Below are 55911 nucleotides of genomic sequence, written 5' to 3'. Positions count from 1 at the left end.
CGAAGGACTGGCCGATTTGCTGTCCGCCGAGACCGAATTGCAGCGCCGCGGTGCGCAGGCGATGGCGGGCGGTGCGTTGTCACGTGCCGCGGAGGATTGGCGCACGCGCCTGCTGGGGCTTTCAGCGCGACTGGAAGCATCGCTCGATTTTGCTGATGAAGGCGATGTCGAGGGCGAGGGGCAGGGACTGCCGTCCGGATTGGTTGCGGCGTGTCATGCCCTGGCGGATGATCTGGGCCAATGGCTCGATCGGCCACGCGCAGAGCCCTTGCGCGAAGGGTTTCGCGTGGTGCTGGCCGGGCCGCCGAACGCGGGAAAATCAACCCTGTTCAACGCGCTGGTGGAAAGCGAGGCGGCAATCATTTCGGCTGAGCCGGGAACCACCCGCGATGTGCTGGTGGCGGGTGTGGCACTGGGCGGGGTGCCGTTCAGCTTTGTCGACACCGCTGGCTTGCGCGATGAAGGGGCAGGCGAGATCGAGGCGATCGGCATCGCCCGAGCGCATGCCGAGGCGGAACGCGCCGATCTGGTGCTATGGCTCGGGCCTGAAGGGGCAGGGCCGACCGACCGGCCGCTATGGGAAGTTGCGGCGCAATGCGATCGTGCCGATGGCGAGGCGAAGAGTTCGCTCGCATGGCGGGTATCGGCGCGCAGTGGTGAGGGATTGGCTGCCCTGCGCGAGGGTTTGATGGCGACGGCGCGTGCGGCGATGCCCTTGCCGGGGATGGCGGCGCTCAACCGGCGCCAGGCAGATTGCCTGGACATGGTTCGCCGTGCGCTGGGTGATGCAGCGCTTGAGCGCGATCCCTTGCTGGTTGCGGAGTGCTTGCGACTGGCGCGGCGCGGGCTCGACGCGCTGATCGGGCGCGCGGATACCGAGGCGATGCTTGACGCGCTGTTCGGTCGGTTCTGCATCGGCAAGTGATGTTCCACGTGGAACACGGCGGGTTTTGACCTGGGCGTGCGAATCCGTTAACGCGGGGGTCATGCACCAGTTCGATGTCATCGTGGTTGGCGGCGGTCATGCCGGCGTCGAGGCCGCCGCAGTTGCGGCACGCATGGGCGCGCGCACAGCACTGGTCTCGTTCGATGTGGACACGATCGGCGCGATGAGCTGCAACCCGGCGATCGGCGGATTGGGCAAAGGCCACCTGGTGCGCGAAGTCGATGCCTTTGATGGGATCATCGCACGCGCCGCCGACGCGGGCGCGATCCATTATCGCATGCTCAACCGGTCAAAAGGCAGCGCGGTGCAGGGCCCGCGGGTGCAGGCCGATCGACGGCGCTTTCGCGCTGCGGTGGCCAAGGCGATTGGCGAACAACCAAATCTGACCGTCATTGGCGGTGAGGCGGCAGGACTGCGGATCGCGGGCGAACGCGTCGCGGGCGTCGACCTTGCGGACGGAACCGCACTTGAGGCCCCGGCTGTGGTGTTGTGCACGGGCACGTTTCTGGGTGGACGGCTCTATCGTGGTGAAGAACGCATGGTGGGTGGCCGCATTGGTGAGCGCGCTGCGCATCGCCTGGCCGAGCAGTTGCGCGCGGCGGCCTTGCCGATGGCGCGGCTCAAGACGGGCACGCCGCCACGGCTCGACGGGCGGACGATCGATTGGGCGCGTCTGCCCGAACAGCCGAGCGATGCCGAACCCTGGACGATGTCACCGCTGACCACCGGGCGACCGTTGCCCCAGGTGTTTTGCGCGATTGCGCGAACCAATGCGCGCACGCACGATATCATCCGCAGCGGGCTCGATCGCTCGCCAATGTTTACCGGTGCGATCGAGGCGCAGGGCCCGCGCTATTGCCCGTCGATCGAGGACAAGATCCACCGGTTCGGCGATCGCGACGGGCACCAGATCTTTCTCGAACCCGAAGGTCTGGACGACGCCACGGTCTATCCCAACGGGGTGTCGACGTCGCTGCCGACCGATATTCAGATTGCCATGATGCGCAGCATCGAAGGGCTGGAAGCCGTTGAAGTGACCGTGCCCGGCTATGCGGTGGAATACGATCACATCGATCCACGGGCCTTGCGCAGGAGTCTGGAGGTCAAGGCTATTCCGGGGCTCTATTTCGCCGGGCAGATCAACGGCACAACAGGGTATGAAGAGGCGGCGGCGCAAGGTCTGGTTGCGGGGTTGCATGCGGCTTGCGCAGTGCTAGGTCGCGCGGCACCCGCGCTCGATCGGGCCAACAGTTATATGGCGGTGATGATCGACGATCTGACGCTGCACGGTGTCAGCGAGCCCTATCGCATGCTCACCGCCCGCGCCGAATACCGTTTGCGTCTGCGTGCAAACAACGCCAGCAGCCGGTTGACGCCACTGGCACTCGGCGTCGGATGCGTCGGACCAGAGCGCAGCGAATGGTTCGCGCTGCGCGAGGCCGAACGCGCGCGGATCGATGCGTCGCTCGCGAGCGAAGTCTCCGCTAACGCCCTGGCGGGGGCAGGTCTGGCGATCCGTGCGGATGGTGTTCGCCGCACGCTGGAGGAATGGCTGCGCTTTCCCGAAGTGACCTTGGCCGATCTTGCGCCATGGTTGGGGGATCAGCCGATCGAGCCGTTGCTGGCCGAAGAGATCGAGGAAGACGCCGGTTATGCCCCCTATCTCGCCCGCCAGGACGCCGAACTGCGCGACTTGCGCGCGAGCGATGGCGTCAAGCTGGGCGACGCGTTTCCGTTTGCCGAGGTGCCGGGGTTGTCACGTGAAATGGTTGAACGGTTGAGTTCGGCGCGGCCCGAGACACTGGCGGCGGCAGGACGTGTTACCGGGATCACCCCGGCGGCGTTGGCCAGCCTGCTCGTCCATGCGCGGCGTCATGCGGCGTGAGTAGGGTGATCGACAGCGAGCAGGGCGCACAGGATTGGTTGCGCGATATCCTGGGTGTCGATGCGGCGGCGATGGACCGGCTTGAGAGGCTGGCGGCGTTGTTGGTCGTGGAAAACAGGCAGCAAAATCTGGTGTCGCGCGCCAGCCTGGAGCATGTCTGGCAACGCCATATCGTCGACAGCGCGCAGCTCCTGCATGTTTCACGTGAAACATCGGGAGTGGGGACCTGGCTCGATCTGGGCACGGGAGCGGGCTTTCCGGGTCTGGTCGTCGCCGCGTTGCAACCTGAAAGACCGGTCACGCTGGTCGATTCGCGGCGTTTGCGCACCGAATGGCTGGCGCGCGCGGCTGCCACGCTGGGCTTGCCGCGCGTGGACGTAGTCCTCGCGCGGGTAGAGGATCTGCCATCGCGTGCCCATGCGGTGATATCCGCGCGCGCCTTTGCACCACTCGCGCGCTTGCTGGAACTATCCGCACGTTTTTCCACACCGCAGACACTTTGGTTGTTGCCGAAAGGGGCCAAGGCCCGGCATGAACTGCAAGAGCTTGGCGAAGGGTGGCGACACACGTTCCACGTGGAACAATCGCTGACCGATTCGGCAGCCGGCGTACTGGTCGGGCATTTGCTCGGCGCACCACACCAAAGAGGCGCGCGACCATGATCACGATTGCGATTGCCAATCAGAAGGGCGGTGTGGGCAAGACCACCACCGCCATCAATGTCGCCACGGCCCTGGCCGCGACGGGTTCGAAAGTGCTGTTGATCGATCTTGATCCGCAGGGCAATGCCTCGACCGGGCTGGGCATCGGCACGGCCGAGCGTGAACGCTCGTCCTATGACCTGGTCATCGACCAGACGCCGGTGGGCGAATGCGCGATGCCGACCCGCATCCCCGGTTTGCACCTGGTGCCCGCTACGGTCGATCTGTCGGGTGCCGAAGTCGAACTGGTCAGTGTCGATAACCGCACTGATCGGTTGCGCCGCGCGCTGGCGCATGAGGCAGGGTATGATATTTGTCTGATCGATTGTCCGCCCTCGCTTGGCCTGCTGACGCTCAACGCCTTGACGGCGGCCGATACTTTGCTGGTGCCGTTGCAATGCGAATTCTTCGCGCTCGAAGGGTTGAGCCAGTTGTTGCAGACGGTCGAACGGGTGCAGGAACGCTTCAATGCCGATCTCGGGATTCTGGGGGTCGTGCTGACGATGTATGACCGGCGCAACCGCCTGACCGACCAGGTGTCCGATGATGTGCGCTCATGCCTGAATGAACTGGTGTTCGAAGCGGTGATCCCGCGCAACGTTCGCCTGTCAGAAGCGCCCAGCCATGGCTTGCCGGCATTGATCTATGATCATGCCTGTGCCGGGTCGCAGGCCTATATGAAACTCGCGCGCGAAATCATTGCGCGCCTGCCCCAACAGAGGAAAGCTGCATGAGCGGTGATGCGCCCACCACGACCGAAACCGCCGCAAAGGTGCCGACGCCGCGCCGTGCTGCGCTCGGTCGCGGGCTTGGCGCCTTACTGGGCGAAACCCGCCGCGAAGAAGCCGTGGTGCGTCAGCCCGGCGAAGCGGCCGCCGCGCAAGGCGAAGCCACCGTTGTTGTCGGGCGCGCCGATGGCGGGCTGATGCTGTTGCCGGTGTCGCAGATCGAGCCCCACCCCGATCAGCCGCGCCGCCATTTCGACGAAACGGCGCTGAACGAACTCGCCGCCTCGATCGCGGCGCGTGGGGTGATTCAGCCGGTGGTGGTGCGCCCGCTGGGCGGCAACCGCTATCAACTGGTCGCGGGCGAACGCCGCTGGCGCGCGTCGCAGCGTGCGCGGGTGCACGAGATTCCCGCCATCGTGCGTCAACTCGATGATCGCGAAGTGACCGCACTGGCACTGATCGAAAACCTTCAGCGCGAAGATCTGAACCCGGTCGAAGAAGCGCGTGCCTATCAAAAACTGGCCGAGCGCGATGGACTGACCCAGCAGGACATTGCCACTTTCGTCGACAAGTCGCGCAGCCATGTCGCCAATATCATGCGGCTGCTCGGATTGCCTGAAGACGTGCTGGGCATGATCGAACGCGACGAACTGTCGATGGGCCACGCGCGCGCGCTGGCCACGCTGCCCGACCCGGCCGCCGCTGCGCGCGAAGTGATCGCCAAGGGCCTGTCGGTGCGCGAGGCGGAAAAGCTGGCCAAGCGAATTGGCCGCCCCGACAGCCCCGGTCCGCGCCGCGCGCGTGCCGAACGCGGGCCGGGCGAATCCGCCGACATTGCTGCGGTTCAGGCGCATCTTGAGGAATTCCTCGGGCTGAAAGTGACGATCAACGCCGATGCCGATCCGCGCACCGGGGCGGTGACGATCCGCTACAAGACGCTCGACCAGCTCGATCTGATCTGCCAGCGGCTGACCGGGGGCGAGATCTGACCTGTCTTTGCGGGCAGTACCTTAATCGATCGATTAATTTTGATTGACCGCACTCTCCGGGCTGGTTTACCCAAGGGCAAACATGTCAAGAACCGGAGAGCCTGCCCATGTCGCTCGATCTCATTCCCCGTTCCGCCTACAACGAAGACCACGAGGCGTTTCGCCACACGGTCCGCCGCTTCCTGCAAGACGAAATCGAGCCCAACGGCGCAAAATGGGCCGAAGAGGGGATCGTGCCCAAGGCGATCTGGCCCAAAGCCGGGGAACTGGGCATGCTGTGCCCGACGGTGCCCGAGGAATACGGCGGGCTTGGCCTTGATTTCGGCTATAACGCGATCGTCGATGAGGAAAGTGCCTATTACGGGCGTGTCGCCACCGGCTTTTCGCTGCAATCGGATATCGTCGTCAACTATCTGGTGACGTATGGTTCCGAAGAGCAAAAGCGCCACTGGCTGCCCAAGATGGTGTCTGGCGAAGTGGTCACCGCGATTGCCATGACTGAGCCGGGCACCGGCTCCGACCTTCAGGGCATGCGCACGACGGCCAAGAAGGACGGGAACCATTATGTGATCAACGGGTCAAAGACCTATATCACCAATGGCCAGAATGCCGATCTGATCCTGGTCTGCTGCAAGACCGACACCGAAGTGCAACCCGCGTGGAAGGGCGTGTCGATCGTGCTGGTCGAAGCCAATCGCGAGGGGTTCCAGCGCGGGCGAAATCTCGACAAGATTGGCCAGGACGAAGCCGACACGTCGGAACTGTTCTTCAACGACGTGCGTGTGCCGATCACCAATTGCCTGGGCGAAGAGGGCAAGGGCTTCATCTATCTGATGAGCGAATTGCCGCAGGAACGCCTGTCGATCGCGGTCAGCGCGCAGGCCTCGGCACAGCGGGCGTTCGACGATACCGTCACCTTTACCCGCGACCGCAAGGCGTTCGGCAAGCCGGTGCTTGATTTTCAGAACACCCGTTTCACGCTCGCCGATCTCAAGGCCAAGCTGCAAGTGGGCTGGGCCCATCTGGACTGGGCGCTGGCGCGGCATCTGAAGCGCGAACTGACCCCGGAGGAAGGCGCGGCGGCCAAGCTGTGGCACACCGAACTGCAATGGGAAGTGATGGACAAGTGCCTGCAACTGCACGGCGGCGCGGGCTATATGAACGAATATGCGATTGCCCGTGCCTGGCGCGGCGCGCGCGTCACGCGCATTTTTGGCGGCACCAATGAAATCATGAAAGAACTGATTGGCCGCAAGCTTTGATCGATGTGCTTTGATCGATGTCTGGGGCGGGGGTGACAGGCCCCCGCCTCAATCCAGCAGCAAGGGTCGGCGCCAGCCATCATCCTCGACGATCGTGCGGATGGTGATCAGCGTCTTGAAGGCATAGACGCCCTGGTCTTCGCCCAGCGCGCGCCGGGTAAAGCGGTCATATTCCTGCATCGACCCGACTTGCACTTTCAGCACAAAATCATCGTCGCCGGTCACGTCCCACGCCGCCGTCACTTCGCGATGCTGGGCGATGGCCCGCGCAAAGGTATCCATCGACCGCGCCCCGGCCTGCTTCATCTTGACCAGCACGTGCATCGTCAGTGCCGATCCCGTCAGCGCGGGATCGATCACCGCACGGTCGGCCACGATCACCCCTTCTTCGCGCAAGCGGCGCAGCCGGCGCAGCACCGCCGACACCGACAGTCCGACTTTGTCGGCCAGGATGCGGGCGGGTTGCTGGTTGTCGCGACGCGCTTCTTCGATCAGGCGGCGGTCAAATTCGTCAAGATCGATCCTTTTTCGCATATTGCGGAATATAACGCGAAAAATGGTCGCAGATATACCCAAATTCGGCGCCATTGGTCCGGCAACACGGGTTAATTACCGCTGCATACATATCGCGAGGGCGCTACCCAGCGCCCCGACAGGAGAATCATGATGACCCGCATCCCGCGCTCGGCCGGATTTCCGGCCCGCCTGCTTGTGCTTGCCCGCGAAGCGTTTGAGGCAAGCGTCGCAATCCATTACGATGCCCCGTGGAAGCATTCCGCACCCACGCGCAACCTGCCCGCCGATCGCGCAGCCTGAGACCAGACCTGGTGACACCTTCGCAAAGCCACTCCCGCACGGCGAGGATCATTCCCTATGCCGCGCTGCTGGCTGCGATGATGCTGTTCATTGGCGGCACGTCATTTGCCAAACGCCTGTTCGGCGATGTTGGCGCCGAGGGCACGGCATTCTACCGCGCCGGATTTTCCGCCATCGTGCTCGTGGCGATGTGGCGGCCGTGGCGCCGGGCGTGGGCGCGTCGTGAATTGATGGACATGGCGCTCTACGGGGTGTCGCTCGGGGCGATGAACCTGTCATTCTACAAGGCGCTGGCGACTTTGCCGTTGGGGCCGGCGATGGCGATCGAATTCCTCGGTCCCTTGTCGGTGGCCACACTTCATTCGCGGCGCATGGTGCATTTCGTGTGGATTGCCCTGGCAGTCGTCGGGCTGGGCCTGTTGCTGCCGATCACCGGGTCGGCGCATGCGCTCGATGCCAAGGGGGTTGCCTTCGCCTTGCTCGCGGCGCTGTTCTGGGCGCTGTACATCGTGTTTGGTCAGCGTGGCAGTCATGTCCACGCGGGGCAGGCGGTGGCCGTGGGAATGGCCACGGCGGCGCTGGTGATTGCCCCGTTTGGTATCGCGCGCGCGGGGCTGCGGCTGCTCGATCCCCGGCTGATGGGGCTTGGGCTGATCGCGGCGATGGTGTCGGGGGCCTTGCCCTATTCGCTCGAACGCATTGCGTTGCGCGGGATTGCGCGCCGCACCTTTGGCGTGCTGGTCGCGGTGGAACCGGCGGTGGGGGCCCTTGGCGGCATGGTGCTGCTGAATGAAGTGCTCAGCGCCCGGCAATGGCTGGCGATCGCCTGCGTGATTGGCGCCGGGGCCGGTTCCGTGCTGTGGAGCGGTGGGGAGGATACTGCGCGCGCCGTCCCCGACGATTCTCTCTAACTGCCAGTATAGACCCGCTTTTCCTTGCGGCGCGGCCTGGTCCAGACCACGTGGCGGTGCTTTTCGATGATATAAGTGGTGGTCACCGTTTTCGTTTCCACACAAGGCTGCTGCTGCGGCGCGGTGGTGATCACCGGCACCATCACATAGCCGACCGGGGCATAGGCCATGGCGGGGTAGGGCATCGGCCCGACCGGCGCCGGGGGATAAGGCTGTGCCCCGGCGGGATAGCCCTGTGCAAATTCGGGGTGATCGTGGAAGAACACCGCGCAATCATGCTCGCGCCGGTGACGGTCTTCGCGATCATCATGGCACCGTTCGGCCAGGCGCATCAGCGCGGGATCGCCACCGGGCATCGGCGCGCCCGGCGTGATGCCGGGGCCGGGAATCCATTGCCCGTTCCATTGGCCATTCTGCCACACGCCCTGCCACACCCACCCCGGTGGCACCGCGCTGCCGGCCGGTGCATCGGCCTGCGCCACGCCGCCCAGCGCGCACGATGATAGCGCAATCAGCGCCAGACGAGTCCACATTGCAAACGATGGCATCGACAAATCCCCGGCCAAAGGCGCGCCTGCGCAAGCCGCAGGGCACCCGTTAACCCGGAATTTACCATTCAAACCGGCCAGTCCCAAGCGACCAACCGCCGCTGTCCCGTTTCGGCGCAGATTTTCAGATATGCGCGGCGATCGCCTGCGCCAGCGCCTCGATCCCCCGGGCGTCTGCTGCATCGAAGCGCGCGGGCAGAGGGCTGTCGAGATCGATCACCGCGATCACCACGCCTTCGCGCATCACCGGCACGACCAGTTCCGAACGGCTGTCGGCGTCGCAAGCGATATGGCCCGGAAACGCGTGGACATCGGCAACCACTTGCGTGGTGCGGGTGGCGGCGGCGGTACCGCAGACCCCGCTGCCCAGCGCGATGCGGATGCAGGCCGGTTTGCCGATGAATGGCCCCAGCACCAGTTCGTCGGGGGTGCCGGGGACCAGGCGGTAAAACCCGGCCCAGTTCAGATCGGGCATAAAAGTCCAGATCAGCGCGGCCAGGTTGGCCATATTGGCGATGCCATCGGGCTCGCCATCGATCAGCGCGCGGGCACTGCCGACCAGTTCGCGATAGAGTTCGGGTTTGTCGAGCGGCGCTGTGGGGGAAAAGTCAAACATGACAGCGACCCATAAGCCAATCATGCGGCGATGACCATTGCGGGATCGCGTGGCGCGGCCTAGATTTGCCGCCATGAACACCTTCAAAAAGACACTCGTTGGCCTCGGTGCCGTGGTGCTGGTGGCGGGCGGCGGGATCGTCTGGCTGATGCAGGGCGATCAGGCGCAAGTGCCTTTGGCCGAAACCACCGGTCCGCATCCAAAGATAACCGATCCCCGGCCGCAGACGTTTCCGACCATCGGCATTGCCAAACCGGTGGGCTGGCAGGCGGGCGAATCACCCGTGGCCGCGCCGGGGCTGGCGGTGTCGCGCTTTGCCGATGGCTTGCAGCATCCGCGCACGCTCTATCTGCTGCCCAATGGCGATGTGCTGGCCGCGCAGACCAATGCCCCGGCCGATCGCGGGCAACACGGGATAAGCGGATTTGTCGCCAAATGGTTGTTCAGCGCCGCCGGCGCGGGCGAAGCCTCGCCCAATTCGATTGTGGTGCTGCGCGACAGCAAGGGCACCGGGCACGCCGATCAACGGTTCGTGATGACCAATCCGGGGCTCAATTCGCCGTTCGGCATGGTCTGGCGCGCCGGGCGGCTCTATGTCGCCAACACCGATGCGGTGGTGTCGTGGCCGTTTCAGCCCGGCCAGACCAGTCTGGTGGGCAAGCCGGAAAAGCTGATGGACTTGCCGGGCGGGGGCAACCACTGGGCGCGCAACCTGCTGCTCAGCGCCGATGGCAACCGGCTCTATGTCTCGATCGGGTCGGCCACCAACATTGCCGACGATGGCATGGCACGCGAAGCCGGTCGTGCGGCGATTGACGAATATGATTTCACCAAGCATTCGTCGCGCGAATTTGCCGGTGGCATGCGCAATCCCAATGGCATGGACTGGAACCCGCGCACCGGCGAATTGTGGACCGTGGTCAACGAACGCGACATGCTGGGATCGGACCTCGTGCCCGATTACCTGACCTCGGTGCCGCTGGGCGCGCAATATGGCTGGCCGTGGCTCTACTGGAAGAAATTTGGCGACTGGCGCGTGCAGTCGCAGATGCCGCAGGACATGGTAGATTATGTCAAAAAGCCCGAATATGGCCTGGGTGTCCATGTCGCGCCGCTGGGGCTGACGTTTGCGCGCGGTGGCAACTTGCTGGGGCCGCGTTTTTCGAGCGGGGCGCTGGTCGCCCGCCATGGGTCGTGGAACCGCAAACCGCTGGCCGGATATGACGTGGTGTTCGTGCCGTTCGACGATTTCGGCAATGTGTCGCCCACCACACCGGTGCCGGTGCTGACCGGGTTTCTCGACAAGCAGGATCGCGCGCATGGCCGGCCGGTGTGGGTCACCTTTGCCCGTGATGGCGCGCTGCTGGTCAGCGACGACGTTGGCGGGGTGATCTGGCGCGTGGTTGCGCCGGGCGCAAAGCCGGCGCCCGCAATCGTGGCCATGCCCACGCACGAGGCGCCGCCCGAACCCAAGATGCCCGACCATTTCACCGTCAAGCGCGATGACACTTCGGACCTGACCAAACAGCAATAACGCGCACCACGCCGCAAAGGACCGGGGCTTGAAATTTGCAGCGCTGACCGATCGCATCCGCAGCACGGGATCGCGCGCATGGGATCTGCATTACGAGGCGGTGCGGCGGATGGCGGCGGGCGAAGCCGCGCCCGATGCCTATCTGCTGCTGTCGGTCGGTGATTCCGACTTCGACACGCCGCGCGTGATCACCGATGCGGCGATTGCCAGCCTGAATGCCGGGCATACGCATTATACCGAGATGTCGGGCACCACCGCGCTGCGCCGTCTGCTGGCCGACGAGTATGCGGCCAGGATCGGGGCGCCGGTGCTGCCCGATCAGGTGACGGTGCTGGCCGGGGCGCAAAACGCGCTGTTTGCCACGTGTCTGACGCTGCTGGATCCGGGTGATGAAGTGGTGATCTTCGACCCGGTCTATGTCACCTATCGTGACACGCTGGGGGTCTGCGGGGCACAGCCGGTGGTCGTGCCGACACGGTCGGAAGATGACTTTCTGCCGTGTCCCGATGCGATTGCCGCCGCGATCACGCCTCGCACGCGTGCAATTCTGGTCAACGATCCCAACAATCCGACCGGCGCGGTGATCCCCGAGGCGATCTGGCGCGCCATTGCCGAAATCGCCATCGCGCACGATCTGTGGGTGATCGTGGATGAAGTCTATCGCGCGCTGCATTACCCTGGCCATCCCGTGCCGTTTACGCTGGCATCGCTGCCCGGCATGGCCGAACGTACCGTGGTGGTCAGCAGCCTGTCGAAATCGCACGCGATGAGCGGGTGGCGGCTGGGCTGGTCGATCGGTCCGGCGGCATTCGGCGCGCATGCGGCCAGGCTCAATATTGTCATGCTCTATGGTGGGCCCGAATTCATCCAGGATGCCGCGTGCACCGCGCTGCGCGAAGGGACCCGGTTTGCGGCGGACATGGCGCGCGCCTATGCCGATCGCGCCGATGTGGTGATCGCCACCTTGCACCGGACCGCGGCCTTGCGCGCGATCATCCCCCGCGCCGGAATGTTCGTGATGGTCGATATCCGCCCGTGCGGGATCACCGCCGGGGACTTTGCCGCGCGGCTGTTCGAACAGACCGGCATTGTCGTGCTGGCGGGCGAGGCGTTTGGCGATCAGGCGGCTGGGCACATCCGCATCGGGTTGGTCCACGATAAGGATGTGCTGCAGGCCGCGTGTGAGCGGATCGGCGGGTTTGCACTATCCTTGCAGTGCACGCCCGGCGCGCCCGGCCAGTTCGGTGACATAGTGCCAGGCAACGCGGCCTGATCGCGCGCCACGCCGTTTGGACCATTCGAGTGCATCGGCGGGATCGAAATCCAGCGCGTAATGCGCGGCATAGCCGGTGATGATCGCCAGATAATCGTCCTGCGAACAGGCGTGAAAGCCAAGGCTCAGCCCGAACCGGTCAGCCAATGCCAACTGGTCATCGACCGCATCGCGTGGATTGATCGGATCGTCCTGTTCGCGCATGTGGCGTTCGACAATCGCGCGGCGGTTCGACGTGACGGCCAGCCGCACATTGGCGGGCCGCGCCTCAACCCCGCCTTCGAGCCAGGAGCGCAGCTTGCGCGGGCCTTCGCTGTCGCCGTCGTCAAACCCAAGGTCGTCGATGAACACCAGATAGTTGCGATCGATCCCGCGCAGCGTAGCGAACAGCGTGGCCAGCCCGGCATCGGCAACTGCCTGTACCAACGCGATCCGGCCCGGATGCGCGGTGGCGGCCGCGGCCACGGCGGCGCGCGTCAGTGCCGATTTGCCCATGCCGCGCGATCCCCACAGCAGCATGTCATGCGCCGAGGCCCCGGCGGCCAGACGTTCGACATTGCCCACCACGGCGGCCTTTTGCGCATCGACACCCTTGATCAGGTCAAGCGCCGGGGCCTGCAAGACCGGCACGGCATGGGCCTGTGTGCCCTGCCAGACATAGGCGGGGTGCAACAGCCAGTCGGTCGGCACCGGGACAGGCGGGGCAATGCGGTCGAGTGCGTCGGCGATCCGGCGCAAGACATCGTTGGAATCGGTCATGATCGTGCGTCAGCCCACCAGCGCCGCGGTGTCGAGTTCATAGATCAGACCCGCCCCGGCCATCGCGGCGGCGCCCAGCCCGCGTGCCTCGGGCGCGATCGTGCGGTTGAAAAAGCGCGTGATGGCGGCCTTTTCCTCCGACCCGGTGGCGTGGACCTGACGCACCAGTTGCCACCCGGCCACCGCCACCGCGCACATCGTGGTGAACGGCACCGATCCGGCCAGCTTGTCGTCCAGACTGGCATCGCCGCTGGCCATCCAGCTTGCCACCGCCTGCGCATCGCGGACCAGCGCGGCAAGTTCGGGGCTTTCCGCGCAATCGGCCAGAATATCGCTCAACAGCGCCTGGACCACCGCGCCGTTTTCGAGGCCGAGCTTGCGGGTGACGAAATCGGCGGCCTGGATGCCGTTGGTGCCTTCATAGATCGGGGCGATCCGCGCATCGCGATAGAACTGCGCCGCGCCGGTTTCCTCGATGAAGCCCATGCCGCCGTGGATCTGGATGCCAAGGCTGGCCACTTCGCACCCGACATCGGTGCCCCACGCCTTGAGCAGCGGCACCAGCGCTTCGGCACGGGCCTGTGCCGCACCATCGCCCAGCGTGCCGCGATCCACTTGCCCGGCGGTGTAATAGAGCAGGGCGCGTGCCGCTTCGGTCATGGCGCGCATGCGCAGCAGCATGCGGCGCACGTCGGGATGTTCGACAATTGCCACCGGGGTCTTGTCGGTGCTGCTGGCGCGGGCGGACTGTATGCGGTCGCGCGCATAGGCGCGCGCCTGTTGCAGCGCAGCTTCGGCAATCTGCACGCCCTGGCTGCCGACATTGATGCGCGCCGAATTCATCATCGTGAACATCGCGCGCAGGCCCCCGCCAACCGGCCCGATCAGCTCGCCCACGCAGGCATCGTTGTCGCCAAACACCATGACGCACGTCGGCGAGGCATTGATCCCCAGCTTGTGTTCGATCGAGGCGCAGCGCACGTCGTTGCGCGCGCCGGGGGTGCCATCGGCGCCGACATGGAATTTGGGTACGATGAACAGCGAGATGCCGCGCGAACCCGCAGGCGCGCCGGGGGTGCGCGCCAGCACGAGGTGGATGATATTGTCGGCCAGATCGTGTTCGCCCCAGGTGATGAAGATCTTGGTGCCCTTGATCAGGTATTTGCCGGCGTGCTCGCCCGCCTCGATCGGGGTGGCGGCGGTACGCAGCGCGCCGACGTCAGACCCGGCCTGCGGCTCGGTCAGGTTCATCGTGCCCGACCATTCGCCCGACACCAGCTTGGCCAGATACGTCGCCTTCTGCGCTTCGCTGCCGTGGTGATCGATTGCCTCGATCGCGCCCACGGTCAGCATCGGCAACAGGGTAAAGCCCATGTTGGCGGCGCCCAGCGTTTCGAGCACACTCGTCGCCAGCGTGAACGGCAGTCCCTGCCCGCCATGCGCAACCGGACCGGCCACGCTGTTCCAGCCCTGTTCGACAAAGCTGCGATAGGCCTGGGCAAAGCCGTCGGGCAAATGCACCTGGCCCTTGTCCCAATGCGCACCCTGCGTATCGCCGGTGCGGTTGAGCGGCGCCCAGTCGCCTGCGGCAAACTGGCCGATGCCCTCGACAATCGCCTCGACCAGATCGGGTGTGGCGGCGGCAAATCGTTCGCTCTGTGCCAGCACATCGATCCCGGCATTGACCCGGATGGCAAGAACCTGATCGGCGGTGGGAGCGGCAAAAGTCATCGTGCAGTTTTCCTTGGCAAGCCTCTGGCGCCGCGTATAGCGAAACGCGATGTCCGGGACAAAGACCAAGTGCCTGTCGGCCGAAGGGGAAACGCTGGGCCCTGCGGTGGCGCAGGCGGCGGCGGTGATCCGCGCCGGGGGCACCGTCGCGGTGCCAACCGAGACGGTCTATGGCCTGGCCGCGCGCGCCGATGATGATCTGGCGGTGGCGGCGATCTACCGCGCCAAAGGGCGCCCCGATTTCAACCCATTGATCGTCCATGTCGCCGATCTGGCGCAGGCCGAGACGATTGCCGATTTTGATGCGCCGGCACGGGCGCTGGCCGCCGCGTTCTGGCCGGGCCCGCTCACGCTGGTGTTGCCACGCCGCGCCGAGGCCAGGTTGTGCGCAGCGGTGTCGGCGGGGTTGCCGACCGTGGCGCTGCGCTGCCCCGCGCATCCGGTGATGCGCGCGCTGATCGCTGCCGCCGGTCTGCCGCTGGCGGCGCCCTCGGCCAACCGCAGCGGCGCGGTCAGCCCGACCGACGCGGCGCATGTTGCCGCCTCGCTGCGGGGGCGGATCGATCTGATCCTCGATGGCGGCACATGCGCGCGCGGGATCGAGTCAACCATCGTCGCCCCGCGTGGGGCCGGCCGGTGGGCGGTGTTGCGCCCGGGGCCGATCGCGCGGGATCAGATCGCCGCATTGCTCGGTGCGGAAAACGAAGTTCCGACAGGCACGGGGATCGAGGCGCCGGGGCAACTGGCCAGCCACTATGCGCCGGGCAAACCGGTCAGGCTGAACGCGGCGGCGCCTGCGGCCGACGAATTCATGATCGGATTTGGGGCAGTGCCCGGCGATGTCACGCTGTCGGCCGCGGGTGATCTGGCCGAGGCGGCGGCGCGGCTCTATGCCTGCCTTCATGCCGCCGCGGCCTCGGCGCAGCCGCGCGCGGCGATTGCGCCGGTGCCCGATCACGCCATCGGCGAAGCCATCAACGACCGGCTGCGCCGCGCTGCGGCTTGAAAATCATGGCTGGCAGGCCACGCTGCCGGTGCCGGTCACGCTGACTTTGCATTGCGCCTTGCCATGCACGGTGACCGTGCCGGTGCCGACGACCGATCCGGTGACTTTGCCATCGCTGGACAGGCTGCCGGTGCCGGTGCCGGCCACGTCGATCTGCGCCCGCCCTGCGGTCAATCGGGAAAGATCGGCATCGCCGGTGCCCGCCAGCGTCAACGCCAGTTTGTCGGCATGGCCGCCGCCGGTAAACGCGCCCGATCCCAGCACTTCGACATCGAGCTGACCTGCGGTGATTGCACCCACCTCGACCTTGCCCGCGCCGCCGATCGTTACGCCGACCGTCGGACCGTCCAGGCGTTCGCTCGAAATCGTGCCCGATCCGGCCATGATCAGATGATCGACCGAAGGCGTGGTGATCGTCACGGTTGCGGTGCCACCGCCGACATCGGCATCCGGCTTGCGCCCGACGCCCAGTTTGCCATCGGTCAGCACGAACCGCAGCGCGTCGACCGCGCGCGGATCGCCCGAAACCTGGATGCCGGGCGTGCCACCGCGCACGATCCGGACGGTATCGGACCCCAGCAGCGTCACCTGGCTGATCGGGTTTCCCGAAACCGCGAGTTTGGCGAGCGGTACGCCGGTGTGCCCTTCGATCGACACCACCGGGTCGTCGCAAGCGGCGAGTCCCAGCGTGGCGGAGGCGGCAAGGAGCAGGCGAGAGGCAGAAAGCAAACGGATCATGAGCCGCCCTGTTGCCAAGTTGGGAAGGGCGACAGGTTAGGGCAGCCGCCCCCCCAACGCAAGCGGGCCGCCGGAAAACCGGCGGCCCGCCTGGAGCATCACGCTCCGCTGCCAGATCGGGTCAGACCCGGATTCAGGCGGTTTCGTAGTACTTTGGCGCATGCTCGTTGAGGATCGCGAGGATCTTCTTGAGCGCGGCGGGCTCGTCGGTCTTTTCCATCGCGGCCAGTTCGCGCGCCAGGCGCGAAGAGGCTGCTTCAAAGATCTGCCGTTCGGAATAGGACTGTTCCGGCTGATCATCGGCGCGGAACAAGTCGCGCGTCACTTCGGCAATCGACACCAGATCGCCCGAATTGATCTTCGCTTCGTATTCCTGCGCGCGACGCGACCACATCGTGCGCTTGACCTTGGGCTTGCCCTTCAGCGTGTCGAGCGCCTCGCGCAGGGTCTTGTCCGACGACAGCTTGCGCATGCCGATCGCTTCGACCTTGTTGACCGGTACGCGCAAGGTCATGCGCTCTTTTTCGAAACGCAGCACATAAAGCTGCAGCTTCATCCCCGCGATTTCTTCGTTCTGCAGTTCGACCACGCGGCCGACACCATGCTTTGGATAAACGACATAATCCCCAACATCGAAGGCAAGAGCCTTGGCTGCCATTGCATATCCTTTCGACGCGGCGGGACAATGACGGGTGCGGAGACTGGAGCCGTCGTCAGTGCCTGTGCCAGGATAGGAACCTGGCAGCGCGCATTGGCGTTGGCGAGTGTGATATCCCGGGCCCTTTGGGGAAGAGGTCCGGCAAACGACCGACTTACGCGCGGTCCAGCGAAACCCAGCGATCCGTTTGCCGTCTGTCCTGCCTGATTTGTGTTGCAACACGCCGGACGAAACTTGAAGAATCCGGCGCTCGGACACCCATATAGCAAGTCTGTAACAAAATTTCCAGTGCTGTGATCACTTGGACGCGCCCAAAACCGCGCATTTCCCGGCGCCAGAGGGCGCGGGAGGCAAAATCCGGTTCGTTTTCAGGCCACGGCCCCGCTTGGCGAGAGGCCGTGCGACGGGCTCAGTCGCCTTCGCCGGGCTCTGCCGAGAAGTACTTGTCGAACTTGCCCGTTTCGCCTTTGTGTTCGTCGGCGTCGGCCGGTGGATCACGGCGCACGGTGATGTTGGGCCAGTCGGCGGAAAACTTGGCATTCAGTTCAAGCCATTGTTCCAGACCACTTTCCGTGTCGGGCAGGATCGCTTCGGCCGGGCATTCGGGTTCGCACACGCCGCAATCGATGCATTCGCTGGGATTGATCACCAGCATGTTTTCGCCCTCGTAGAAGCAATCGACGGGGCAGACCTCAACGCAGTCCATGAACTTGCACTTGATGCAGGCTTCGGTGACGACATAGGTCATGGTGGCGCTTGTTCCTCGGATCTTTGGTCTGGTCGGTTTTGTGCGTGCTAGAGGGGTCGGGGGGGGCCCGTCAAGCCCGACCCATCATCGCACCGTGCACGGGCGGGCTTTCCGCCGTGTTCTGCCCCGACGATTCGATCAGGCGATAGCACGCCTGTGCCTCGGGCGCCGGGCCCCGCCGCTGCGGGATCGCCAGCACCTCGATCACGCGCACTCCGCCATAGAGCGGCAGCACCAGCAGATCGCCCGTGCGCACGGTGGCGCTGGCGCGCTCGATGCGGCGTCCGTTCAGCCGGATATGCCCCGTGCCCGCCCATTCCTGGGCCAGCGCGCGGGTTCCTGCCAGGCGCAGGAACCACAACAGCTTGTCGATGCGGATCCCGCTGGCAGGGGCGGCCGCCACCATCAGCGCAACAATCCGGCCAGCGCGGCAAATGCGCCCGAAGCGGCCCGTGCGGTCTGTTCGGGCGGCGCGGGCGCGGCCGGGCGAGGCGGGCGCCAGTCCCACAGCGGCGGGGCAAGCGGGCCCATCGCCCCTTCGGGCAAGGCGCGCGGCATCGCCACGCGAAAGCCTCCGGCGCGCAACAGCGCCGCATAGCCGGCGGTCGACAGCCCCATCGAGCGCGCGCGCGAAGGATCGAGAAACACCCGCCGCCCGCCAATCCCGAGCCGCCGCCGATGCGCCTCCTGCAACAGCTTGTCGGCCAGATCGACCCGCAGCGCTTCGCGGCCAACCCGGCGATAGCCGACCGGCGGATCGCGCCCGGCAACCGTCGGTGGCATTGTGGCGGGCGGCGCACCCGCCGCGATGCCGCGCAGCACCGCCAGCCGCAGCCACAGTCGGACCGCATCGGGACGCAACGCCGCCGGAACAAACAGATCCAGCCCACCGATACGCACCCCCAGCCGCCGCAAGGCCTCGCGCTGGCGCGTATCGAGCCGGTCGAGCCCCGATCCCTCGCGCGAGAGCACTCCGCCGCCATCGACTATGCGCAACAGCAGCGCACGCAGATCGGGCCCGGATTCGGGTGCTTCGCCCGCACTGGCCAACCGTCGCAGCGGCGTCAGCGCGCGATCCAGCCGTGCCGCAAACCATCCAGCGATGGCGTCGCGTACGCTGTCGCGCAAGGCCGGGGCCAGCCGGTCGAGTGCGGGATCGATCCGCAAGCGCGGCTCCAGCAGGGTGCGGCCCGGTTCCAGCCGGGCCACCACGGTGTGGTCCCAGGCGATCCCTGCTTCATCCAGCGCCAGGCCATCGGGCCCTGCCGCCGCGGCAATCAGCGCGCCCGCACGGCGTGCCAGCAGGCCGGGCAAATGGCGTTCGGCGGCGGCCAGAAGCAACTTGCGATCGGATGCGCGCGCCAGCGGATCGACCACGAAACGAAATCCGGTCAGGTGCCCGATCGGTTCGTCATCGACGATCACCGCGCCCGCATCCGACAGCCGCACCGGCAACAGGCCGGCATCGTTGCCCGCCTTGCGCATCAGCACGGTGGTGCGGCGATTGACGAAGCGTTCGGTCAGCCGCGCGTGCAGCGCGTCGGACAACCGCGTTTCGACCCCGCGTGCGCGTGCCGCCATTTCCTCGCGCGCGATCACCCAATCGGGCCGCTGCGCAATATAGGCCCAACTGCGGATCGCCGCGATCCGGCCTTGCAGCGTGTGGATATCGCCCGCCGGATTGTCGAGCTGGGCAATCGCCTGGGCGACATAATCGGCGCCGAGATAGCCGCGCGCCAGATCCTGCCACAGCCGCGCAACGAACCGCGCGTGGGTTTCGGCCCCCTGCTGGCGAAAATCGGGCAGGCAGCACACTTGCCAGAACCGCCGCACCGCCGTCTCGCCGCGCACGGTGCCCGCCACATCGCCGTCGCCCGCCAACAGGCGCAACACCGACAGGTCGATCGCCTCGGGGGGGCTGGCCAGTTGGGGCCGGGGCGGCGGGCTGGTCAGGTCCGCGATCAGCGTGTCGAGCGAGGCAAACCGCACATCGGCCTCGCGCCAGAACAGGCGGGTCAGCGGGGCAAACCGGTGTTCCTCGATGGCATAGACTTCATCGTCGGCAAATTCGGCACTGTGCGCGCCCAGCCCGGCCAGCGTGCCGAACGTGCCATCGCGCTGGTGCCGCCCGGCGCGACCCGCGATCTGCGCCATTTCCGCCGTGGTCAGCCGCCGCTGGCGATGGCCGTCGTACTTGGTCAGCCCGGCAAACGCGACATGGTGGACATCGAGATTGAGCCCCATGCCGATCGCATCGGTGGCGACCAGATAATCGACTTCGCCGGCCTGATACATCGCCACCTGGGCATTGCGGGTCTGTGGTGACAACGCGCCCATCACCACCGCCGCGCCGCCGCGAAACCGCCGCAGCATTTCGGCCATGGCATAGACCTGTTCGGCGCTGAACGCGACGATCGCGCTGCGCGGCGGAATGCGCGACAGTTTTTTGGCGCCGACATGGCTGAGCGTCGAAAAGCGCGGGCGGCTGATCACTTCGGCCTCGGGCACCAGCGCGCGGATCATCGGTTCTAGCGTGGCCGAGCCCAGGATCATGGTCTCTTCGCGACCGCGCGTGTGCAGCAGGCGGTCGGTGAACACATGGCCGCGTTCGGGATCGGCCGACAGTTGCGCCTCGTCGATGCCGACGAAGGCCAGATCGGGGCGGTGCGGCATGGCTTCGGCGGTGCACAGCAGCCAGCGCGCATTCTTCGGCTCGATGCGTTCTTCGCCGGTGATCAGGGCAACCCGGTCGGCGCCCTTGATCGCCACCACCCGGTCATAGACCTCACGCGCCAGCAGCCGCAGCGGAAAGCCGATGGCGCCCGAGGAATGCGCGCAGAGCCGTTCGATGGCGAGATGGGTCTTGCCGGTGTTGGTCGGCCCCAGCACGGCACGCACTGCGCCGCGCCCGTCGGCGGTCCGGTCACCGAGCCATGACTGCTTGCTGGCCATGCGTCGAAATGTGGCGCGCGCGCCGCCCAAGCGCAAGCCGACGCCGGGGCATTATCCCCGGCGCCGGCGAAAAAATTTCGGGCAATCGGTGGCAGGCGTTGCGACGGGCTCAGCCGTCGTAATCGGCGCCCAGCGAGGTGTTGCGCACCGGTGCGGCGGCGGTGATCCGCAGCGCTTCGGCCGATTGCGACAGCGAGCCGATCTCGTCGACCTGATCGTCATCATCGGGCAGCACGCGCTGCAGCGACTGGATCACGTTTTCCTTGAGCACCGAAGGCCGCACGGTTTCGTCGGCGATTTCGCGCAGGGCGACCACGGGGTTCTTGTCACGATCGCGATCGATCGTCAGTTCGGCGCCGCCCGAAATCGCGCGAGCGCGTTCGGCCGCCAGCAGCACGAGATCGAAACGGTTGGGAACCTTGTCGACGCAATCTTCGACGGTAACGCGCGCCATCAGGGCACTCCGTAAATCTGACCGGGAGGGAAGGGCAAGAGCGGGCCACTAGGGCGCTGTGCCCCCAGAGTCAAGGATTCGCGTGATCAGTCGCCCCGGATGTCGTCGATCAGGTCGGTCACCCAGACATAGAGATCGTGGTTTTCGGTGTTGACCAGTCGGCGCAGCAACGATCCCGCCGTCATCGCGCCGACCCAGGTGATCGCCAGCGCCCACAGCGTATCGAGCGCGCCCGCCGCCAGATGCCAGATCGCCACGACCGCCAGCGGCCACACGACCACCGCGATGGCCATCCGCACATAGAGGAAATTCGCCAGAATCTGGAATATCACCGCCGATAGGGTCAGCCCCGCACCGATGCACAGCAGGGGATGCCAGCCGTGAACATACCACAGCCAGACGCCCAACGCCCAGCCCGCCGCCAGCCCCGGCAAGGTGATCACGAAGAAGGCCAGCCGCCGCCCGACGTACCACAACGCGACCAGCAGCGCGATTGTCGTCGCCCCCGTCGGCACTTTGCCATAGAGCGCGACGAGCGTGTGCAGTGCGGGTGCCGCGCGATCGAGCGCGTACCACAGCAGATCCATCATAAAGCCCCCGGTCAGTCTGGGTCCGGGTTCCGGGGTATCGTCGGCCTGATGCGGCGCACAGCGCAGGCCGCTCCGCAATGAACCTATAGGGCGGCCTGCGCCAGTGTTTCGAGCACCAGCGCGGCGTGCTCCTTTCGGCAGATCAGCAAATCGGGCATATAGGTATCGCGCCGGTTGTAGACCAGCGCCGAGCCATCGACGCGGCTGGCGTGCAACCCGTGTGCCAGCGCCACCGCCACTGGGGCGCACGAATCCCATTCATACTGCCCACCGGTGTGCAGATAGATATCGGCCTGCCCCAGCACCACCGCCATCGCCTTGGCCCCGGCGCTACCCATCGGCAGCAATTCGGCATCGAGGGCCTGCGCTACCGCCAACGCCTCTTTGGCGGGGCGGGTGCGGCTGACCACCATGCGCAGCCGCGCGGGTGCCGGGGGCACGGGGGTCGGTTGATCGCTGCGCAGGACCAGCCCGGCGCCGGGCAGCGCCACCGCGCCCACTGTCGCTACGCCATCGATCGCCAGCCCGACATGGACGGCCCAGTCGGCGCGCGCCTCGCCATATTCGCGCGTGCCATCGACCGGATCGACAATCCACACCCGCGCATGGGTCAGGCGGTCGAGATTGTCCTTTTCCTCTTCCGACAACAACGCATCGGCGGGCCGGGCGGCACGCAAGGCATGGCACAGAAACTGGTTGGCGGTGGCATCGCCGGCGCTGCCCAGCGCCTTGTCGCGCAACACGTCGCAATCGCGCACGCACAGCAGCAGGCGGCCCGCCGCTTCGGCCAGGTGCGCGGCGAGCGCGGCATCGGTCAGCGCTTTGTCAGTCATCGGGGCGCTTTCCATCAGATCGTTGGCATCCAGTGGCCCAGGATGCGGTCGACGATGCGTTCGGCGGCATCTTCGGCGGCTTCGCGCGTCGTGTCGACCCGGATTTCGGGCCGTTCGGGCGCTTCATAGGGGCTATCGATGCCGGTGAAGTTCTTCAACGTGCCGGCGCGCGCCTTTTTGTAGAGGCCCTTCACGTCGCGCCGCTCGGCTTCTTCGAGCGGGGTGTCGATGAACACTTCGACAAATTCGCCCGGCGCCATCATCGCGCGCACCATGTCGCGTTCGGCGCGGAACGGGCTGATGAAGGCAGTGATCACGATCAGCCCGGCATCGGTCATCAGCCGCGCGACTTCGCCCACGCGGCGGATGTTTTCGATGCGGTCCGCCTCGGTAAAGCCCAGATCCTTGTTCAGCCCGTGGCGGACATTGTCACCGTCGAGCAGGAAGGTGTGCTTGCCCATGGCATGCAGTTTTTTCTCGACCAGGTTGGCAATGGTCGATTTGCCCGATCCCGACAGGCCGGTGAACCACAGCACATGCGCAGTCTGGCCGTTGAGCGCGGCGCGCGCCTCACGCGTGACGTCGAGCGCCTGCCAGTGGACATTCTGCGCGCGGCGCAACGCGAAATGCAGCATGCCGGCCGCCACCGTGGCATTGGTGATCTTGTCGATCAGGATAAAGCCGCCCAACGTGCGGTTGTCGGCATAGGCCTCGAACACGACCGGTTTGTCGGTGGTCAGTTCGACCACGCCGATCGCATTGAGATCGAGCGTCTTGGCCGCCATGTGTTCCATGGTGTTGACGTTCACCACATATTTGGGCGGCTGCACGGTGGCCGACACGGTCTGCGTCGCCAGCTTCAGCCAGTAGGCGCGGCCCGGTATCAGCGCTTCGTCGTTCAGCCAGACCAGCGTCGTTTCGAACTGGTCGGCCACTTGCGGGGGGTGATCGGCGGGCGCGATCACATCGCCGCGCGAACAGTCGATTTCATCGGCCAGGCACAGCGTCACCGATTGCCCGGCCACCGCTTCGGCCAGATCGCCGCCCTGCGTCACGATACGCGACACCGTGCTGGTCTTGCCCGAGGGCAGCACGCGGATGGCATCGCCGGGGCGCAGCGCGCCGCTGGCGATCAGCCCGGCAAAGCCCCGGAAATCGAGATTGGGCCGGTTGACCCATTGGACCGGCAGGCGAAACGGCCGCTCGCGGTCGATCTCGGCATTGACGTCGACGCTTTCGAGATGGTCGATCAGCGTCGGCCCGCGATACCACGGGGTGCGGTCCGACAGCGTGGTGACATTGTCGCCGGCAAAGCCCGAAATCGGCAGCGCGGTGAACTGGTCAATCCCGATCGAGCGCGCAAACGCGGTATAGTCGTGCACGATGGCGTCGAACCGGGCCTGATCATAGTCGACCAGATCCATCTTGTTGACGGCCAGAACGATGTTCCTGATGCCGATCAGGTGGCACAGATAGGAATGGCGCCGGGTCTGCACCAGCACGCCCTTGCGCGCGTCGACCAAGATCACCGCCAGATCGGCGGTCGAGGCGCCGGTGATCATGTTGCGCGTGTACTGTTCGTGGCCCGGACAATCGGCGACGATGAATTTGCGCTTTTCGGTGTTGAAGAAGCGATAGGCGACATCGATAGTGATGCCCTGTTCGCGCTCGGCGGCCAGACCATCGACCAGCAACGCGAAATCGATCGCCTGGCCCTGTGTGCCGACTCGCCGCGAATCGGCTTCGAGCGCGGCAAGCTGGTCTTCGAAGATCATCTTCGAATCATAGAGCAGCCGCCCGATCAGCGTCGATTTGCCGTCGTCCACGCTGCCGCAGGTGATGAAGCGCAGCATCGTCTTGTGCTGATGCACGTCGAGATAGGCATCGATGTCGGCCGCGATCAGTTCGTCAACGACATAGACCGGGCCTGCGGGGGGGATCGGATCGGTCATCAGAAATACCCCTGCTGCTTTTTAACTTCCATCCCCGCGCCGCCCGCATCCTTGTCGATCGCGCGGCCCTGACGTTCGCTGGTGGTGGTCAGCAAGGTCTCCTGGATCACCTCTGGCAAAGTCTGTGCGGTGCTTTCAACCGCGCCGGTCAGCGGATAGCAGCCCAGCGTGCGAAAGCGGATCGAGCGCATCTGCGGCACTTCGCCGGGGCGCAGCGGAAAACGATCGTCATCGACCATCAGCAGCATGCCGTCGCGTTCGACCGTCGGGCGTTCCTCGGCGAAATAGAGCGGCACGATCGGCACGTGGTTGAGATGGATATATTGCCAGATATCCAGCTCGGTCCAGTTCGAGATCGGGAACACGCGGATCGATTCGCCCTTGGCCTTGCGCGCGTTGTACAGGTTCCACAGCTCGGGGCGCTGGTTCTTGGGGTCCCACCCGTGACTGGCGGTGCGGAACGAGAAGATCCGCTCCTTGGCGCGCGATTTCTCCTCGTCGCGGCGCGCGCCGCCGAACGCCGCGTCGAACCCCCATTTGTCGAGCGCCTGCTTCAACCCTTCGGTCTTCCACATGTCGGTGTGCAGCGCGCCGTGGTCGAACGGGTTGATCCCGCGTGCGGCGGCTTCGGGGTTTTGATAGACCAGCAGATCCATCCCGCTTTCGCGCGCCATGCGATCGCGCAGATCGTACATCGCGCGGAATTTCCAGGTGGTATCGACATGCAGCAGCGGAAACGGCGGCGGGCTGGGATAGAACGCCAGCCGCGCCAGATGCAGCATGACCGCGCTGTCCTTGCCCACCGAATAGAGCATCACCGGGTTCTGCGCCTCGGCGACAACCTCGCGCATGATGTGGATCGCTTCGGCCTCTAGCCGGGCAAGGTGGGTCAGCGTGGGTCGGTCGGTCATGATGCCTGCGGTCAAAAGGGGTCTCGGCCAGATCGGCTGCGCCTTGCAGACCTGAACCTCCCATATGGGAGCAAAATGCTTGACGCGTGCTTCCGGGCCATGCCACCCCGGCGCCATGGCCGTTCTGTCCGCCGATCATCGCGAGCTGTTCCTGCCCCTGATCGAGGGGATTCACGAAAGCCCACCATGGGGCGTGTTCCTGCGCAATCTGGTGGCGCGGATGGTGGCGCGCCGCGCGTTCATGATCATCACCCTGGCCAATGCGGCGCCCGATCAGGCGCCTTCGGTGATCCATGTTGCCGCGCCGCGCGCCGCGCAGGAAGATCCGATCGATTTTCGCCGTCTCGAAGCCTTGCGCCTGCATCCCTATGGCGCGCTCCGGCCGGGGCGGATCTATGCGCTGGATGAAATGCTCGACTACGACGATCGCGCGCAACTGGCGGTGCAGCGCGCGGCATTGGCGCAGATGGGCATCCGTTATGGGCGCTGGCTGCGCGTTTCGGCGGGCGGCGCGGCGGATGCCTGGCTGGTGCTGGTGCGCGAGCGCGAGGATTTCAGCGGCGCGGCGGTGGCGCTGCTCGATGCGGTGGCGGTGCACCTGGCCGCCGCGCTGCGCACGCTGGCGGCGCTGATCGACCAGCGGTTGCAGACCGCGCTGGCCACCGCCGCGCTGGGTCGGCTGGGGGTGGGGCAACTGGCGTTCGATGGCGAGGGTCGGGTGATGGCCGCCGATCCGGTGGCCGAACGCATGCTGACGCTGGTGCCCGAACCGGGCGGCCGGCCGGGGCGGCGGCTGCATCTGCGTGCCGATGCGGCGCGGCGGCTGGAGGCGGTGTGCGCCATGCTTGCCGCCGATCCCGCGGCCTCGCCCCAGGTGGTGCGGATCGATGACACGCGCGACAGCGATCTGTTGCTGCGGCGGTCGGACCTGATGCTGGCCGAACCCGGTGCGCACCCGGCGGTGATCGGCGTGGTGCGACAGGCCTTGCGCGAACCGGCGCGCGCGGCAATCCGCATCCTGGCCGCGCGCCACGGCCTGTCCGCCAACGAGGCGGCGCTGGCGCACGCGCTGTCGCTGGGCGAATCGCTGGGCGAGGCAGGCGCGCGCCTGCACCTGACGGTCGAGACGGCGCGCAACTATTCAAAGCGGATCTATGCCAAGACCGGCGCGCGTGGGCAGGCCGATCTGGTCAGGATCGTGCTGACCGGCCTTGCCCCATTCGGCTGAGCTCAATCGTCCCCGTAGGAACTCGCACCCATTTCCTCGGGCGCCAGATCGGAAAACCGTGTGATGCGCGGTTCGAAGCGCAGCCGGACTTTGCCGGTCGACCCGTGGCGCTGTTTGGCGACGATCAGTTCGGCCAGACCATAGACGCGTTCCATTGCGGCGGCCCAGGCGGCGTGTTCCTCGTGAATCTTGGCCTCGTCACCATCGACCGGGCGCTTGGGCTCGCGTGAGGCGACGTAATAGTCTTCGCGGAACACGAACCACACCATGTCGGCGTCCTGTTCGATCGAGCCGGATTCGCGCAAGTCCGACAGCATCGGGCGCTTGTCTTCGCGCTGTTCGACCGCGCGCGACAACTGCGACAGCGCGATCACCGGCACCGACAGTTCCTTGGCCAGCGTCTTGAGGCCCCGGCTGATTTCGGAGATTTCGTTGACGCGGTTGTCGGTCCGGCCCGACCCTTGCAGCAATTGCAGATAGTCGACCACGATCAGGCCGATATCGTGGCGCCGCTTCAACCGTCGCGCGCGGGCGCGCAGCGCGCTGATCGACAGCGCCGGGGTGTCGTCGATGAACAGCGGCAATTCGGCCAGCCGCTGGCTGGCGAACGACAGTTGCTGGAAATCCTCGCGGCTGATCCGGCCCATGCGCAAAGCTTCGGAACTGATCCCCGACTGTTCGGCCAGGATACGCGTGGCGAGCTGGTCGGCGCTCATTTCCAGGCTGAAGAACGCCACACCAGCGCCCACCGAATCCTTGGGCGTGATGCCGTCGGCGATGTCGCGGCGCAACCGGTCGGCCGCGTTGAAGGCAATGTTGGTGACAAGGCTGGTCTTGCCCATGCCGGGGCGTCCGGCCAGGATGATCAGGTCGGAATCGTGCAGGCCGCCGATCTTTTCGTTGACCGAGGTCAGCCCGGTGGTCTTGCCCGAAATATGCCCGCCCGACAGCAGCGCCTTTTCGATCATTTCAAGCGAAGCGCGCGTGGCGGTGGCGAAACTCTGCGCCTCGCTGCCGGTCTGCGCGCCTTCGGCCACGGCATAGAGTGCGGCTTCGGCGGATTCGATCTGGCCCAGCGGCGACACGCTTTCGCTGGTGTCCATGGCCTGTTCGACCAGCGTGCGGCCAACCGTGATCAGTTCGCGCAGCAACGCCAGGTCATAGATCTGTTGCGCCAGTTCGCGCGGCGCCAGCAAGCCCTGCCCGTCGGCGGTCAGCCGCGCCAGATAGGCCGTGCCGCCCAGTTCCTTCAACCCTTCGTCGGTTTCGAAATAGGGTTTCAGCGTGACCGGCGTGACCACCGCCTTGCGGTCGATCAGCGCGGCAATGCGCGAAAACACCCGGCCATGAACGGCGGCAAAGAAATGCTCGGCAGTCAGCGGGCAGGTCATTTCTTCGAGGATACGGTTGTCGATCAGCACGGCGCCCAGAAACGCGGCCTCTGCCTCGACATTGGCGGGAAGCGCGCGCACGGCGTCGGGCTCGCGCTGCAGGATGGTGGTGGTCAGGGACATGCCTGCCACAGTGCCCTGTTCCGCGCGCGGCGACAAGACGAGCGCACAGTTTGCCCCTGTGGATAGCGGGGAGGGCTTGCCGATGGCTTGGCCTCTATGCCATCACCGGCGCGACCATGGCGGATCTGCGTATTTCCCATATCGAACTCGACGAAACGACGATCATCTGGCGCAACGCCGATATCGAACAGGAACGTCGTATCGCGATCTTCGATCTGATCGAGGAAAACAGCTTCAAGCCGCTGCGCGCATTTGCCGCAGGGCATCTGGGGCCCTATCACTTGCGCCTGTCGGTCGATGACGGTCGGCTGGGGCTGGCGGTGACAGACGAGGCCGGACTTCATCTGGAAACGGTGATACTCGGGCTCGGCCGGTTTCGTCGCCCGATCCGTGACTATTTCGCGATCTGCGAATCGTATTATCAGGCGATTCGCCGCGCCACCGCGCAGGAAATCGAAACGATCGACATGGCCCGGCGCGGCGTCCACAACGATGCTGCGACGATGTTGCTCGAACGTCTGGAGGGCAAGATCGAGACCGATTTTCCCACCGCCCGCCGCCTGTTTACGCTAATCTGCGTTTTGCATATCAAGGGCTAAAGCATCGTGGTACCGGTTTTTTGCAATAAACGATGCGAAAACAAAGACTCCAGACCATGATTCGATTGAGATTGAACGCATCATGTTCTGGTTCGGGGCATTTGTTTTGAAACGGGAATTTTGATGGTTGCCAGGGCAGGGCTGAAACGCTGGCTGCTGCTGCCGGTGCTCGTATGCGCGCTGGCGGCGGCGGCGCTGGCGGGTTGGTGGTGGGTGATCCACTGGGCGCCCGATCGTGCGCGCTATCCCACGCAAGGGGTGTGGCTTGATGCGGCATCCGGTCCGGTCGAATGGGCCACGCTGAGGGCCAGCGGGCCGGGCGGGCATGGCGCCGATTTCGTCTATCTGACCGCCAGTACCGGGGCCGGCGATCGCGATCCCGCGTTTGCCGCCGGGTTCGATGCGGCGCGGGCCGCCGGGCTGCAGGTGGGGGCGGTGCATGTCTATGACTTGTGCGTGCCCGCCGATGTGCAGGCCAGCAATTTCGTCACCACCGTGCCGCGCGACAAACACATGCTGCCCGCCGCGATCGCGCTCGATATTGATGCCCGGCGCTGTCCCGATCCCCCGGGCGAAGCCTCGATCGACAGCGAACTGACGACCTTTCTCAACGAAGTCGAACGCCACCTGGGCCGTCCGGTGGTGCTGATGCCGACCGCGGCGGTGGAGGCGCGCTATCACCTGGCGGCGCGGATCGACCGCAACGTGTGGGTGATCGGCGACTTTCGTCCGCCGGGCTATGTCGCGCGGCCCTGGGTGCTGTGGACGGCCACACACCGGCTGCATGTCGCCGGGGTCGATGGTCCGGTGCGCTGGGTGGTGGTGCAACAATGACGCAGGTTTTTGATCGCGAACGCCTGATCGCCGACGCGCATACAGCCATGGCGCAGGCCTATGCGCCCTATTCGGGGTTCCACGTCGGGGCCGCGCTGGGCTTTGCCGACGGCACCGTGGTGACCGGTAGCAATTTCGAAAACGCCAGCTATGGCCTGTCGCTCTGCGCCGAAACGGTTGCCGCGGCGCAGGCCAGCCAGCAGGGCCATCGCGCCGGGCTGATCGCGGTGGCGGTAGTCGGCGGACCGGGTGGAACGCCGGGCGCGGTGGTGGCCCCGTGCGGACGTTGCCGCCAGATCCTGCACGAACTGGCCGCGCTGGGCGGTACCGATCCGCTGATAATCGCGGTGGGCGCGCAGGAAACCGTGGAAATGCGGTTGAGCGCGCTCTTGCCTCTGGCGTTTGGCCCGGCCAATCTGGAACAATAACGTTCCCCAACCGAAAGGCACGTCTTGGCCATCCTGTCCGACCGCTGGATCCGCGAAAAAGCGCTTTCCGACGGCATGATCGAACCCTTTGTCGAAAGCCAGCGGCGCGATGGCTGCATCAGCTATGGCCTGTCGTCCTATGGCTATGACGCGCGTGTGGCCGACGAATTCAAGATTTTCACCAATGTCGATTCGGCGGTGGTGGACCCCAAGGATTTTGCCGCCAATTCGTTTGTCGATCGCAAGGTGCCGGTCTGCGTCATCCCGCCCAACAGCTTTGCCCTGGCGCGCACGGTCGAATATTTCCGCGTGCCGCGTGATGTGCTGGTGATCTGCCTTGGCAAATCGACGTATGCCCGCTGCGGCATCATCGTCAACGTCACCCCGCTCGAGCCCGGCTGGGAAGGCCACGTGACGCTGGAATTTTCCAACACCACGCCCTTGCCCGCCAAGATCTATGCCAACGAAGGCGCGTGCCAGTTCCTGTTTCTGCAAGGCAACGAGCCGTGCGAGACCAGCTATGCCGACCGCGCCGGCAAATACATGGGCCAGCGTGGGGTCACCCTGCCAAGGATTTGATTGCCGAGGCCCCCACGCTGTCTTAATCAGACGGTTAAAGCACTTGTGGGGGAAGAGGATATGGCACGGATCTATGACATCGTCGTCTATGGCGCGACCGGGTACACCGGACGGCTGGTGGCGGAATACCTGGCCCACCGGCACGGCGCCTCGGGCCTGAAATGGGCGATGGCGGGGCGCAGCGCCGCCAAACTGGGCGAAGTGCGGGATCTGATCGGCGCGCCGGCCGATACGCCGCTGATACTGGCCGACAGCGACGATCCCGCCTCGTTGGCCGCGATGGCGGCCTCTACCCATGTGGTGGTGACGACTGTCGGGCCCTATCAGCTCTATGGCACCGATGTGCTGGCGGCCTGTGTTGCGGCGGGTACGCACTATGCCGATCTGTGCGGCGAACCGGTGTGGATGCGCCAGATGATCGACCGATTCGACGTCGAGGCGCGGGCCAGCGGCGCGCGCATCGCGTTTTCGTCGGGGTTCGATTCGATCCCGTTCGATCTGGGCGTACTGTCGTTGCAGGCCGAAGCGGTCGCACAGTTCGGCACGCCCGCGCCGCGCGTCAAATGCCGCGTGCGCGCGATGCAGGGCGGTTTTTCGGGTGGCACCGCCTACAGCCTGACCGCGACGCTGGCGGCCATTGCCAAAGAGCCCGCGCTGGGCCGCATCATGGCCAGCCCCTTCGGCCTGACGCCGGGCTTTACCGGCCCGGACCAGCCGCGCGCCGATGTACCGATGTTTGACGATGCCACCGGCAGTTGGGCCGCGCCGTTTGTCATGGCGGTGATCAACACCAAGAATGTCCACCGCACCAACTTGCTGCTGGGGCATCCGTTTGGGGTCGATTTCGTCTATGACGAAATGGTCCTGACAGGCCCCGGCGATCAGGGCCAGGCGGTGGCCGAATATCTGGCCAAAACGCCGATGATAGGCAAGCCGACCGATCCCAAGCCGGGCGAAGGCCCCACCCCCGAAGAGCGCGCGAACGGGCACTACGATGTGCTGTTCATTGGCGAATGGCCCGACGGGCGCACATTGCGCTATGGCGTCAAGGGCCGCTACGATCCGGGCTATGGCTCGACCAGCCGGATGATCGCCGAAACCGGAATTGCCTTGCGCGAAAGCACCGCGCCTGGCGGAATCGGCACACCGGGTTCGATTCTGGGCGCGGCGCTGGTCAAACGCCTGCAGGATCACGCCGAGATTGGTTTCGCGGTTGAATCCTAATTCCGGCGCAGTGCGGTGACGCAGGCGCTGCGATCGACATCGCGTCCGTCGCCGCGCCGCGCATCGACATAGGTCACGGTGGCGCGGCCACCATGGTCGTCGGGGTAGAGATAGGCATCCAGCACGCAGGCCGTGCCCGACCATTGCAGTTTGCGTGCATCGCCGTCGCGAATGTCGAGCCGGGGCGGGCCGAACTGGCGGATCAGCGCATCGGCATCGGCGCCGATCACCCCGCCCAGCCCGGCTTCGCGCAGCGGAGCGTGGTGCACGGGATGGGGCTGCGGTTGGCTGACGGTGGTTGTCGGCGGCGCCACTATGCCCCCGCCGCACGCGGCCAGCAACAGCACCAGGGGTATCGGCAGGATCGCACGCATTACCGCCCCGCCATCGCGCGCGGGACTCGTCCTGTCAATCGAGGCGGCGATGCATCCGTCCCGGTCGCGCTGCACCTTGTCGCAAGCGCGGCAAAGCTCTAGGCGACCGGCATCCTTGCCTTGCGGAGACGCCAATAGTGACCCAGACCACCCCCCGTTACGATGTCGTCGCGATCGGCAATGCGATTGTCGATGTCATGGCCCCGGCGCATGACGACGATATTTCCCGGCTCGATCTGGCCAAGGGCGGGATGACGCTGGTCGATGAACCGCGCGCGCATGATCTTTATGCCGCGATGGGTCCGGCGCGCGAAATCTCGGGCGGGTCGGCGGCCAACACATTGGCCGGGATGGCCGCGCTGGGATCGCCGTGCGCCTTTATCGGCCAGGTCGCCGATGATCAGTTGGGCGAAGTGTTTGCCCACGATATCCGCGCCGCCGGGATTGCCTTTGCCACCCCGGTGCGCAGCGGTCAGCCGACCACCGCGCGCTGCCTGATCTTCGTGACGCCCGACGGGCAGCGCACGATGAACACATTTCTGGGCGCATCGCAGTTCCTGCCGGCCGAGGCGCTGGACGAAAGCGTGATCGCCGATGCCAAAGTGCTCTATCTCGAAGGCTATCTATGGGACCCCGAAGAGCCCCGCCGCGCGATGCGCCGCGCAATCGCGGCGGCGCGCGCCGCCGGGCGCAAGGTGGCCTTCACGCTGTCCGATGCCTTTGTGATTGCCCGCCATGGCGATGATTTCCGCGCGCTGATCGCGGCGGGCGAACTCGACATCCTGTTTGCCAATGAACACGAACTGGCCGCGTTGACCGGGTGCGAGGATTTTCACGACGGCATTGCCGCGTTGGCAGACAAGATCCCGACGCTGGTGGTCACCCGTAGCGACAAGGGCGCGCATGCGGTCAGCGGGGGCGAACACGCGCATGTCGCCGCCGCACCGGTGGCCCAGGTGGTTGATACCACTGGCGCGGGCGATTTGTTTGCGGCCGGGTTCCTCTATGGCCATGTCCGCGATCTGCCGCTGGAAACCTGCCTGTCGCTGGGTGCCGTGTGCGCGGCCGAAGTGATTTCGCACTATGGCGCGCGGCCAGAGGCGGATTTGCGCGCGCTCGTCGCGCCGCTGCTGGGCGAATAGGTATTTGTCTTTCCGCCGGGGGCACGCGCACGCTAACGTTTGCGGCATGACCCCGTTCGACCCGCTCGATCACCCGCACCGGCGCCGCAATCTCCTGACCGGGCGCTGGGTGCTGGTCTCTCCGCACCGCGCCAAACGCCCGTGGCAGGGCGAAGTGGGCGATGCGGCGCCGCGTGGCGGGCCATCGTACGATCCGGCGTGCTATCTGTGCCCGGGCAACACGCGCACCGGGGGCGAAACCAACCCGGACTATGCCGCCACGCTGGTCTTCCCCAACGATTTTCCCGCGCTGATGCCCGATACCCCCGCGCCCAATGGGGGGGATGATCTGTTTGTCAGTGCCCCTGCGCGCGGGCTGGCGCGGGTGATCTGCTATTCACCCGATCACGGCAAGACACTGCCCGATCTCGACACCGCGGCGGTGCGCGCGCTGATCGATACCTGGGCCGACCAGACCACCGAACTGGCGGCCCGGTTCGACTATGTCCAGGTGTTCGAAAACAAGGGCGCGATGATGGGGTGTTCCAGCCCGCACCCGCATGGCCAGATCTGGGCGAGCGATTTCGTGCCGAGCGAACTGGCCGACGAAGATCGCGAACAGGCCGCCTGGCATCGTGCGCACGGTGATGCTTTGCTGGGCGAAGTGGCGCGGCGCGAACTGGCCTTGGGCGAGCGCGTGGTTGCGGTCAACGCGCATTGGCTGGCGGTGGTGCCGTTCTGGGCCTCGTGGCCGTTCGAGGTGCTGCTGATTGCGCGCGATGCGGTGGCGCGCATCGATGATCTGTCCGATCCCGCGCGCGATGCGCTGGCGCGGATGCTGCGCGCAATCACCGGGCGCTATGATGCGCTGTTCGATTGCCAGATGCCCTATTCGATGGGCTGGCATCAGGCGCCGGGGCACAGCGCCGCGCCCGGGGCCTGGCGCCTGCACGCGCATTTCTATCCGCCCCTGCTGCGCTCTGCCACGGTGCGCAAATTCATGGTCGGGTACGAAATGCTGGCCGAACCGCAACGCGACCTGACCCCCGAAGTCGCCGCCGCGCGTTTGCGTGATGTTACCCCTGCCAACGGCGCGCAGGCATGACCCCAACAGGCACGACACTGGCGGCGCGGCTGCGGGCCGGGTTTGTCCAGGCGTTCGGCGCCGCGCCGCAGATCGCGGCGCGCGCGCCGGGCCGCGTCAACCTGATCGGCGAACACACCGATTACAACCAGGGCTTTGCCATGCCGATGGCGATCGGCCCGGAAACGCGGGTGGCCTTCACCCCGCAGGCGGGCGGGCGGCTGTACGTGGCGGCGCTCGATTTCGGCGAAGACGACGCGTTCGATCCCGCGCGCGTCGGCCCGCACCAGGGCGGCGGCTGGCGCAATTATGTGCGCGGCGTGGTCGATGAACTGAACCGCGCCGGCATCGCCGTGCCGGGCGGCACACTGGCCATTGCGGGCAGTCTGGCGCGCGGCACGGGGCTGTCATCGTCCGCCAGTCTGGAAGTGGCACTGGCGCACGCGCTGCTCGCGGCGGCGGGCGCCGACTGGACCGCGCTCGACATCGCGCTGCTGGCCCAGCGCGCCGAATGTGGCTTTCCCGGCGTGCGCTGCGGCAATCTTGACCAGATTGCCAGCGCGGCAACCCGCGCGGGCCATGCGCTGTTGATCGATTGCCGCAGCCTGGCCCTGCGCCAGATCGTGCTGCCCGGTGATCTGGCGGTGATGATCGTGCAATCGGGGGTGGAACGCGGGCTGGTCGATGGGGAATACAACACCCGCCGTATCGAATGCGAACGCGCCGCCGCGCATCTGGGCGTGGCGGCGTTGCGCGATGCCGACGATGCCATGCTGGCCGCCGCCAAAGCCACGCTCGATGATCGCGCCTGGCACCGCGCGCGCCATGTGATCGGCGACAATCGTCGCACGCTCGAAGCCGCCGAGGCGCTCGCCGCCGACGATCTGGTCACGACCGGGCGGTTGATGCGCGAAGCACACGTGTCGCAGGCGCACGATTTCGGCATCACCGTGCCCGACACCGACCGGTTGGCCGCCTTGCTCGACCACGCGATCGGCGATGAAGGCGGCGCGCGCCAGACCGGCGGCGGATTTGGCGGCGCGGTCGTTGCGATCATGCGTGCCGACCGCGTCGAGGCTGTCCGCGCCGCCGTACTCGACGGCTATCGCACCCCGACCGGCGCGTTGCCCGACATCACGGTAGAAGCTCCTGCCGATGGGGCGGGGATCACGTCGGTCTAACCCGGCGCGACTTGCGCCATGATCGCCAGCGGCCGGCCCTCGTTGTCGTTGAAGAATGCCATCCATTCCTCGGTGCCGTCATCGTGGCGATGGATCATGTGCGGTGCACGGGTAAACAGGATGCCGCGCTCGCCAAGCCGGGCACAGGCGGCGCGGATATCATCGACCCGGAAATAGAGGATCGACTGGGCGGGATCGCCATCACCCTGCGACAGCAACAGGCGTGTCCCCCCACAATTGAAGAACGCCATATTTCCAAACGAATAGAGGTGTTCCAGGCTCAGCACCTCGCCATACCAGCGCCGAGCCTCGGCAATATCGGTTACGCTGCGCGATATCTGTCCGATTGCGCCGATCGTGATAGTCTGGTCCATGCCAGGCTCCCTGTTCGCCAGATTGCTGTCGCGACGCACGCCGTCCCACACCCGCAATGCGCGGCGGTTGGCCAGGCCAAGCTTTTGCAGCGCGTTGCCGACATGGTATTTGACGGCGTCCAGGCTGACGCCTTGCGCGCGGGCGATCGCGGGATTCGACAGGCCGTGGCGCACGCCTTCGACCACCCGCCATTCCGCGGGGGTCAGACTGTCGTCAAAGCGTGGGCGGCCTCTGGTCATGGCGCCACCATAACGCCGGTCGGGCCGATTTTCCCTACCCGATCGCGATCATCCCTCTTCGCGGGCAATCTCGCGCCAGCCGATGTCGCGGCGGCAAAAGCTTTCGCCAAAATCGATGGCATCGACCGCGCGATAGGCCGCGTCGCGCGCCGCGCGCACGCTGGTGCCGCGCGCCGAGACATTGAGCACGCGGCCGCCGCTGGCGCGCAGCACGCCCGCATCATCGCGCACCGTTCCGGCATGGAACACTTTGGCGCCGTAGGCTTCGGCCCTGGGCAGATCGGCGATCATGCTGCCTTTGACCGGTGTGCCGGGATAGCCGGTGGCGGCCATCACCACCGTCAGCGCAGGTTCGGGCGAAAACGCCGGGGGCGCGATCGCCGCCAGCCGGTTGTCGGCCACTGCCGACAGCAGATCGACCAGATCGCTTTCCAGACGCAGCATCAGCACCTGGCATTCGGGATCGCCAAACCGGCAATTGTATTCGATCAGCTTTGGGCCCTCGGCGGTCAGCATCAGCCCGGCAAACAGCACGCCCGAATAGGCCATGCCTTCATCGGCCATCGCCTTGACGGTGGGGGCGATGATGCGCGTGATCACTTCGCGTTCCAGCGCCGGGGTCAGCACGCGCGCCGGGCTATAGGCGCCCATTCCGCCGGTGTTGGGGCCGGTGTCGCCCTCGCCCACGCGCTTGTGGTCCTGCGCCGACCCGAATGCGACAATCGTGGCCCCGTCGGTCAGCGCAAAGAAACTGGCCTCTTCGCCGGTCATGAATTCCTCGATCACCACTTCGGCGCCTGCTTCGCCAAAGCTGCCGGCAAACATGTCGGCGATCGCGTCGCGCGCCTCTTGCGCGGTTTGCGCGATCACCACACCCTTGCCGGCGGCCAGACCATCGGCCTTGATCACCACGGGCAGGCCGAACCGGCCCAGCGCCGCCAGCGCCTCCGCCTCGCTGCCGGTGCGCACATACCCGGCGGTGGGAATGCCCGCGCGCGCGCACAGATCCTTGGTAAAGCCCTTGGATCCTTCCAGCCTCGCGGCGGCCTGGTTGGGCCCGAACACGCTGATCGCGGCGCCACGCAAAGTGTCGCCCAGTCCGTCGACCAGCGGGGCCTCGGGACCGATCACCACCAGGTCGATGGCATGTTCGCCGCAGAACGCCACGACCGCGCCATGATCGGCCAGATCGATGGCGTGGCACGCCGCGTGTTCGGCAATGCCAGGATTGCCGGGGATCGCATGAAGCTTGCCCAGTCGCGGACTTTGGGCCAATTTCCACGCCAGCGCATGTTCGCGACCGCCGGACCCAAGCAACAGGACATTCATGAATTTTCACCCTTCCAGCGACGATGACGCCCCTGCGGGCCTGTTAGCGAGGGAAGCGCCGGGCGACAACGCCCCCGCGATGTCGATTTCCGACTTGTCCAACCTGCTCAAGCGCACGGTCGAGGACCGCTTTGGCTTTGTGCGCGTGCGGGGCGAGTTGTCGGGGGTCAAACGCGCGGCCTCCGGGCATCTCTATTGCAGCCTGAAGGATGAAGGCGCCCGGCTCGACGGGGTGATGTGGCGCGGCAATGTGCAACGGCTGGGCTTTGCGCCCGCCGATGGTGTCGAAGTGATCGCCACCGGCAAATTGACGACGTATCCCGGCCGGTCGAATTACCAGATCGTGATCGACCGGATGGAGATCGCGGGCGAAGGCGCGCTGCTCGCGCTGCTGGAAAAGACCAAGGCGCGGCTGGCCGCCGAAGGGCTGTTCGATGAAGGCCGCAAGCGCGCGATACCTTATCTGCCACGCGTGATCGGGGTGGTCACTTCGCCCACCGGGGCGGTCATCCGCGACATCCTGCACCGCCTGCGTGATCGTTTTCCCAGCCATGTCGTGGTCTGGCCGGTGCTGGTCCAGGGGCAGGGCGCGGCCCCGCAGATCGCTGCGGCGCTGCACGGGTTTTCCGCGCTGGCGCCGGGCGGACCGGTGCCTCGCCCCGATCTGGTGATCGTCGCGCGCGGGGGCGGATCGATCGAGGACTTGTGGGCGTTCAATGAGGAAGAGGTGGTGCGCGCGATTGCCGCATCGACCATCCCGGTGATCAGCGCGGTCGGGCACGAGACCGATACCACGCTGGCCGATTTTGCCGCCGATCGCCGTGCGCCGACCCCGACGGCGGCGGCCGAAATGGCGGTGCCGGTGCGCGCCGAACTGGCTGGCGCGCTGGCCGAACTGGAGGCGCGGCGCCATCGCGCGATCGGGCGACAACTAGCACAGGCGCGCGAACGGCTCGATCTGCGCGCGCGGCGACTGCCCCAGCCGCAGGCACTGCTGGCGGCGCAGGCACAACGGCTCGACGATCTGGGCGACCGCTTGCGCCGTTCGCTCAGCCACCGCACCGAACTCGCCGCCGCCCAACTGGCGCGCCATGCCGGGGCCTTGCGCCCGGCTTTGCTCGAAGCGCGGCTGCGGCGCGAAAGCGAACGGCTGGCCGCGCTGCGACTGCGGCCTGAAGCGTTGTTGCAGCGAATCGCGGTGGCGCGCGGGCGGATCGATGCGCTCGATCGCCTGCGCCGCTCGCTCGATCCCGAGGCGCCGCTGTTGCGCGGCTATGTGCTCGTCACCGATGCGGCGGGCCATGTCGTCAAGACCCGTGCCGCTGCGGGGGGCGAGGCCGAACTGACGCTGAAATTCGCCGATGGCGTGCTGGCAGTCAGCCCGCGCGGGACCCGCGCGAAACCGCCCCCGGCGGCCACCCCGCAACAGCCGAAATTGCTGTGAGGGCACGCACGCACTTGCCATTCACGATCCTCCCCGGCACGGGGAGGGGGACCGCCCGCAGGGTGGTGGAGGGGCCCCGCCCAACACGCGGAGTCCCCTGGGGCGAACCCCCTCCACCATGCTGCGCATGGTCCCCCTCCCCGTGCCGGGGAGGATGCAAAGCGGAAATGTGATCTGATGCTGACTCCTCCTGCTGGCCGCCTGGCGCGGCTTCAATATCTGCCCGGTACGTTTCGCCAGCTCTCGCCCGGCGACCATGTACTGTGCGCGGTGACCGGCGCGCCCATCCCGCTCGACCTGCTGCGCTATTGGAGCGCGGACTTGCAGGAAGCTTACGCCAGCGCCGAAATCGCGACCAAGCGCCTGCTTGAGCAGAAGTGATGTCTGCCGTTGACCGGCGGACTTTTCTTGCCGTTGCCACAACATGGGCAGCAGCTCCGGTGTGGGCGGACACCGACCGCTTTGCGCTGATCGGTCAGCCGAGCCAGGGCGGCTGGCTGCGCGGGCGGGTTCCGGTGGGCACGACCGCGCTGCGGCTAGATGGCAAGCCGGTGGATTTTGCCACAGATGGCGCGTTCCTGATTGCGTTTGATCGCGATGCGGCGCCTGTGGCGGTACTGACGGCGGTGGGGTCAGTTGGTGCGGTGGACCAGCGGCTGGCGATTGCCCCGCGCGCCTGGCCGATCGAACATGTCGATGCGCCGATGCACCCGCCGGGCCTGCCCGATGCGGAATTTGCACGGTTGCGATCGGGCGAACTGGCGCGAATCGGCGCCGCGCGGGCGATCGACAGTGGGGCGCAAGGATGGCGCCAGGCGATGATTCGCCCCGCCCATGGGCCGATTTCGGGCCGATTCGGCGCGCAACGCGTGTTTCGCGGGGTGGCTGCCGCCTATCACTCGGGCATGGATATTGCTGCGCCCGCGGGATCGGCGATTGTCGCGCCTGCCGATGGCATGGTGGTGCTCGCCGCCGTCACCGACCTGTTCACGCTCGAAGGGCATCTGGTAATCCTTGATCATGGCCTGGGCCTGAACAGCGCGATGCTGCACGCGCGCAAGCTGGACGTGGCCGAAGGGGTCATGCTGCGTCAGGGGCAAACGATTGGTGAAGTCGGCATGACGGGCCGTGCGACCGGGCCGCATTTGCACTGGAGCCTGACCTGGCGCGGCCGCAGGCTCGATCCGATGCTGTTCACGGCGTGATTGTTGCAGGCTTTGCCGTTGGCCGGAACGCGCAATCGTCTTGCCCCAGATGTTGCAGAAACAACACATAGTGTCTTTGGTGGGCCGTATCAGTGCAACAAAATTGCAAATTGCCGCCAATCTCATTGAGATCACAGATGCTGATACCGGTCCGCAATGGCGTCTTGCACGATGCGCGCCGCCGTCACGCATGGCGCATTTGCGCGCCTCGGGACCCCGGGGCCAAACCACCGGCGCTTAAAACCGTATCTGCGCCGACCAGTGCCTGGCGCGCGCGCATCGGCGTCACGACGAGTGTGGCATAATAGTTACAACCGGAACAAAACCTCTGAGATGTCACGATCGCGACCTTTACGAGACGGGTCTGCACCTGCCACTCCCATGGCATCCGGGGGAATACGCAAGATTGGTGACGATTTACGGATCGGCACCATGGATCACATCCATGTGTAGCTCTCTGGTCCTGCGAAGAGGTGGCCTGTCGCTGGCTGCCGTTCTTGAGAGGGGCTCGAATCTTTATGAAGTATCTGAACAAGCTCAACGCCAGTGTTGCCTTCGCGGCAATGGGTCTGGCGCTGGTGGCGACGCCTGCGTTTGCCGACCAGGCTGCGGCGACCACCACTGCCGACGCCGCTCCTGCTCCTGCATCGACTGATGTGATCATCGTCACCGGATCGGTGTCGAAGAACCCCGCCACCGCCACGGCTTCGCCGGTGGTTGCAATCTCTGCCGACAGTCTGGCAGATCGCGGTATCACGTCGGTGGCCGACGCGCTTCAGCTTACCCCCGCCAACAACTCGGGTACGCTTGCCAACAGTTGGTCGGTGTTCGGTTTTGCCACCGGGGCCAGCGCGCCTTCGCTGCGCGGCTTCAACGATGGTTACACGCTGACGATCTTCAATGGTCTGCGCAGCGCGATCTATCCGCTGGCCGATGACGGCTATCGCAACTTCGTCGATATCAACACGATCCCCGAATCGATCGTCGACAACGTCCAGATCCTGCAGGATGGCGCATCGGCTGCCTATGGCGCCGACGCGGTGGCCGGTGTGGTCAACGTGATCATCAAGAAGGAAATTCAGGGCCTTCACGTCAACATGTCGAGCGGCATCTCGCAAAAGGGTGATGCCGGTGAAAAGCGGTTTGACGCCTCGTGGGGCATCGGCAGCCTGAAGCGCGACGGCTACAACTTCTATATCAACGGCGAATATCAGAAGAACGACGCCGTCAAGTTCAGCACGCGCGGCACGGGTCAGGATCTGAGCCATATCTGCGACAGCCAGGGCGACTGCCTGACCAACTTTGCCGCCAACGGCCTTCAGGGCGACGGCAGCTATCTTGGCTTCGGTTCGACCACCCAGGGTTTCGCACGTCCCTGGGATGCCGCATCGGGCCAGGGCACCGGCCAGTTCCAGAACCTTAACCCCTCGGCCGGTTGCGGTGGTCTGACGGCCATCACGCTGAACGCGTCGCAGGCTACCAGCAACTCGCCTGCCAACGGCGTGGTCTGCCAACAGGATACGGCGAAGCAATACGACGACTATTCGCCGCAGATCATCCGTATCGGCGCGAACGCGCGTCTGACCAAGGATATCGGTCGGGCACAGTTCTATCTGATGTTCAACTATGCGGAAACCAAGACCTTTTCGCAAAGCGCGCCATCGCCTTTCACCGGCAGCGTGAACACCATCGCCAACAGCGTCAATAACGTCAGCAACATCGTTCTGCCGGCATACGTCTGTCCGGGCGGGGTTGGCGGGATAGACGCCAACGGCAATTCGACCACGACCTGCACCGCCAGCAGCGCCGGTGCGAAGCTGAACCCCAACAACCCCTATGCGGCGCAAGGCCAGTCGGCGCAGTTGTCGGAAATCTACAACCAGCCTCTGCAGACGCTCACCGATGCGAAGACCTATCGCATTTCGGGCGGGATCAGCGGTACGTTCGGTGACGGCTGGGCCTACGACGTCGAAGGCACGACCTCGTGGATCAACCTGGGTCTGACCTATCAGAACTATATCAATGCGCAGGATCTGCTGAACGCGGTTGCGCAGGGAACCTACAACTTCGTCGACCAGAATGCCAATTCGGCGGCCGCCAATGCCGCGATTGCGCCCACAATCAATGACGTTGCACGTTCGCGCGAAACCCAGTTCACCGGCAACATCAACCACGACCTGTTCGCGCTGCCTGGTGGCAAGGCCAACGTCGCGGTCGGTGCCGAATACCGCTTTGAATCGGTCAACGAGCCATCGGTCCAGTTCGGTGATTCGAACCCCTACAATGGCGCCTATGTGATCAACCCGGTTTCTGTGGTCGGTTCGCGCCGGGTCTATTCGGGTTTCTATGAAGTGACCTTGCCGATCCTCGACATCCTGAAGGTCAAGGCCGATGGCCGTTACGACAGCTATTCGAGCGGCCAGCACGCCTTCTCGCCGAAGTTTGAAGCGACCTTCAAGCCGATCAAGCAGATCGAACTGCGCGGCACCTATGGCAAGGGTTTCCACATTCCGACGTTCAGCCAGCTCTATGGCTATCCGACGACCGGCTACGTGGGCGAGCCAGCTCCGTGCCCCAATCCGGCCTATGCCACGTTCTGTTCCAGCCACCCCAACAACTCGACCTATACCACCACGCCCTACAGCGTGGGTGAAACCAGCGAGGGCAATCCCAACCTGGCTCCCGAACGCTCGCAGTCGTACACCATCGGCACCGTGCTGCGCCCTGATCGTCGCCTGACCCTGACGGTCGATTACTGGCACACCAAGATCGACGGCATCATCATCAGCGTTGCGCAAGAAGGCACGCCGGTCGAAGAAGCAATCGCGCAGTACTATGCCAACAATGGCGTGGTGAATGTGCCGGGCGTGACGGTTACCCCGGGGCTTAAGGATCCGACCAATCCCAACTCTCTGCCGTTGCTGGGCTATATCACGTCAAGCTACGTCAATGCTGAATCCGAAGTGGCTTCGGGTATCGACATCGGCGCTGACTTGCGCCTGACGCTCAGCCAGAAGGACAACGTCGGCCTGCACAGCATTTTCAACGTGTCGTACCTCGGCAAGTTGACGCAGACCACGCCTGGCGGTGTCGAAGTGTTTGCCGGTACACTTGGTCCCTGCAACATCACGGCCTGTTCGGGTACGCCGCGCTGGCGCGGGGTGTGGTCGAACACGTTCGATATCGACCACAAGACCGACATCACGCTGACCGGCAACTACACCAGCGGCTATTCGGAATATAACGCAGACATCGGCTTCGCCGCCAATTGGCAGACGGGCCCGAACGCCGGCAAGGAAGTCATTTCCAACGTGCACGCGACGTTCACGGCCGATCTCGACATTCGCCAGAAGATTGATGATCACTTCACCATTTATCTCGATGTCAAGAACGTGCTGAATTCGAAGCCGGTGTTCGACCCGGCGGGTGGTTACGGTGACGGGCTCACGTACTACATGTTCAACCCGGCCTGGGACGATTCGAACTACATCGGTCGTTTCTTCCGCGTTGGTGCCAAGATCGACTTCTGATCGATCGCGTCACGAAGACAGGAAATGGGGGCGGTCCGCATGGGCCGCCCCTTTTTTTGCCTTTGCATCATCCCTTTCGCGGGGCGCCTGCGTCCGGTATAGGGCGGGCATGACATCGATACGCCCCTGGCGCGACATCGCGCGACGCAAGAGCCGCCAGATCATGGTGGGTGCCGTTCCCGTTGGCGGGGATGCCCCGATCACGGTCCAGACCATGACCAACACCCCCACCAGCGACGCGGTGGCGACGATCGACCAGATCCGCCGTTGCGAGGATGCGGGTGCCGATCTGATTCGGGTGTCCTGCCCCGATGAGGAAAGCACGGCGGCGTTTCGCCAGATCGCCCGCGCCGCGCGCGTGCCGCTGATCGCGGATATCCATTTCCACTACAAACGCGCGCTCGAAGCCGCCGATGCGGGCGCCGCCTGCCTGCGCATCAATCCTGGCAATATCGGCAGCGCATCGCGCGTGGCCGAAGTGGTGCGCGCGGCCAAGGCCAATGGCTGTGCCATCCGGATTGGCGTCAACGCCGGCAGCCTGGAACGCGACTTGCTCGAAAAATACGGCGAGCCCTGCCCCGAAGCGCTGGTCGAATCCGCGCTCGATCATATCAAGCTGTTGCAGGATCACGATTTCCACGAATTCAAGGTGGCGGTAAAGGCCTCTGACGTGTTCCTGGCGGTGGCGGCCTATATGGGCCTGGCCGACGCGGTCGATTGTCCGTTGCATCTGGGTATTACCGAGGCTGGCGGGCTGATCGGCGGCACGGTCAAATCGTCGATCGGGCTTGGCAACCTGCTGTGGGCCGGGATCGGCGATACTTTGCGCGTGTCGCTGTCGGCAGAACCCGAAGAAGAAGTGCGCGTCGGCTTTGAAATCCTCAAGAGCCTGGGGCTGCGCACGCGCGGCGTGCGCGTGGTGTCGTGCCCGTCGTGCGCGCGGCAGGGGTTCGATGTGATCCGCACGGTCGAGGCGCTGGAAAAGCGGCTGTCACACATCAAGACGCCGCTGTCGCTGTCGGTGCTCGGCTGTGTGGTCAACGGCCCTGGCGAAGCGCGCGAAACCGATATCGGGCTGACCGGTGGCGGCAATGGCAAACACATGGTCTATCTGTCGGGGGTGACCGACCACACCGTGCAATCGGAAGACATGCTCGATCATATCGTCGCACTGGTTGAAGCCAAGGCGGCGCAGATCGAGGCGGCCCAGCCCGAAGCGGTGGCCTGACGCACCGCAGACCCGGCGCATCATCCCGCGCCGGGTCTGCGGGCGATCGCGTGTTGGCGGGACTTGGGCGCAAGCCCCTCGACAGCGCCGCGTCGGACCGGCATGTCGGTGCCCATGACTGTGTCGATCCGCCCCGCCACCTCTGCCGACCTGCCGCTGATTGCGGGACTGATCCGCGATCTTGCCACGTATGAAAAGCTGGATCACCAGGTCCGCTTTGACGAAGCCGCGCTGGGACAGCACTTGTTCGCGCCGCGACCCCATGCCGAAGTGCTGATCGGCGAAGTGGATGGCGAGCCGCAGGGCTTTACGCTGTTCTTTCACAACTTTTCGACGTTTGAAGGACGCCCCGGGATCTGGGTCGAGGATTTGTTCGTTCGCCCCGCCGCGCGCGGCGCGGGACTGGGCAAGGCCTTGTTGCGACATTGCGCCGCGCTGGCGGTGGAACGCGGCTGCGCCCGGCTGGAATGGTCGGTGCTTGACTGGAACGCCCCGGCGATCGCGCTCTATCGCGCGCTGGGTGCCCGGCCGCTGGATGACTGGATGATGATGCGGGTCGATGGTGCGGCGCTGACCGCGCTGGGCCAGCCTGGATGAAGCGCCGCGCGGTCCTGGCAGGCGCGCTGGCTGCCGGTCTGTCGGGCCCGCGGGTGTTCGCGCAAGCGTGGCAGATCAGCGAACAGCATCGCCGTGTGCTGGCGGTTGCGCACGATCAGCTTGAACGCGTGCGGCCGCAATTGTGGCGCAGCGATGTGGTGGCGATCGCCGATTTCGCGCTGCCATCCTCGCTGCCCCGGCTGCACTTCGCCGACCTGGAGGCGGGGCGGGTGCATTCGTTCCTGGTTGCCCATGGCAAGGGATCGGACCCGGAACACGACGGGTTCTGCAAACGCTTTTCGAACGACGTGGGCAGCGCGGCGACCTCGCGCGGGGCCTATATCACGTATGAATGGTATGACGGCAAATATGGTCCGTCGATCCGGCTGGGTGGGCTCGATGCCGACAACAGCAACGCCGCAGAGCGCGCGATCGTGATGCATCCCGCGTGGTACGCCGATCCGGCGATGCTGGAAAAATGGGGCAAACTGGGCCGCAGCGACGGCTGTTTCGCCATGGCTCCGGGCGATTTCGCCCAGGCCTTGTGGCACCTCGCCGCCGGTCGGCTGTTGTTTGCCGACCGGCTGGGGCTGGGCTGAATTGTCCTCCCCGAAACGGGTAGGACTTACAATGGGTTGTCCAGCTTTATGATCGCTTCGTTGCTCTTGCGCTGGGTGGTGTGCAACTGGCGCGGCTGGGCAAAGCTGGCCAGCACCGCCGGATCGCGGCCATAGATATCGGGAAAGCTGCGCATCAGCCCGTTCACGTCGCGCGCGACGGTGAAATAGACGATATAGACGGGGAACGGCCGCAGCATCGGCACTTTGGTATATTTGCCCGACAGGTTGTATTCGATCGCGGTTTCGGGCGCCAGATCGGCGCCGAGAATGGCCATCGTCATGGCCAGTTGCGTGGCATGTTCGGCGCGCACGCAACCATGGCTGAGCGCACGCGCGGGCAGCGCAAACAACGACCGGTTGGGCGTGTCGTGGATATAGATGGCATGTTCGTTGGGCATGTCGAGCTTGACCCGGCCCAGCGAATTGTTGTCACCCGGCTGTTGCACCACGGTGATCGTGCCGTCGCCGTTGCGCGTTGCGACATAGCCTTCGCGCTTGGCCTTGGCCGGGTTGCTGATCATCTTTTCGCCCAGGCCCTCGCCCACCACGATCGATTGCGGTACGGTCCAGGTCGGGTTGAACACCACATTCTTGACTTGTTCGGCCAGTTGCGGCGTCGCGGTCTTGCCAGGACGGCCGACAATCGCGCGATAGGTGTGGATGATCTGGTTGTTGACCGTCAGGCGCAACACTTGTTCGGGCACGTTGATCATCAGATATTGCAGGCCAAGATCGCGCCCCAGCCACCGCCACCGGTCCATGTTGGCACGGATCAGCGCGATCTGTTTGGGGTCCTTGGCCTTGGCCAGCGCCTGCTTCAGCAGGGCATAGTCGGGGTGCGTCGGGGTCAATGATGTCAGCACGCCGGGCACATCGTGCAATTCGGTCGCTTCGGCCAGCAATTGCGAATTGGGGTGCAGATCCTGATCGGGATCGACCGCAAACCACTGTTCGCGGTCGGGCATCGGGGTGCGCCCGTCGCGCAAGTCTTCGGCCAGCCAGATGAACAAGTGGCTGGCCAGCGTGTCGAGATCGGGGCCTTCGCCCTTGGCAATCTGTGCCGCCAGCGCGGCGGGCTGGTAATCGCGCGGAAACAGGCCTTCGGCGCCGACGCCCCGGATCGCCGCCAGCAGCGCGCGCGCATCGCCCAGCGTCCATTGCGCCACGGGCAGCGATTCGGGCGTTTCAACCTCGAACGTCGTGCCGGTGTCGGTGCCCAGCGTTTCTGCCGCCGTCGGCGTGGCGGCAGGGATGGCGGGGCTATGCACCACGGGTTTGGGCGCGACAGGTTTGGGATGGGCCTGCGTCGTCAGGTCGGTCGGGCCCTGCTGGGGCAGCGGGCTGGCGACAAGCGGCGACGACACCAGGGCACAGGCGCCCAGTACGAGGGTAAACGGGTACAGGACGGGACGCACGGTCCTGTGGCAATCGCGCATGGCTGGCGGTTCCCTGCGGGTCAAAGATGGATCATCGACCAGCGCCCGGGGGCATGTCCCCTGGGCCACTGTCGGATAACTCCCTGCCCCAGCGGGTCTTTGCAATCAAGCGCGGTGCGGCAAAAGATCGCGGTGGTCGTGCCTGCCGGTGACCTCTATGCACCGTACCATGCGCGCGCGTTCCACCCTGATCCCGATCTGCCTGACCGTGACCGGGCTCGCCAGCTTCAGCGTGATGGACGGCGTGATGAAGGCGGCCTCGATCGCGCAAGGGGCCTATGCCGCGCTGTTCTGGCGCAACGTGTTCGGCCTGATGCTGATGACGCCGGTGTGGCTGGTCGCGCGGCGGCGCTCGGTCGGGGTATGGGGCGGGGGGCTGTGGCCCGGTCGGGTGGTGCTGCGGTTGCATCTGGCGCGTTCGGCGCTGTCGGGGGTGATGGCCGGGCTGTTTTTCTGGGGCACGATCCACACGCCTTTGGCCGAAGCGATGGCATTGTCGTTCATCGCCCCGTTGATCGCGCTGTTTCTGGCCGCCGCGTTCCTGGGCGAGGCGATCAACCCGCGCGCCTTTGCCGGATCGGTGCTGGCACTCGGCGGGGTGGGGGTGATCGCGGCGGGCAAATTCGGCGGGCACTATGCCCCTGCGGCGGTGCACGGCATGATCGCCATCCTGGTTTCGGCGGTGCTCTATGCCGCCAATCTGGTGGTCCAGCGTCGGCAGGCGCAATTGGCCGCGCCCGATGAAATCGCGTTTTTCCAGAACCTGTTCATCTGTTTGCTGTTTGCGCCGGGGGCGTGGTGGCTGGCGCCGGTGCCCCATGGCGGGCAGGCGCTGCTGATCGCATCGGGGGCGGTGCTGGCGGTCGCCTCGCTGATGCAGATCGGCTGGGCCTATGCGCGTGCCGAGGCGCAAGTGCTGGTGCCGCTGGAATATACCGCGTTCATCTGGGCGGCGGTGGTCGGGTGGCTGATGTTTGGCGAAGCGGTGACTGTGCGCACGCTGGGCGGGGTGGCGCTGATCGTTGCGGGGTGCCTGCTGGCGATCGCCACGCATACGGTTCCAAGCGACAATGGGCAGCCGACCCCGGCATAAATGCAAATGCGTCGCATTACTTGACTTGCGATCGTCTTAATTGCATGAAACCCGCCAAACCGGCGATTTTAGCGTTTGGCCGCCCTTGACGTGGCCCCGGCAAACGCGCATCGGGCAAACCGCTTCGCAAGGCATGTGCTGTCTCGCGCTCCGGTCTGCCCTTCGGGCAGGCCGATTTCCCGGGCGGCGGTGCAGGAATGCCTTGCATATTAAGGGAATCCGCATCGCCATGACCCAAGTCGGACAGGATACGCTCGGCACCCGCAGCACGCTCACCGTTGGCGGGCAGTCTTACGCCTATTATTCGCTGGCCAAGGCCGCGGCGCAGTTTGGCGATATTTCCCGCCTGCCGTTTTCGATGAAAGTGCTGCTGGAAAACCTGCTGCGCTTTGAAGACGGGGGCTTCACCGTTTCGACCCACGATATCAAGGCGTTGATCGACTGGCAGAACAACCCGGTCGAATCCGCCAACGAGATCCAGTACCGTCCGGCGCGCGTGTTGTTGCAGGATTTCACCGGCGTGCCGTGCGTGGTCGATCTGGCCGCGATGCGCGATGCGATTGCCAAGCTGGGCGGCGACACCAGCAAGATCAACCCGCTGGTACCGGTCAACCTGGTGATCGACCACTCGGTCATGGTCGACGAATTCGGCACGCCCAAGGCGTTCGAACAGAATGTCGAAATCGAATACCAGCGCAATTTCGAACGCTATGACTTCCTGAAATGGGGGTCGAAGAGCCTCAACAATTTCTACGCGGTGCCCCCCGGCACCGGCATCTGCCACCAGGTCAATCTGGAAAACATCGCACAGACGGTGTGGACCAGCACTGATCAGGACGGCGTGCGCGTGGCCTATCCCGACACGTGCGTCGGTACCGACAGCCACACCACGATGGTCAACGGCCTGGGCGTGCTGGGCTGGGGCGTTGGCGGGATCGAGGCCGAAGCCGCCATGCTGGGGCAGCCGGTGTCGATGCTGATCCCCGAAGTGGTCGGCTTCAAGTTCGTCGGTGAACTGAAGGAAGGCGTGACTGCAACCGACCTCGTGCTGACCGCGACCAACCTGTTGCGCAAGCATGGTGTGGTTGGCCGGTTCGTCGAATATTACGGCCCGGGTCTGGCCGGGCTGACGCTGGCCGATCGCGCCACGCTGGCCAACATGGCGCCCGAATATGGCGCGACTTGCGGCTTCTTCGGCATCGATGACAAGACGCTCGACTATCTGCGCCTGACCGGGCGCGAAGAAGACCAGATCGCGCTGGTCGAAGCCTATGCCAAGGAACAGGGTTTCTGGATCGATCCGTCGATCGAACCGGTGTTCTCCTCGACGCTCGAACTCGATCTGTCGACCGTGGTGCCGACGCTGGCCGGTCCCAAGCGGCCGCAGGACAAAGTCGTGCTGCCGGAAGTCGACGACGTGTTCAACAAGGACCTCGCCGAGGTCTACAAGAAGGTGCAGACGCGCGTTCAGATCGAGGGCAAGGCGCACGACATCGGCGACGGCGACGTGGTGATCGCTGCGATCACCAGCTGCACCAACACCTCGAACCCCAGCGTGCTGATCGCCGCCGGGCTGGTCGCCAAAAAGGCCGACGAACTGGGCCTGAAGCCCAAGCCGTGGGTCAAGACTTCGCTCGCGCCCGGCAGCCAGGTGGTTACCGATTATCTGATCAAGGCCGGACTGCAGAGCCACCTCGACAACATCGGCTTCAATCTGGTTGGCTATGGCTGCACCACCTGCATCGGCAATTCGGGGCCGCTGGCCGAACCGATCAGCAAGGCGATCAACGAAAACGGCCTGGTCGCCGCCTCGGTGATTTCGGGCAACCGCAATTTCGAAGGCCGGGTCAGCCCCGACGTGCGTGCCAATTTCCTCGCCAGCCCGCCGCTGGTGGTGGCCTATGCATTGAAGGGCACGGTGATCGAGGATTTCACCACCACCCCGATCGGCCAGAGCAAGGATGGCGTCGATGTCTATCTGAAGGACATCTGGCCGACCAACCTTGAAATCGCCTCGGTCATGGCCGGCGCGCTCGATCGCACCATGTTCCAGGCCCGCTATGCCGATGTCTACAAGGGCGATGCCCATTGGCAGGCGATCAACGTGACGGGATCGGAAACCTATCAGTGGCGCGCGGGTTCGACGTATGTTGCCAACCCGCCCTATTTCGACGGGATGACGATGACCCCCGAACCGGTGGGCGACATCATCGCGGCCAAGCCGCTGCTGATCCTGGGCGATTCGATCACCACCGATCACATCAGCCCGGCCGGCAATATCAAGGCCGACAGCCCGGCCGGCCAGTGGTTGCAGGAACACCAGGTCGCCAAGGCCGATTTCAACTCCTACGGCGCGCGCCGTGGCCACCATGACGTGATGATGCGCGGCACGTTTGCCAATATCCGCATCAAGAACGAAATGGTGCCCGGCACCGAAGGCGGCCTGTCGCGGTATGGCGACCAGGTGCTGCCGGTCTATGACGTGGCGATGAAGTTCAAGGCCGATGGCGTGCCCAGCGTGGTGATCGCGGGCAAGGAATACGGCACCGGTTCGTCGCGCGACTGGGCGGCCAAGGGCACCAAGCTGCTGGGTGTGCGCGCGGTGATCGTCGAAAGCTTCGAGCGCATCCACCGTTCGAACCTGGTCGGCATGGGCGTGCTGCCGTTGCAGTTCAAGGACGGCGATACCCGTCAGTCGCTCGGGCTGAATGCGGATGACACGTTCACCATCACTGGCGTGGCCAGCCTGAAACCGCGTCAGGATGTCGAAGTGGTGGTGACCCGGGCCGACGGATCGTCGTTTAGCTTCACCGCGCTGTGCCGTATCGATACTGCCAACGAAATCGAGTATTTCAACAACGGCGGCATCCTGCAGTACGTGTTGCGCAAACTGGCCGCCTGATCGGCGCCAGGCCGATTGTCGGACAGACGCCAAGGGGGCGGCACCTTCAGGTGCCGCCCTTTCGCGTTGGAGCCGATCGGCTTTGGTAGAACAGCAAAAGGGCGGCGCTCTGATGTCAGAGCGCCGCCCTTTGCTTCGAACTGCCCGCTGGAGTCAGGCGTAACCGGAAATCAGACTTTGGCGGGTGCCTTGCCTCGGCGTTGCCGCGCAACCAGCGCGGCCGCGCCCATGCCGAACAGCACCATCATCGATGGCTCGGGCACGTCGGTGCCGCTGCTGCTGGTCGTGGTGCCATTCGACGACGTGCCGTTTGACGACGTGCCGCTGGATGATGTCCCGCCCGATGTCGACGTGCTGGTCGACGAACTGCCCGAGGTCGAAGAGCTGCCAGAAGTTGAAGAGCTGCCCGACGTGGACGAACTGCCCGATGTCGAAGAACTGCCAGACGTCGACGAACTGCCAGAGGTAGAGCTGCTCGTTGACGAACTGCTGGTCACATTGCCCGAGCTGGTGGAGACGTTGCCGGAACTGGTGCTGGTCGATGAACTGCTGGTCACGTTGCCCGAGCTGGTCGAAACATTGCCTGAACTGCTGGTGACACCACCAGTGCTGGTCGAGACATTGCCCGAACTGCTGGTGACACCGCCGGTGCTGGTGGAAACGTTGCCCGAACTGCTGGTGACGCCGCCAGTGCTCGTCGAAACATTGCCCGAACTGGTGGAGACATTGCCGGACGATGTCGAGCTGGATCCGCCCGATGTCGAAGACGATCCGCCCGAGCTTGAGCTTGATCCACCGGATGTCGAGGTGGACCCGCCAGAACTGGAGGTGGAACCGGTGGTGGTTGACGATACCACGATGCTGCCGCCGCCGCTGCTGCCGCCGCCGAAGAAACCGCCAAAGAAGCCGCCGCCAAACCCGCCGCCGCCGCCGCCTTCAACCACGACCTGACCGCCGCCGCTGCCGCCGACCGGGGCGGCCTGCGGGGGCAGGGGGGCCATATAGGGCACCGGCACCATGGCCATCTGCTGTTGCGGGGGCTGGCAAGTGCGCGTGATGGTGGTGCGGACGATGCGGCGCGCGTGATGGGTAACATGCACGACCGGTCGCCGTTCGATGCGCACCAGTTTCGAGTTCTTGATCTTGATCGGCTTTACGTGATGGAGTTCGGCCGCCGAAGGGGCTTCGGACATATGCACGGCGCCGCCGCCGAGTGCAGCGCCGCCCGCTGCAACCGCCGCCAGTTTTGCCAAGGCCATCCGTACCGACATGATCGTGCCTTACCTCCATCCACGCGCCAGTGCCCAAGTCAAACCGGCATCGACGCGAGTGGGACGCATGTCCCGTTACCAACAAACGCAGATCGCATTGCGCAGGGCAACGGAATTAACCACTTTTGAGCGCCCCTGGCGGGGTCATATCGGGATTGACTGTCAGATCGGTTAACTCTGTGCCAGTTCGGGACCGAATCTGCGCGCCGGGTTACTGTGGGGGCGTTCGAATAGCCTGCGGTATCTAGCCATCCGAATCGAACAGGCCGTTTTGCCCGCCGCCCGCTTGCGGCACCGGCAGCCCGAGATGCTGCCACGCGCGGTCGTTCAGGCACCGCCCGCGCGCGGTGCGCGCGACCATGCCGAGCTGGATCAGATAGGGTTCGATCACTTCCTCGATCGTGTCGCGCGGTTCGGACAGACCGGCGGCCAGCGTTTCCACCCCGACCGGACCGCCTTTGTAGATTTCGGCGATCATCGTCAGATAGCGGCGGTCCTGCAAGTCGAGCCCGATCGAATCGACTTCCAGCCGGGTCAGCGCCGAATCTGCCAGCGCGCGCGAAATCGTCTCGTGCCCGGCGACTTGCGCAAAATCGCGCACCCGGCGCAACAACCGTCCGGCAACGCGTGGCGTGCCGCGTGCACGCCGGGCAATTTCGCGCGCGCCATCGGGATGGATGCCGATCCCCATCAGCGTCGCCCCGCGCGTCACCACGCGTTCCAGTTCGGGCACGGTATAGAACTGCAACCGCACCGGGATGCCGAAACGGTCGCGCAGCGGGGTCTGCAACAGGCCTTGCCGTGTGGTCGCGCCGATCAGCGTGAAGGGCGGCAGATCGATGCGCACAGATCGCGCCGAAGGCCCTTCGCCGATGATCAGATCGAGCGCGCGGTCTTCCATCGCCGGATAGAGCACTTCCTCGACTTGCGGATTGAGCCGGTGGATCTCGTCGATGAACAGCACATCGCCCGCCTCCAGATTGGTCAGCAGCGCCGCCAGATCGCCCGCTTTGGCAATCACCGGCCCCGACGTGGCGCGAAAGTTCACCCCCAGTTCGCGCGCGATGATTTGCGCCAGTGTGGTCTTGCCAAGCCCGGGGGGGCCGAAAAACAGCACGTGGTCCATCGCCTCGCGCCGTGCCTTGGCGCTGGCGATAAACACTTTCAGGTTTTCACGCGCGGCTTCCTGGCCGACGAATTCGGCCAGCGTCTTGGGCCGCATCGCCGCATCGACATCCTCGATCTGGGCATGGGCAGACAGGAGCGGGTTGTCGGTCATGCCGTCGCCCGTTTGAGCGCGACGCGCACCACATCACCCAGAGGCGCACCGTCGCCCAGGTGTTCGATCGCGGCGGTAACCGCGCTGGCGGCGACGGCGGGCTTGAAACCCAGGTTCTGCAGCGCGGAAACGGCATCGCCGCTGATCGATCCGGGCGGGACGGCCACGGTTTCGGCGGTGATCCCGGCGCCGCCGCTCAGGCCCGCCAGACCGCCCGCCTTGTCTTTCAGTTCGTTGACGATGCGGCTGGCCAGTTTGGGGCCGACACCGTTGGCCCGCGCCACCATCGCCGCATCGCCCCCGGCGCAGGCGCGTTGCAATTCGTCGACCGTCAGCGCCGACAGGATCGCCAGCGCGACTTTGGAGCCGACGCCCTGGACCACGGTCAACAGGCGGAACCACGCGCGTTCGCCCGCGCTGGCAAAACCGATCAGGCGCATGTCGCTTTCGCTCACCTGCATTTCGGTGTGCACCACCACGCGATCGCCATGATTGCCCAGATGCGCCAGCGTGCGTGCGGACGCCTGGACCAGATAACCGACGCCGCCGACGTCGATCACCGCCCAGTCGGGGCCGCTGTCATCGAGGATGCCGGTCAGCTTTGCGATCATGGTTTGTTCTCTATCGGAACACGGGTGCCAGCGCCAGTGCGTTCAACCGAGCAGCGTCGACAGCAATCCGGGGTGGAACGATCCCCCCAGAAACCCGTTGAGCCCCATGAAAATGCCGAACGCACCAAACCCCCAGGCCACCCACAACAGTGCGACCGTTTCCATCAGCGCTGCCACCGCCGCCAGCGAGATCGCGGTGGCAATCCCGGCATCGGCCGCGTTGAATTGATCGTGGTGGAACCGCAGTCGATCATACTCGGCTTCATCGGCCCTGGCCTTGTCGGCCAGCGCGGGGGTCTGCACCTGGTATTTGGCTATGTCGGCATCGAGCTTCGCGATCGGCCCGGCGACTTTGTCGGGCGCGCCCAGCACCTGCAATTGGACGCGCGCGTTTTCGGCCAGATGCTGCTTGGTCTTGTTGGCCTGATATTCGTTCCAGGTGTCGATCGCGTGCGCTTCGCTGCGCTCCATCGCCTGAACGGTGTTTTCGTCCTTGATATGGCACAGCCCGACAAACACCGACAGCACGACCACGGTGATGGCGATGCGGCGGTTGAGCGACTTGTCCTTCGATTCGGCAGAGACCTCGAGTTCCATGGCGCTCTCCTTCGGTTCAGCGGTGGCTACCCAGCATGTTGGCATGGGTAATGGCAACCGCCAACGCATCGGCGGCATCTTCACCAGCCAGCGTAACGCCGGGCAACAGCACTTTGACCATCGCCTGCACTTGCTGTTTGGCGGCGCCGCCGGTGCCGACCAGCGCCTTCTTGATCACTTTGCTGGGATATTCGGCCACCGGCATCCCGGTCCGCGCCAGCGCCACCATGGCAACGCCGCGCGCCTGCCCCAGCTTGAGCGTGGACTGCGGGTTGACGTTGACGAACACTTCCTCGACCGCGCCCGAATCCGGGCGATGGCGCAACAGCATATCGGTCAGCACGGCATCAAGCTCGACCAGCCGTTCGGCCATCGACAGCGTGGTATCGGTGCGGATCTGGCCATTGGCGACATGGCTGAGCCGGCTGCCGGCTTTGGCAATCACGCC

General features: G+C 65.4%; 55 protein-coding genes (2 of these 55 only partly in view). 30 read left to right on the top strand and 25 right to left on the bottom strand.

Going from position 1 to position 55911, the window contains the following annotated elements:
• From mnmE to AQZ49_RS13025, 6 genes are all read left to right on the top strand, one after another.
• Nucleotides 1-925 carry the 3' portion of a tRNA uridine-5-carboxymethylaminomethyl(34) synthesis GTPase MnmE gene (mnmE, locus tag AQZ49_RS13050; protein WP_067616328.1) on the top strand. It extends 374 nt beyond the left edge of the window, so only the last 925 of its 1299 coding nucleotides appear in the window; the start codon falls outside the window, past its left edge; its stop codon occupies nucleotides 923-925.
• Nucleotides 926-986: 61 nt separating this feature from the next.
• Nucleotides 987-2831: a tRNA uridine-5-carboxymethylaminomethyl(34) synthesis enzyme MnmG gene (gene mnmG, locus AQZ49_RS13045; RefSeq protein ID WP_067616326.1), complete on the top strand. Its 1845-nt coding sequence runs from the start codon at nucleotides 987-989 to the stop codon at nucleotides 2829-2831.
• 5 nt (nucleotides 2832-2836) lie between these two features.
• Nucleotides 2837-3493 (top strand): 16S rRNA (guanine(527)-N(7))-methyltransferase RsmG, encoded by a 657-nt coding sequence (gene rsmG, locus AQZ49_RS13040; RefSeq protein WP_231739233.1) that lies wholly within the window; start codon nucleotides 2837-2839, stop codon nucleotides 3491-3493.
• Nucleotides 3490-4266 (top strand): ParA family protein, encoded by a 777-nt coding sequence (locus AQZ49_RS13035; RefSeq protein WP_067616322.1) that lies wholly within the window; start codon nucleotides 3490-3492, stop codon nucleotides 4264-4266. The genes rsmG and AQZ49_RS13035 overlap by 4 nt, the downstream gene beginning before the upstream one ends.
• Entirely contained in the window at nucleotides 4263-5249 is a 987-nt protein-coding gene (locus AQZ49_RS13030; protein ID WP_067616320.1) for a ParB/RepB/Spo0J family partition protein, read from the top strand. Before AQZ49_RS13035 ends, AQZ49_RS13030 begins: the two co-directional genes overlap by 4 nt.
• 107 nt (nucleotides 5250-5356) lie before the next feature.
• Nucleotides 5357-6511: an acyl-CoA dehydrogenase family protein gene (locus AQZ49_RS13025; RefSeq protein ID WP_067616318.1), complete on the top strand. Its 1155-nt coding sequence runs from the start codon at nucleotides 5357-5359 to the stop codon at nucleotides 6509-6511.
• A gap of 48 nt (nucleotides 6512-6559) precedes the next feature.
• On the opposite strand, the gene AQZ49_RS13020 is transcribed toward AQZ49_RS13025, so the two are convergent.
• Entirely contained in the window at nucleotides 6560-7045 is a 486-nt protein-coding gene (locus AQZ49_RS13020; protein ID WP_067616316.1) for an Lrp/AsnC family transcriptional regulator, read from the bottom strand.
• Nucleotides 7046-7174: 129 nt separating this feature from the next.
• Between AQZ49_RS13020 and AQZ49_RS22315 the strand changes: the two genes are divergently transcribed.
• Together AQZ49_RS22315 and AQZ49_RS13015 are read left to right on the top strand one after the other, a co-directional pair.
• Nucleotides 7175-7327, top strand: a complete 153-nt coding sequence (locus AQZ49_RS22315; RefSeq protein ID WP_156428294.1) for a hypothetical protein — start codon at nucleotides 7175-7177, stop codon at nucleotides 7325-7327.
• Nucleotides 7328-7338: 11 nt separating this feature from the next.
• Entirely contained in the window at nucleotides 7339-8238 is a 900-nt protein-coding gene (locus tag AQZ49_RS13015) for an EamA family transporter (protein ID WP_231739219.1), read from the top strand.
• Here AQZ49_RS13015 and AQZ49_RS13010 read toward each other — a convergent pair.
• The gene (locus tag AQZ49_RS13010; protein WP_067616314.1) at nucleotides 8235-8786 is read right to left on the bottom strand and encodes a hypothetical protein; all 552 of its coding nucleotides are present in this window, start codon (nucleotides 8784-8786) and stop codon (nucleotides 8235-8237) included. The two genes, AQZ49_RS13015 and AQZ49_RS13010, sit on opposite strands and share 4 nt — an antisense overlap.
• A 124-nt stretch (nucleotides 8787-8910) precedes the next feature.
• Entirely contained in the window at nucleotides 8911-9402 is a 492-nt protein-coding gene (locus AQZ49_RS13005; protein ID WP_067616312.1) for a GAF domain-containing protein, read from the bottom strand.
• 73 nt (nucleotides 9403-9475) lie between these two features.
• Between AQZ49_RS13005 and AQZ49_RS13000 the strand changes: the two genes are divergently transcribed.
• Together AQZ49_RS13000 and AQZ49_RS12995 are read left to right on the top strand one after the other, a co-directional pair.
• Nucleotides 9476-10936 (top strand): PQQ-dependent sugar dehydrogenase, encoded by a 1461-nt coding sequence (locus tag AQZ49_RS13000; protein ID WP_156428293.1) that lies wholly within the window; start codon nucleotides 9476-9478, stop codon nucleotides 10934-10936.
• A 28-nt stretch (nucleotides 10937-10964) separates the two neighbouring features.
• Nucleotides 10965-12209 (top strand): pyridoxal phosphate-dependent aminotransferase, encoded by a 1245-nt coding sequence (locus tag AQZ49_RS12995; RefSeq protein WP_067616310.1) that lies wholly within the window; start codon nucleotides 10965-10967, stop codon nucleotides 12207-12209.
• Here the strand turns inward: AQZ49_RS12995 and AQZ49_RS12990 are convergent.
• Nucleotides 12141-12968, bottom strand: a complete 828-nt coding sequence (locus tag AQZ49_RS12990; RefSeq protein WP_067616308.1) for a DUF815 domain-containing protein — start codon at nucleotides 12966-12968, stop codon at nucleotides 12141-12143. The two genes, AQZ49_RS12995 and AQZ49_RS12990, sit on opposite strands and share 69 nt — an antisense overlap.
• A 9-nt stretch (nucleotides 12969-12977) precedes the next feature.
• Complete coding sequence (locus AQZ49_RS12985; protein WP_067616307.1) at nucleotides 12978-14699, bottom strand: acyl-CoA dehydrogenase family protein; 1722 nt, start codon at nucleotides 14697-14699, stop codon at nucleotides 12978-12980.
• Nucleotides 14700-14748: 49 nt separating this feature from the next.
• Here AQZ49_RS12985 and AQZ49_RS12980 point away from each other — a divergent pair, with 49 nt between their 5' ends.
• A complete protein-coding gene (locus tag AQZ49_RS12980; RefSeq protein WP_067616305.1) occupies nucleotides 14749-15705 on the top strand; it encodes an L-threonylcarbamoyladenylate synthase in 957 nt (318 codons plus the stop codon).
• Between the two features lie 3 nt (nucleotides 15706-15708).
• On the opposite strand, the gene AQZ49_RS12975 is transcribed toward AQZ49_RS12980, so the two are convergent.
• The 10 genes from AQZ49_RS12975 to cysD all read right to left on the bottom strand — a co-directional run bounded on the left by AQZ49_RS12975 (nucleotide 15709) and on the right by cysD (nucleotide 25541).
• Nucleotides 15709-16443, bottom strand: coding sequence for a GIN domain-containing protein (locus AQZ49_RS12975; RefSeq protein WP_082701761.1), 735 nt, complete (start codon nucleotides 16441-16443; stop codon nucleotides 15709-15711).
• A 133-nt stretch (nucleotides 16444-16576) separates the two neighbouring features.
• Nucleotides 16577-17101 carry a CarD family transcriptional regulator gene (locus AQZ49_RS12970; protein ID WP_067616303.1) on the bottom strand — a complete coding sequence of 175 codons (525 nt, stop codon included), beginning with the start codon at nucleotides 17099-17101 and terminating at the stop codon, nucleotides 16577-16579.
• A 409-nt stretch (nucleotides 17102-17510) separates the two neighbouring features.
• Nucleotides 17511-17849 carry a ferredoxin FdxA gene (fdxA, locus tag AQZ49_RS12965; protein WP_067616301.1) on the bottom strand — a complete coding sequence of 113 codons (339 nt, stop codon included), beginning with the start codon at nucleotides 17847-17849 and terminating at the stop codon, nucleotides 17511-17513.
• Between the two features lie 70 nt (nucleotides 17850-17919).
• Entirely contained in the window at nucleotides 17920-18255 is a 336-nt protein-coding gene (locus AQZ49_RS12960) for an RNA-binding S4 domain-containing protein (RefSeq protein ID WP_067616299.1), read from the bottom strand.
• The gene (locus AQZ49_RS12955) at nucleotides 18255-20801 is read right to left on the bottom strand and encodes a helicase-related protein (protein WP_067616297.1); all 2547 of its coding nucleotides are present in this window, start codon (nucleotides 20799-20801) and stop codon (nucleotides 18255-18257) included. The genes AQZ49_RS12960 and AQZ49_RS12955 overlap by 1 nt, the downstream gene beginning before the upstream one ends.
• A 109-nt stretch (nucleotides 20802-20910) precedes the next feature.
• The gene (gene rpoZ, locus AQZ49_RS12950) at nucleotides 20911-21255 is read right to left on the bottom strand and encodes a DNA-directed RNA polymerase subunit omega (protein WP_067616295.1); all 345 of its coding nucleotides are present in this window, start codon (nucleotides 21253-21255) and stop codon (nucleotides 20911-20913) included.
• A gap of 86 nt (nucleotides 21256-21341) precedes the next feature.
• Entirely contained in the window at nucleotides 21342-21845 is a 504-nt protein-coding gene (locus tag AQZ49_RS12945; protein WP_156428292.1) for a hypothetical protein, read from the bottom strand.
• 83 nt (nucleotides 21846-21928) lie between these two features.
• The gene (locus AQZ49_RS12940; protein ID WP_067616640.1) at nucleotides 21929-22678 is read right to left on the bottom strand and encodes a 3'(2'),5'-bisphosphate nucleotidase CysQ; all 750 of its coding nucleotides are present in this window, start codon (nucleotides 22676-22678) and stop codon (nucleotides 21929-21931) included.
• Between the two features lie 14 nt (nucleotides 22679-22692).
• Nucleotides 22693-24630, bottom strand: a complete 1938-nt coding sequence (gene cysN / locus AQZ49_RS12935) for a sulfate adenylyltransferase subunit CysN (protein WP_067616292.1) — start codon at nucleotides 24628-24630, stop codon at nucleotides 22693-22695.
• On the bottom strand, nucleotides 24630-25541 hold the full coding sequence (cysD, locus tag AQZ49_RS12930; protein WP_067616290.1) for a sulfate adenylyltransferase subunit CysD: 912 nt from the start codon (nucleotides 25539-25541) through the stop codon (nucleotides 24630-24632). Before cysD ends, cysN begins: the two co-directional genes overlap by 1 nt.
• A gap of 115 nt (nucleotides 25542-25656) precedes the next feature.
• Between cysD and AQZ49_RS12925 the strand changes: the two genes are divergently transcribed.
• Nucleotides 25657-26769, top strand: coding sequence for a helix-turn-helix transcriptional regulator (locus tag AQZ49_RS12925; RefSeq protein WP_067616288.1), 1113 nt, complete (start codon nucleotides 25657-25659; stop codon nucleotides 26767-26769).
• 2 nt (nucleotides 26770-26771) lie between these two features.
• Here the strand turns inward: AQZ49_RS12925 and AQZ49_RS12920 are convergent, their stop codons facing one another.
• Nucleotides 26772-28283 carry a replicative DNA helicase gene (locus AQZ49_RS12920; RefSeq protein WP_067616286.1) on the bottom strand — a complete coding sequence of 504 codons (1512 nt, stop codon included), beginning with the start codon at nucleotides 28281-28283 and terminating at the stop codon, nucleotides 26772-26774.
• A gap of 116 nt (nucleotides 28284-28399) precedes the next feature.
• Here AQZ49_RS12920 and AQZ49_RS12915 point away from each other — a divergent pair, with 116 nt between their 5' ends.
• From AQZ49_RS12915 to AQZ49_RS12895, 5 genes are all read left to right on the top strand, one after another.
• Entirely contained in the window at nucleotides 28400-28882 is a 483-nt protein-coding gene (locus AQZ49_RS12915) for a UPF0262 family protein (protein WP_067616284.1), read from the top strand.
• A 123-nt stretch (nucleotides 28883-29005) separates the two neighbouring features.
• The gene (locus AQZ49_RS12910) at nucleotides 29006-29716 is read left to right on the top strand and encodes a glycoside hydrolase family 25 protein (RefSeq protein WP_067616282.1); all 711 of its coding nucleotides are present in this window, start codon (nucleotides 29006-29008) and stop codon (nucleotides 29714-29716) included.
• Nucleotides 29713-30144: a cytidine deaminase gene (locus tag AQZ49_RS12905; RefSeq protein WP_067616280.1), complete on the top strand. Its 432-nt coding sequence runs from the start codon at nucleotides 29713-29715 to the stop codon at nucleotides 30142-30144. Before AQZ49_RS12910 ends, AQZ49_RS12905 begins: the two co-directional genes overlap by 4 nt.
• Nucleotides 30145-30168: 24 nt before the next feature.
• Nucleotides 30169-30723 (top strand): dCTP deaminase, encoded by a 555-nt coding sequence (gene dcd, locus AQZ49_RS12900; protein ID WP_067616278.1) that lies wholly within the window; start codon nucleotides 30169-30171, stop codon nucleotides 30721-30723.
• Between the two features lie 60 nt (nucleotides 30724-30783).
• Nucleotides 30784-31947, top strand: coding sequence for a saccharopine dehydrogenase family protein (locus AQZ49_RS12895; protein WP_067616276.1), 1164 nt, complete (start codon nucleotides 30784-30786; stop codon nucleotides 31945-31947).
• Here AQZ49_RS12895 and AQZ49_RS12890 read toward each other — a convergent pair.
• Entirely contained in the window at nucleotides 31944-32321 is a 378-nt protein-coding gene (locus AQZ49_RS12890; protein ID WP_067616638.1) for a hypothetical protein, read from the bottom strand. The genes AQZ49_RS12895 and AQZ49_RS12890 overlap by 4 nt on opposite strands.
• Nucleotides 32322-32518: 197 nt before the next feature.
• On the opposite strand from AQZ49_RS12890, the gene AQZ49_RS12885 reads away from it, so the two are divergent.
• The 3 genes from AQZ49_RS12885 to galK are packed head-to-tail and all read left to right on the top strand — an operon-like array spanning nucleotide 32519 to nucleotide 35707.
• On the top strand, nucleotides 32519-33463 hold the full coding sequence (locus AQZ49_RS12885) for an adenosine kinase (protein ID WP_197411038.1): 945 nt from the start codon (nucleotides 32519-32521) through the stop codon (nucleotides 33461-33463).
• A 46-nt stretch (nucleotides 33464-33509) separates the two neighbouring features.
• Nucleotides 33510-34547 (top strand): UDP-glucose--hexose-1-phosphate uridylyltransferase, encoded by a 1038-nt coding sequence (locus tag AQZ49_RS12880; RefSeq protein WP_067616274.1) that lies wholly within the window; start codon nucleotides 33510-33512, stop codon nucleotides 34545-34547.
• Nucleotides 34544-35707: a galactokinase gene (gene galK / locus AQZ49_RS12875; protein WP_067616272.1), complete on the top strand. Its 1164-nt coding sequence runs from the start codon at nucleotides 34544-34546 to the stop codon at nucleotides 35705-35707. Before AQZ49_RS12880 ends, galK begins: the two co-directional genes overlap by 4 nt.
• Here the strand turns inward: galK and AQZ49_RS12870 are convergent.
• Together AQZ49_RS12870 and purD are read right to left on the bottom strand one after the other, a co-directional pair.
• A complete protein-coding gene (locus tag AQZ49_RS12870) occupies nucleotides 35704-36321 on the bottom strand; it encodes a LuxR C-terminal-related transcriptional regulator (RefSeq protein WP_082701760.1) in 618 nt (205 codons plus the stop codon). The genes galK and AQZ49_RS12870 overlap by 4 nt on opposite strands.
• Nucleotides 36322-36369: 48 nt before the next feature.
• The gene (gene purD, locus AQZ49_RS12865) at nucleotides 36370-37650 is read right to left on the bottom strand and encodes a phosphoribosylamine--glycine ligase (RefSeq protein WP_067616268.1); all 1281 of its coding nucleotides are present in this window, start codon (nucleotides 37648-37650) and stop codon (nucleotides 36370-36372) included.
• Between purD and xseA the strand changes: the two genes are divergently transcribed.
• The 7 genes from xseA (at nucleotide 37649) to AQZ49_RS12830 (ending at nucleotide 46253) form a co-directional block, all read left to right on the top strand.
• A complete protein-coding gene (xseA, locus tag AQZ49_RS12860; protein WP_067616266.1) occupies nucleotides 37649-39094 on the top strand; it encodes an exodeoxyribonuclease VII large subunit in 1446 nt (481 codons plus the stop codon). The two genes, purD and xseA, sit on opposite strands and share 2 nt — an antisense overlap.
• Nucleotides 39095-39271: 177 nt before the next feature.
• Nucleotides 39272-39475 carry a DUF2093 domain-containing protein gene (locus AQZ49_RS12855; RefSeq protein WP_067616264.1) on the top strand — a complete coding sequence of 68 codons (204 nt, stop codon included), beginning with the start codon at nucleotides 39272-39274 and terminating at the stop codon, nucleotides 39473-39475.
• Entirely contained in the window at nucleotides 39475-40299 is an 825-nt protein-coding gene (locus AQZ49_RS12850; RefSeq protein WP_067616262.1) for a M23 family metallopeptidase, read from the top strand. Before AQZ49_RS12855 ends, AQZ49_RS12850 begins: the two co-directional genes overlap by 1 nt.
• 518 nt (nucleotides 40300-40817) lie before the next feature.
• Entirely contained in the window at nucleotides 40818-43829 is a 3012-nt protein-coding gene (locus tag AQZ49_RS12845) for a TonB-dependent receptor domain-containing protein (protein ID WP_067616260.1), read from the top strand.
• A 109-nt stretch (nucleotides 43830-43938) separates the two neighbouring features.
• The gene (gene ispG, locus AQZ49_RS12840; protein WP_067616258.1) at nucleotides 43939-45057 is read left to right on the top strand and encodes a flavodoxin-dependent (E)-4-hydroxy-3-methylbut-2-enyl-diphosphate synthase; all 1119 of its coding nucleotides are present in this window, start codon (nucleotides 43939-43941) and stop codon (nucleotides 45055-45057) included.
• Between the two features lie 114 nt (nucleotides 45058-45171).
• Nucleotides 45172-45654: a GNAT family N-acetyltransferase gene (locus AQZ49_RS12835; RefSeq protein ID WP_067616256.1), complete on the top strand. Its 483-nt coding sequence runs from the start codon at nucleotides 45172-45174 to the stop codon at nucleotides 45652-45654.
• Entirely contained in the window at nucleotides 45651-46253 is a 603-nt protein-coding gene (locus AQZ49_RS12830; protein ID WP_067616254.1) for a murein L,D-transpeptidase catalytic domain-containing protein, read from the top strand. Before AQZ49_RS12835 ends, AQZ49_RS12830 begins: the two co-directional genes overlap by 4 nt.
• 26 nt (nucleotides 46254-46279) lie before the next feature.
• On the opposite strand, the gene AQZ49_RS12825 is transcribed toward AQZ49_RS12830, so the two are convergent.
• A complete protein-coding gene (locus AQZ49_RS12825) occupies nucleotides 46280-47689 on the bottom strand; it encodes a L,D-transpeptidase family protein (protein ID WP_369819125.1) in 1410 nt (469 codons plus the stop codon).
• A gap of 190 nt (nucleotides 47690-47879) precedes the next feature.
• On the opposite strand from AQZ49_RS12825, the gene AQZ49_RS12820 reads away from it, so the two are divergent.
• Nucleotides 47880-48803, top strand: coding sequence for a DMT family transporter (locus AQZ49_RS12820; protein WP_067616250.1), 924 nt, complete (start codon nucleotides 47880-47882; stop codon nucleotides 48801-48803).
• Nucleotides 48804-49032: 229 nt separating this feature from the next.
• Nucleotides 49033-51705 carry an aconitate hydratase AcnA gene (acnA, locus tag AQZ49_RS12815; protein ID WP_067616248.1) on the top strand — a complete coding sequence of 891 codons (2673 nt, stop codon included), beginning with the start codon at nucleotides 49033-49035 and terminating at the stop codon, nucleotides 51703-51705.
• A gap of 170 nt (nucleotides 51706-51875) precedes the next feature.
• On the opposite strand, the gene AQZ49_RS22835 is transcribed toward acnA, so the two are convergent.
• Complete coding sequence (locus AQZ49_RS22835) at nucleotides 51876-51950, bottom strand: hypothetical protein (RefSeq protein ID WP_231739232.1); 75 nt, start codon at nucleotides 51948-51950, stop codon at nucleotides 51876-51878.
• Between AQZ49_RS22835 and AQZ49_RS22830 the strand changes: the two genes are divergently transcribed.
• Nucleotides 51934-52656, top strand: a complete 723-nt coding sequence (locus tag AQZ49_RS22830) for a hypothetical protein (RefSeq protein WP_231739238.1) — start codon at nucleotides 51934-51936, stop codon at nucleotides 52654-52656. The genes AQZ49_RS22835 and AQZ49_RS22830 overlap by 17 nt on opposite strands.
• Before the next feature lie 564 nt (nucleotides 52657-53220).
• Here the strand turns inward: AQZ49_RS22830 and ruvB are convergent.
• The 4 genes in view from ruvB to ruvC are tightly spaced (at most 42 nt apart) and all read right to left on the bottom strand, a layout consistent with a single transcriptional unit that may run on beyond the window.
• Complete coding sequence (gene ruvB, locus AQZ49_RS12805) at nucleotides 53221-54255, bottom strand: Holliday junction branch migration DNA helicase RuvB (RefSeq protein ID WP_067616246.1); 1035 nt, start codon at nucleotides 54253-54255, stop codon at nucleotides 53221-53223.
• A complete protein-coding gene (gene ruvA / locus AQZ49_RS12800; protein ID WP_067616244.1) occupies nucleotides 54252-54866 on the bottom strand; it encodes a Holliday junction branch migration protein RuvA in 615 nt (204 codons plus the stop codon). Before ruvA ends, ruvB begins: the two co-directional genes overlap by 4 nt.
• Before the next feature lie 42 nt (nucleotides 54867-54908).
• Entirely contained in the window at nucleotides 54909-55463 is a 555-nt protein-coding gene (locus AQZ49_RS12795; RefSeq protein ID WP_067616242.1) for a DUF4337 domain-containing protein, read from the bottom strand.
• A 16-nt stretch (nucleotides 55464-55479) separates the two neighbouring features.
• Nucleotides 55480-55911, bottom strand: partial view of a crossover junction endodeoxyribonuclease RuvC gene (ruvC, locus tag AQZ49_RS12790; protein ID WP_067616240.1) — the 3' portion only. 45 nt of this gene lie beyond the right edge of the window; 432 of the gene's 477 nt are visible here — the last part of the coding sequence; its start codon lies beyond the right edge, outside the window; the stop codon is at nucleotides 55480-55482.

Source organism: Novosphingobium sp. FSW06-99 (assembly GCF_001519065.1).
GTDB lineage: Bacteria > Pseudomonadota > Alphaproteobacteria > Sphingomonadales > Sphingomonadaceae > Novosphingobium.
The sequence above is the reverse complement of the archived record's forward strand: the minus strand, read 5'-3'. Positions and strand labels throughout refer to the sequence as shown.

Bases quoted from the DNA above. Each gene is read 5' to 3' on its own strand.
- mnmG (WP_067616326.1), top strand. From the start codon at position 987: ATGCACCAGTTCGATGTCATCGTGGTTGGCGGCGGTCATGCCGGCGTC.
- AQZ49_RS13035 (WP_067616322.1), top strand. From the start codon at position 3,490: ATGATCACGATTGCGATTGCCAATCAGAAGGGCGGTGTGGGCAAGACC.
- AQZ49_RS13030 (WP_067616320.1), top strand. From the start codon at position 4,263: ATGAGCGGTGATGCGCCCACCACGACCGAAACCGCCGCAAAGGTGCCG.
- AQZ49_RS13025 (WP_067616318.1), top strand. From the start codon at position 5,357: ATGTCGCTCGATCTCATTCCCCGTTCCGCCTACAACGAAGACCACGAG.
- AQZ49_RS13020 (WP_067616316.1), bottom strand. From the start codon at position 7,045: ATGCGAAAAAGGATCGATCTTGACGAATTTGACCGCCGCCTGATCGAA.
- AQZ49_RS22315 (WP_156428294.1), top strand. From the start codon at position 7,175: ATGATGACCCGCATCCCGCGCTCGGCCGGATTTCCGGCCCGCCTGCTT.
- AQZ49_RS13010 (WP_067616314.1), bottom strand. From the start codon at position 8,786: ATGCCATCGTTTGCAATGTGGACTCGTCTGGCGCTGATTGCGCTATCA.
- AQZ49_RS13005 (WP_067616312.1), bottom strand. From the start codon at position 9,402: ATGTTTGACTTTTCCCCCACAGCGCCGCTCGACAAACCCGAACTCTAT.
- AQZ49_RS13000 (WP_156428293.1), top strand. From the start codon at position 9,476: ATGAACACCTTCAAAAAGACACTCGTTGGCCTCGGTGCCGTGGTGCTG.
- AQZ49_RS12990 (WP_067616308.1), bottom strand. From the start codon at position 12,968: ATGACCGATTCCAACGATGTCTTGCGCCGGATCGCCGACGCACTCGAC.
- AQZ49_RS12985 (WP_067616307.1), bottom strand. From the start codon at position 14,699: ATGACTTTTGCCGCTCCCACCGCCGATCAGGTTCTTGCCATCCGGGTC.
- AQZ49_RS12980 (WP_067616305.1), top strand. From the start codon at position 14,749: ATGTCCGGGACAAAGACCAAGTGCCTGTCGGCCGAAGGGGAAACGCTG.
- AQZ49_RS12975 (WP_082701761.1), bottom strand. From the start codon at position 16,443: ATGATCCGTTTGCTTTCTGCCTCTCGCCTGCTCCTTGCCGCCTCCGCC.
- AQZ49_RS12970 (WP_067616303.1), bottom strand. From the start codon at position 17,101: ATGGCAGCCAAGGCTCTTGCCTTCGATGTTGGGGATTATGTCGTTTAT.
- fdxA (WP_067616301.1), bottom strand. From the start codon at position 17,849: ATGACCTATGTCGTCACCGAAGCCTGCATCAAGTGCAAGTTCATGGAC.
- AQZ49_RS12960 (WP_067616299.1), bottom strand. From the start codon at position 18,255: ATGGTGGCGGCCGCCCCTGCCAGCGGGATCCGCATCGACAAGCTGTTG.
- AQZ49_RS12955 (WP_067616297.1), bottom strand. From the start codon at position 20,801: ATGGCCAGCAAGCAGTCATGGCTCGGTGACCGGACCGCCGACGGGCGC.
- rpoZ (WP_067616295.1), bottom strand. From the start codon at position 21,255: ATGGCGCGCGTTACCGTCGAAGATTGCGTCGACAAGGTTCCCAACCGT.
- AQZ49_RS12945 (WP_156428292.1), bottom strand. From the start codon at position 21,845: ATGATGGATCTGCTGTGGTACGCGCTCGATCGCGCGGCACCCGCACTG.
- AQZ49_RS12940 (WP_067616640.1), bottom strand. From the start codon at position 22,678: ATGACTGACAAAGCGCTGACCGATGCCGCGCTCGCCGCGCACCTGGCC.
- cysN (WP_067616292.1), bottom strand. From the start codon at position 24,630: ATGACCGATCCGATCCCCCCCGCAGGCCCGGTCTATGTCGTTGACGAA.
- cysD (WP_067616290.1), bottom strand. From the start codon at position 25,541: ATGACCGACCGACCCACGCTGACCCACCTTGCCCGGCTAGAGGCCGAA.
- AQZ49_RS12925 (WP_067616288.1), top strand. From the start codon at position 25,657: ATGGCCGTTCTGTCCGCCGATCATCGCGAGCTGTTCCTGCCCCTGATC.
- AQZ49_RS12920 (WP_067616286.1), bottom strand. From the start codon at position 28,283: ATGTCCCTGACCACCACCATCCTGCAGCGCGAGCCCGACGCCGTGCGC.
- AQZ49_RS12915 (WP_067616284.1), top strand. From the start codon at position 28,400: ATGGCGGATCTGCGTATTTCCCATATCGAACTCGACGAAACGACGATC.
- AQZ49_RS12910 (WP_067616282.1), top strand. From the start codon at position 29,006: ATGGTTGCCAGGGCAGGGCTGAAACGCTGGCTGCTGCTGCCGGTGCTC.
- AQZ49_RS12905 (WP_067616280.1), top strand. From the start codon at position 29,713: ATGACGCAGGTTTTTGATCGCGAACGCCTGATCGCCGACGCGCATACA.
- AQZ49_RS12895 (WP_067616276.1), top strand. From the start codon at position 30,784: ATGGCACGGATCTATGACATCGTCGTCTATGGCGCGACCGGGTACACC.
- AQZ49_RS12890 (WP_067616638.1), bottom strand. From the start codon at position 32,321: ATGCGTGCGATCCTGCCGATACCCCTGGTGCTGTTGCTGGCCGCGTGC.
- AQZ49_RS12885 (WP_197411038.1), top strand. From the start codon at position 32,519: ATGGCCCCGGCGCATGACGACGATATTTCCCGGCTCGATCTGGCCAAG.
- AQZ49_RS12880 (WP_067616274.1), top strand. From the start codon at position 33,510: ATGACCCCGTTCGACCCGCTCGATCACCCGCACCGGCGCCGCAATCTC.
- galK (WP_067616272.1), top strand. From the start codon at position 34,544: ATGACCCCAACAGGCACGACACTGGCGGCGCGGCTGCGGGCCGGGTTT.
- AQZ49_RS12870 (WP_082701760.1), bottom strand. From the start codon at position 36,321: ATGACCAGAGGCCGCCCACGCTTTGACGACAGTCTGACCCCCGCGGAA.
- xseA (WP_067616266.1), top strand. From the start codon at position 37,649: ATGAATTTTCACCCTTCCAGCGACGATGACGCCCCTGCGGGCCTGTTA.
- purD (WP_067616268.1), bottom strand. From the start codon at position 37,650: ATGAATGTCCTGTTGCTTGGGTCCGGCGGTCGCGAACATGCGCTGGCG.
- AQZ49_RS12855 (WP_067616264.1), top strand. From the start codon at position 39,272: ATGCTGACTCCTCCTGCTGGCCGCCTGGCGCGGCTTCAATATCTGCCC.
- AQZ49_RS12850 (WP_067616262.1), top strand. From the start codon at position 39,475: ATGTCTGCCGTTGACCGGCGGACTTTTCTTGCCGTTGCCACAACATGG.
- AQZ49_RS12845 (WP_067616260.1), top strand. From the start codon at position 40,818: ATGAAGTATCTGAACAAGCTCAACGCCAGTGTTGCCTTCGCGGCAATG.
- ispG (WP_067616258.1), top strand. From the start codon at position 43,939: ATGACATCGATACGCCCCTGGCGCGACATCGCGCGACGCAAGAGCCGC.
- AQZ49_RS12835 (WP_067616256.1), top strand. From the start codon at position 45,172: ATGACTGTGTCGATCCGCCCCGCCACCTCTGCCGACCTGCCGCTGATT.
- AQZ49_RS12830 (WP_067616254.1), top strand. From the start codon at position 45,651: ATGAAGCGCCGCGCGGTCCTGGCAGGCGCGCTGGCTGCCGGTCTGTCG.
- AQZ49_RS12820 (WP_067616250.1), top strand. From the start codon at position 47,880: ATGCGCGCGCGTTCCACCCTGATCCCGATCTGCCTGACCGTGACCGGG.
- acnA (WP_067616248.1), top strand. From the start codon at position 49,033: ATGACCCAAGTCGGACAGGATACGCTCGGCACCCGCAGCACGCTCACC.
- AQZ49_RS22830 (WP_231739238.1), top strand. From the start codon at position 51,934: ATGCCGAACAGCACCATCATCGATGGCTCGGGCACGTCGGTGCCGCTG.
- ruvB (WP_067616246.1), bottom strand. From the start codon at position 54,255: ATGACCGACAACCCGCTCCTGTCTGCCCATGCCCAGATCGAGGATGTC.
- ruvA (WP_067616244.1), bottom strand. From the start codon at position 54,866: ATGATCGCAAAGCTGACCGGCATCCTCGATGACAGCGGCCCCGACTGG.
- AQZ49_RS12795 (WP_067616242.1), bottom strand. From the start codon at position 55,463: ATGGAACTCGAGGTCTCTGCCGAATCGAAGGACAAGTCGCTCAACCGC.